The organism is Anoxybacteroides rupiense (assembly GCF_014196195.1).
In the GTDB taxonomy this organism is placed as follows: Bacteria; Bacillota; Bacilli; order Bacillales; family Anoxybacillaceae; genus Anoxybacteroides; species Anoxybacteroides rupiense.
The window spans coordinates 172605-230275 of sequence record NZ_JACIDF010000006.1 but is presented as its reverse complement, the minus strand read 5'-3'; the positions used below and the strand labels follow the sequence as shown (position 1 = coordinate 230275).

The following is a 57671-nucleotide window of genomic DNA, read 5'->3' as shown; positions in this document are numbered from 1 at the left end:
TATAGCGACCTCCCGCAGACGTTCCTGCAATGTCCCGGGACCGTTCATAATGGCAACGGTTTGATCGTGTGCAACCTTTAACACAAACAACAGACATTTGGTAAATAACATGGATTTGTTACTGAAATAGTAATAAACACTTGCTTTGGTTAAACCGCATGTTTTAGCTACGGTTTCAAGGGACACCTTTTCAAACCCGTATTCCATAAATAAAGCGGAAGCAGTCCGCAATATTTGTATCATCGTTTGTGAAGACTCGGTTGCTTTTGGACGGCCTGGTTTACGTTTTTCTCTGGATTGATTCACAGTTGCTCCCTCCCGCTCTAAAATAAAGCTTGATTAATTAACCTTCTGGTATATATAATTATATCATCTCCACATAAAAGATACGTAAATAGCGTCAAAACGCGTAAAGAAAGGAAGGACAGTAATATGTTTCACTCGATCGGAGCGCTGGTTAGCGGACCGAAAACACGGTGGGCAACGCTGATTGTCTGGGTAGCCATGGCCATCATTCTCTCGGTTTCCTTACCAGCCGCAGGTGATCAAAAACAAAACAACGCCGGCAATCTTCATAAAGACAGTCCCTCTTTACAGGCGGATCGTGTCATGGAAAAGTATTTCCCTGGGGAGTCAGGGCTCCCTGCTTTAGTGGTTTGGCATCGGCCTGACGGTTTGAACGAACAGGATTTTCGTCTGATGGCAGAAATTTCTCAACAGCTCAAAGAAAAACCGCTGAAAGGCCAAAAAAGCTTGCTTTCCTTGCATCAGTTTCCTCCTCCTGCCTTGAAACAAATGGTTTCTGAGGATGGCAGCACACTTGTTCAGCCGATCATATTTGATGAGAGTATGGAGCCGGAGCAGCTTAAAAAGAGTTTACATGCTCTTCAGGACAGAATCAAGAAAGCTTCTGGTACCGATCCTTTTACCACAACAATGGACGCGCCGGACAAATTGAGTCTTCGCATTAGCGGTCCCGCAGGCATTGCGGTGGATGCTACCGATTTGTTTCTGAATGCTGATTTCGTTTTATTGATCGCCACCATCTTGTTAGTGTTAGTCGTTTTGCTCTTGATCTACCGTTCTCCTCTCTTAGCGATCATCCCGTTAATTGGTGTTGGCTTCGCTTATGCTGTAACCAGTCCCCTATTGGGCTGGATGGCCAAGAAAGGATGGATTGTAGTCGACTCTCAAAGCCTTGCGATCATGACCGTCCTTCTTTTCGGCGCTGGTACAGACTATTGTCTATTTTTCATTACCCGCTTCCGACAAGAGCTGATGCGTGACAGCAATCGTTTTCATGCACTGCGCCGCACCTTCCGAGAAGCTTCAGGTGCCATAGCCATGAGCGGTTTCACCGTGATGCTAGCTTTGCTAGCATTGCTTGTAGCTAAATATGGTGCATACGAACGTTTCGCAGTGCCGTTTAGCTTATCTATTCTGATCATGATGCTTGCCAGTCTGACGTTGGTGCCGGCGTTGCTGGCCATCATCGGACGCGTCGCCTTCTTCCCATTTGTTCCTCGGACACCAGAAGAAGAGCAGCAGCGTGCCGTTGAGAAGGGCAAGGATTATAAACCTAAAAAAGCTAGACGTACCTTGAGTGCAACTGTCGGTCAACTAGTCGTTACCAAACCGCGAAGAGTTGTCATTGCCTGCACCATAACGCTTGGGATTTTGGCCGCATTCGCCAGTCAAATAACCTTTACGTATGATTTGCTGTCATCGTTCCCGAAAAATATGCCTTCCCGCGAGGGGTTTGAACGCATAGCCGAGAGCTATTCCCCTGGGGAGCTTGCTCCGGTTTCCGTGATCGTCAAAAACGGTCCCGATCTAAGCAAAACTCTGGCGGAACATCCTGCGGTGAATGAGGTTGCTGAGCGTCAAATCAGCACCATTGATCCCGCCTACTCTTTATACCGTCTAGTTCTTAACGCAAACCCTTATTCACAAGAAGCGATGAAGGTTATTCCGGAGCTGCGCAACATTGCCGCAGAGGCTCTGGAAACTAGCGGAGCCGTACAGAATGACACTTCTATTTGGCTTGCTGGACAAACAGCGGAGCAATATGATGTGAAATCATGGACCGATCGGGACAGCCACGTGATCATTCCCCTTGTGATCGGTCTGATCGCGGTCTTGCTTTTTGCATACTTGCGCTCGCTCATAACGACGATTAATCTAATATTGACTGTTTTGCTTTCTTATGTTGCGGCCTTGGGAATGGGGTGGATTATCCTTCATTACGGATTTGGCGTAGCAGCGATTCAAGGAGCCATTCCTCTGTATGCTTTCGTCTTCTTGATTGCTCTTGGCGAAGATTATAATATTTTTATGATTTCGAGTATCTGGAAAAAAGCCAAGACCATGCCGTTAAAAGAAGCCATTAAAGAAGGGGTGACACAAACGAGCGGTGTCATTACATCAGCAGGTCTGATCCTAGCGGCCACCTTCGCTGTATTGATCACCATGCCTATACAAGTCCTTGTTCAATTTGGTTTAATCACGGCTCTTGGCGTACTTTTAGATACTTTTGTCGTTCGAGCATTGCTGGTGCCTTCCTTGACGGCGCTTATGGGAAAAATGGCATTTTGGCCGAGTCGTTCAAAACAGCAGGAATCTTCGTTGAAAACACGAGCCAAGTAAAATCGGCCATCCAAAGCATATCAAATTCTCTTGGTGTGATGACGGGGTTTTGTCTACCGACACCCCTGCATCACACTAAGGGAGCTTTTTTGATCAAGCCTCTGCACAGGAATGTTTCTATTATACCACTTGTCCCTCTCCTCAACCTATTCCTTATTGAAAAACCGATGCAAAACAAAGGGACGCCTCAACAGAGGAAAGGGAAACCTTGGAAATTTTTTTATTGCGAGTCCCTGTTTGGATCTTCATCGAACGAGAGGGTTGGTCTGTTGGGAAAGTGCGAATCAAAAAGAGAACGCCGGAGCTAGCGACGTTCTCTAAGCAATTGACATTGTTCATTTCATCATTGATTTTGTTTTCACTTAGGAATCGCGTGTCAACGTTCCATGCAAAAAAACATCAATCGCTTTGTGATATAATTTCAATGCCTCTTGAAACTGGATACGCCGTGAGATTTCCCCCAATCCCATTATCATCGCTCCAAGAATAACCGCCAACATCTGCGCTTGATCCTGTTGTAGCTCTCCGTCGTCCATCGCTGTCTGTATCATCTCTTGAAAAAAAGCAATCTGATCGGAATAGAACTTCGTTACCCTTTCCTGTACTTCACTGTTGTTCCATTCACTATTGAGAAATTCATCCATCGCGTTTGTCAAGGGATGATTTACATCATTTGTAACAATATGCTCTGCCAATCCGAGAAGCTTTTCGGCAAATGTTGGCCACTGCGACTCTTTTTGCTTCCACTTCTCCCGCCAATCACGATCCCATTCATCTAGCAAATATTGAAACAGCTGTTCCTTATTGCCGAAGTGATAATAAATATTGCCCTTGCTCTTTCCTGTTGCCGCGACGATATCTTCGATAGATGTCCCCTTATATCCTTTTTGGGCAAACAATTGCATGGCTGCTTCGGCAATGCATTTTTTCGTCTGTTCGCTCTGCAGCTTCTTTTTATTCATTGTATGCCCTCCTGCCACCTTCATCATAATAGTTTTTTGTTTTGGTGTCCAAGAGATGGTTGTTGCTTTGGTGAACCGACCGGTGCTCTTTCCTCTCCTTGCGAATCCAGTACAAATTCAACAGAAAACCAGCCAGCATAATCAGACTGCCGATTAGAAATGGCGAATTCATTTGAATATCGAACAAAGCTCCGGCCAGCAAAGGACCGGCAATATTTCCAAGACTCGTATACGATGCGTTCATTCCAGCCACAAATCCTTGATCATCGCCTGCGATTCTAGAGAAATACGTGCTGATGGCTGGCCGTACAAAATCAACTGCCAAAAAGACAAGAGTGACTGAAGTGACCATCATCCAATAACGGAACGAAAAGAGGGTCACCACCATGAACACGACGATCAACAATAGACAATAGGCCGACAGCTTCTTCTCGCCGATCCAATTGATTAATCGTCCAAAGAGCGTCAACTGCGCGACGGCTCCAATGATGGAGCCGATCATGATCAACCAGGCAATTTCTCTCGGGGTATATCCATACCTGTGATCGACAAAGAGCCCAAGCACGGTTTCATATTGAGAGATTCCAAGCGAGATGATCAAAATGATCACCAATCCAGTAAAGTATGGCGTGCGGTAAGACCGAGCGAGTTGTGCCATCTGATTGGTTCGTTTCTTTTGAGACGCCATCATGTCAAGGCGTTTACTCTTGTCGAGCGATTCAGGAAGAATGGTCGAAACAACGCCAGCAACAGCGGCGGCGCTGGCTGCTGCGAAGAAAGGTACTCGCAAACCGTATTCCGCCAAAAATCCGCCGATCGCCGGCCCGATGATAAAACCAGTCGAAATAGCCGCATTGACCCAGCCCATTCCTGTGCCCCGCTCTTCTTCTGAGGTAATGTCAACCACATACGCCATGACAGCTGGCATGATGAAGGCGACTGACACACCGCCCAACATTCTCGATAGAAACAGGAGAAGAGCGTCATTGGCCAGACCAAAAATGAATTCGGAAACGGCAAAAATCAACATACCAATCACAATCACCCATTTTCTCCCATATAAGTCTGACCAACTTCCTGCATAAGGCGCCACCAAAAATTGGGTTAAAGAAAAAACGGCCACCAGAAAGCCGACAACCGTTCCAGAAATCCCAAGCACGTTCATGTATGTCGGCATAATCGGGATAACCAGGCCAACACCGACAAAAGCCAAAAAAATGTTCAACATAAGGATGAGTATGGCTCCTCTGTTCCTTGTTGCCAATTCCATCATCTTGTGTTCCTCCAAGTCAATTTTGTCACTGTGATCGGTATACATTATTATTATACTGAACGTTCATTCTATATTCTATCAAAAACGTTTTCAAACCATCAAGTTTACAAAAGCATGGCCATCATGAATATGAGGAAAAATGTTAAAGATGGCCGAGATTCCACAATAAAGAAAAAATAGTCCTACGTCATATCCGGTATGGAAACAGTATAAAGAACCAAGTTCAATCGTTTTTCTCCAAAAACTATGGGTGATAGACGAATGTCTATCACCCCATTTTGTTATAGGATTGGGTTTAAATCGATCAAACAGGCACCGACGCTCTTACGTTTTTTAAATGAATATCAAAGCGGTCAGCATTCATCACTTTGACCCAAGCTTTAATAAAATCACGGACAAATTTTTCTTGATTATCATCTTGGGCGTAAAATTCGGAGTAGGAACGGAGCACCGAGTTAGAGCCGAAAATGAGGTCCACCCGGGTAGCCGTCCACAGCACTTCATCTGTTTGCCGGTCGCGAATTTCATAAATACCGCCTTCCACCGGTACCCATTTATTGTTCATATCTACCAAGTTAACAAAGAAATCATTGGTCAGCACGCCAACGCGGTGCGTGAATACGCCATGAGGCAGATCACGATAATTAGCCCCCAACACCCGCAGACCACCGATTAACACCGTCATTTCAGGAGCGGTCAGATCCAGCAGCTGCGCCTTGTCTAGCAGCAACTCTTCAGGACCGACGCTGTATTCCTTCTTTTGATAGTTGCGGAAACCGTCTGCAACTGGTTCTAATACCGCAAAACTTTCCGCATCTGTCTGTTCTTGTGTCGCATCACCCCGTCCTGGAATAAAAGGCACCGTGACATCAAAGCCGGCATCGCGGGCTGCCTTTTCCACTGCCGCGCTGCCACCAAGAACGATCAAATCGGCAAGGCTTACCTTTTTAGGTAGCTCGCTTTGAATATCTTCATAAACAGCTAGCACTTTTGCTAATGGTTCCGGTTCGTTTACTTCCCAATCTTTTTGGGGAGCAAGGCGAATACGGGCACCGTTGGCTCCACCGCGCTTATCAGAGTTGCGGAACGTGCTGGCAGAAGCCCAAGCCGTTTTCACCAACTCGCTGACGGTTAGTCCCGAGTTCAAAATTTTCGCTTTGATTTCTTCAATTTCGGAATCGGTTAATTCATAGTCAACTTCAGGAATCGGATCTTGCCAAACGAAATCTTCTTTTGGCACTTCCGGACCGAGATATCTCGTTTTTGGTCCCATGTCTCTATGAAGCAGTTTAAACCAGGCGCGGGCAAAAGCATCCGCAAATTCATCTGGATTTTGATGGAACCGGCGGGCAATCTTTTCATATTCCGGATCAAAACGAAGCGCCAGATCTGTTGTAAACATGATCGTTGGAACTTTTTTCGAAGGATCTTCAGCATCTGGGGCTAAGTCTTTTTCATCCTGATTCACAGCTTGCCATTGCCATGCTCCGGCCGGGCTCTTTGTCAGCCACCATTCATATCCAAACAACAAATCAAAATAAGACATATCCCACTTGGTAGGAGTTGGGGTCCAAGAGCCTTCAAGCCCGCTCGTAATCGTATCACGGCCTTTTCCTTTTCCATAGGAGCTGACCCATCCTAATCCTTGTGCTTCAATCGGCGCCGCTTCAGGTTCAGGACCTACGTGCGAGGCATCACCGGCACCGTGCGCCTTGCCAAACGTATGCCCTCCAGCAATAAGCGCAACTGTTTCCTCATCGTTCATCCCCATGCGTTTGAATGTCTCCCGGATGTCACGGGCCGCCGCAATTGGATCTGGTTTCCCATCAGGACCTTCCGGATTGACATAAATGAGCCCCATCTGAACAGCCGCAAGCGGATTTTCTAGATCGCGCTCTCCTGTGTAACGTTTCTCATCAAGCCATTCCTTTTCAGCTCCCCAGTAAATGTCTTCTTCCGGATGCCAAACGTCGACACGGCCGGCGCCGAAACCGATCGTTTTCCCTCCCATGGATTCAATAGCCACATTGCCGGCTAATACGATCAGGTCAGCCCAGGAAATTTTGTTGCCATATTTCTTTTTGATCGGCCACAACAGCCGGCGCGCTTTATCTAAGTTGACATTATCCGGCCAACTGTTCAGAGGAGCAAAACGTTGCGAACCCGTAGCAGCGCCGCCTCGTCCATCACCGATGCGGTATGTTCCTGCAGAATGCCAAGCCATGCGAATAAACAGCGGGCCATAATGTCCATAATCAGCTGGCCACCAATCTTGGCTTGAGGTCATCAGCTTGCGCAAATCTTCTTTTAGAGCCTGATAATCCAATTTTTGAAATTCTTGAGCATAATGAAACTCTTCATCATGAGGATTGGTTTTTCGGTCATGTTGGTGGAGAATGCTTAAATTCAGCTGGTTAGGCCACCAGTCTTTATTTGTTGTTCTCTTAGAGGTATGACTTGTTACACTGCCATGAGAAAACGGGCATTGGGATGCGTTGTGATGATTTTTGTTTTCCATCACTCTTCTCCTTTCAATCGTAAATTCAATCATTATCTGTTTTCGTTGTTATCCTTTAACAACTTAATTGATAATGATTACTACATTAAAATTATATTAAATTAATACTTAGTAGTAAAGAAAAAAGATTCAGTATTTTTAGCGACTATGATTTCTATGAGTGATGCTGGCTTTCCCCTTAACGAATCTAACGTCACTGGGGAAATCGTATCGATGCGAACAACATAATGGACAAAGTATGATGCCCCGCAATTCTTTTTCTCTAGCTATTTATTTTAATGTGATTTATGATCTTTCCTCCATAGCCGCAACCGCAGTATGATAGGCCATGATCATTAAGATATTTTTGTAAAGGCGGGCCAAGTTTTTTGAGGTGCGTTTTATTCATCAAACGCTCCATTGTATAAATCATTTTATTGGTTAGGGAAGTCATTGGTGGATGATGCGGAATCGAAAACGATAGACCACTTCGAACAGATACAAGCAGCAATGAAGGAGAATAGAAAGACGCTCTTCTTCCATTCATTATAATAAAATAAAAGTAAAAGCTTCTCTTTCCTCTTTTTGATTACGCAGGAGTGCTGAATCATGTTTGTTTTTTTGCATATTTTCTCATGTTGTCATTTAAAAGTTATTTCGAATGTCTCGCCATCAAGCTCTAACTCCACATGATGGTTCCCGGTTAGAAATTCATCGCATATTATGGATAATTTATTATTAGACCAACCATGAAGCTGGATATTATCCATTTTTATTGGACTATGTACTGGAATCTTATCTTCTAAATTCGATTTTATAATTTCAATATCATAATAATCAGCTAGTACAAAATCTCCTAAAGGAGTTACAGTTAGACTTCGATATTGGGGATGAGACTCATATTCGACTAATTCTTCACTAAAACAATCAAGCTTAAATAAATAATCCGAAGTGAGAACAAGAACGATGTTATACTTATTTGATATTGCAACATCTCGCGGAAACCCTCGAAAGTTCCCACACCATTCTGTTAAATCATCATTTGTGAACTTTATCCAACTCCAATTTTGAGAGTTCCATGGACTCGAAATATCATATATCTTCTCCTTGTATTGCCCTGAATAAGGTTGATTGATTAACTCTGCTTTGGTTATCATTTCGTTTGTCCCCTTTGAACGTCTCCCAATGGTTTATACTTTTCAACGCTCAATACCAACTATTAATGAATGTGTTATCTTGAGGCTTAAATATTAGAATCACATGAATATGCCTTTATAAATTATCAATTCGGGATACTCTACATAAAATCCTCCTCAATTAGGAGGATTTCTTAGGTTTTTCTTTTTAGATGTGATCCATCGTTTAATTTTTAGGATAAGTTAGAATGGAATCGGCCATTATTCATCTGCTGTAACCCTACATAAACATCATCCAAACACCTGTGCCGCGATTCCATATAACGTCCCGTTTCGTGGGGGTAATTGCTTTGAATTTATAATCATGACTGGAGACTGGCTTGCTTTATAAAAATCATGCTGTTCCAGAAATAACATAAATTCTTCATGTCCTGATGGAACATCAATTCTTACTCTTCCTTGATGATTGCGAGCTAATTTATCTACCAATAAACACGCTATTTCAAAATTAGGAGCTACAATTGGACCTAAGATAAGATTGACAGGTCCTAGAATCGAAAGTCCATAGCCGATCACGGTTCCGTCCCTATCTTTTACAGTTAAACATTCTTTTGCTTGTTCAATCCTATTAATAAGGAATTTTTTTCTTTTCGCTCCAACCGCTCTTTCATCTAATGTTACTATTTGCGCTAAATCTTTTGGACTAAAAGTGTGTATTTCCATCTCCATTTTATCGTTTGATTGAATAGGGATATAACGATCACAAAGATATTTTTGGACACAATCCACTGCACTAAACCCCATTTTTTCATATAAAGGTTTTCCTTGTTCCGTCGCGATTAGCATAATAGTAGTATCCTTTGAAACCGTATCTATACACATTTGTGTAACAATTTTCCCAAGCCCCATTCCCCTGTATGCTTCATGAACGATTACCATGCCAATAGAAGCTAAAGAAGCGTCATAAGGGATAATAGCAGCGCTTGATACAACTTTCCCTTCTCTTTTATATCCGTAGATTTTTCCTGATTTTATTATTGTTCGAATTTCATGTTCATCATAATCCCATCCTACTGACGTGGAGAGCGCTATTAATGCCGGGATATCTTCATAACTTAATGTTACACAATCAATGGATTGATCTTTATGTGTTCTCATATAAATCCCCCCCTTTGTTGTTTACGAATTAAGAAAGACATTACGCCGGCACTTTAAGCATTTCTCCTTAATATAAACGACTTTGAAATTTGAAAATCTCATCAACCGCTTGACGATATCCGCTTACTTTTTGAAAGGATTCTCTAATCTTTGCCACTGCTTGGTGAAAAGCTGGTTCGTTTAACACGTGGTCTACGGCTTCACGCAGTTGATTTGCAGTCAAACTTTGCATTTCTAATTGAATACCGGCTCCGATATTGACAACTTGTTCTGCAATGATCGGCTGATCCGCGCTTTGTGGAATTACAATAAGCGGAACCCCATAATAAAGACCTTCATTAGTACTGTTCATTCCGCCGTGCGTAATAAATAATTGGCTGTATTTCAGCACCTCCATTTGTGGGACATAATTTTTTACAATGAAGTTTTTAGGAATCTCACCTAAATCCGAAATTTTCGTTTTTTTCCCAACAGACATGACAACAGTATAATCCGTATTCCCCAGTGCTTTAAAGCAAAGCTTATAGAAATCAATTGCTTGATTGAAGACCGTACCTAATGAAATGTAAATGAGACTTTTCCCCTTAATTTCAGTAAGATCGAAGTTTTCGTGTGATAATCGCGAAGAGATAGATGGACCTACAAATTTGTAAGTTTGGTCGAATGCTTCTCCAGAAGGTTGAAACTCTCTAGTTGTATAAACGATGGTAAGCGGTGCAGGATTACAAAAAACTTCATAAGGAGAATGGATCTCCACATGATATTTTTTCTCCACCATTTCTGCAAGGTGTTGAAATTCATCGTATACAGCGTTCAGTAGTTTTGCAGGAATTTCTTTCGAAAGATGTTCCAGCATTTTATCAAAGGAAGCTTTTGTCTGCGCAAAAGAAGTACAAGAATTGATAGCGGGAATTTCAAGAATTTGGGCGAGTAACCGTCCACAACCAAACATGGAATCATGGATGATGTAATCAAAATGCTCCCCGTTGATCTGTTCAAGAACGCTAGGTATGACGATATCTGCCGTACGTAAAAGACCGTTGACTCTTTCAAGCAAATAATTTCTTCCTCCTGAAAGAAAGGCTTTAAGAAATTTTTGATCATCAAACGTTCGTACAGTAGCCCCCGTCTTTTCCACTCGCTCTCGAAAAGCTTCGATCGTAAAGTATACAACCTCTTCTCCGCGTGAAATAAGCTCTTGAACAACTCCGATCGTTGGATTGACATGCCCTTCCGATCCAGCATTAATAAATAAAACACGCGCCATTTCTGTCACTCCTCAGCTGAATGGTTCTCTAAATTGTTAAAATAAGAGTTGTTTTTCATACAATATATGGAATTTGACTTTTGGATGTAACTTAAAATGATAGTTCGGAACCTCTGTATGTGTACATTGATACTTTGACAAACAAGTGTCGCTATGTATCCAGGTCTATCGTACTCACTATTTTATGTAAAACTTTTATCCATAAACGAGCCCGCTTACAAATATATAATAGTACATATGTTCTTATTTTTCAATCATTTTGGCTAATGCCGACTGCCATCCATCTCCTTCTAATCATCGAGAGAAGGTTCTTCCGCTTTTAGAGGCGGAAGGCTTTTGTCAGGAAATACGTAATAATGATATCAATAAACTTTATAACACGAAAGATGGCTACACTTAATCTCTTATTTTCTGTATTTAAAAAACATATTTTTTCATACAAGTTCATCACCTTTCCGTTGCATTTATAAATCTTTCCTTCATGCTTTCTGCATTTTTTCTGTAAAACAAATGAGAGATCTAAAAAGCCTATCGATTATGATTGCCTTACTTTTCAAATTATTTTATCATATTAAGCATCTTAACTGATGTGTAAACATGGCTTTATTTACAATCTGGAATAATGGAAAGGAGAAAAAGATGGAACCATTTGTGCAGCAGCCAACAGGTGTATTTCCGTCCGTTTGTTCTCTGGATTGTCCCGATCAATGCGGGTTGCTCGTACATAAGCAAGATGGAAAAATCGTGAAAATCCAAGGAGATCCGGATCATCCTGTGACAAAAGGCAATATATGCAATAAAGTGCGGAATATGACCGAACGAATTTACGATCCCAAGCGCTTGAAATATCCATTGAAACGTACAGGGGCTAAAGGTGAAGGAAAATTTACGCGGATCAGCTGGGACGAAGCGATGGAGACCATTACGGCAAAATGGAAAGAGCTGATTGAAACAGAAGGACCTGAAAGCATTCTTCCGTATAGCTTTTATGGCAATATGGGGAGACTTAGCGCCGAAGGAATGGATCGGCGGTTTTTCCATCGGTTGGGCGCCTCCCTGTTGGATCGAACCATTTGTTCGTCAGCTGGATCAGAAGGACTTCAATATACAATGGGAGGCGGCTTTGGAACAGATCCGGAAGATACGATTCATGCAAAACTCATCATCTTCTGGGGAATCAATGCGGTCAGCACGAACATGCATCAAGTAGTATTGGCCCAAAAAGCCCGAAAAAACGGAGCAAAGATCATTGTTATTGATGTTCATAAAAATCAAACCGGCCAGTTCGCCGATTGGTTCATTCCGATCTTGCCGGGTACCGATGCGGCTCTCGCTTTAGGCGTGATGCACATTTTGTTTATGGAAAATATGGTAGACGATGACTTTCTGGCGAAATATACAGTCGGACATGAAGAATTGCGTGAGCATGTCGTCCAATACGACCCTGTCACGGTTTCCAAAGTAACAGGTGTTCCTGTTGCAGATATTTATCAGCTTGCTAAATGGTATGGGCAAACAACACCTTCTTTTATTCGAATTGGCAATGGCCTTCAGCATCACGACAATGGAGGCATGTGTATCCGGACCATCGCTTGCCTTCCTGCCTTGACCGGACAATGGCTTGTCAAAGGCGGCGGAGCGATCAAATCCAATAGCGGCTATTTGGCGCTTAATCAAAAGAGCTTGCAGCGCCCGGATTTGCTGCAAAAGAAGGATACGCGAATCATTAACATGAATCTGCTCGGCCGGGCATTATTGGAACAAGATCCGCCCATCAAATCTTTATTCGTGTATGGTACAAACCCGGCAGTGGTCGCCCCGGATAGCAATAAGGTAAGGAGAGGATTGGCAAGAGAAGATCTTTTTGTCGTCGTGCATGACTTATTTTTAACAGAAACAGCCAAATATGCAGATATTGTGCTTCCTGCCACCTCTTCATTCGAAAATACGGATCTTTATACCTCATACTGGCACCATTATATTCAAATCCAGCAGCCTGTAATTGAACGGTATGGAGAGGCCAAATCCAATGTCGAAGTATTCCAATTGCTTGCGAAAAACATGGGCTTTGAGGATTCATGTTTATACGAAACCGAAGAGGAAATGATTAGGCAAGCCTTGGATAACCTAAATCATCCTTTTTTGCAAGGAATCGATTATGAAGCATTGGTGGAAAAGCAGTATATAAAAGCAAATGTCAAACCGTTGCTGCCGGGAAAGCTGCCGACTCCAAGCGGAAAAATTGAGCTTTATTCGAGAAAAATGGAACAACATGGCTATCCACCGTTGCCAACCTATACACCGATTGCTGATGATGGAGACTTTCCTTTTTTATTTGTGCCTGGTCCCAATCATAATTTCTTAAACACCACTTTTTCGAATCACGAAAAACACATTTCTTTCGAAAAAGAACCGCGTTTATATATGAATATCCAAGATGCTTTAGCGAAAGGAATTCAGGATGGAGACCAAGTCCGGGTGTGGAATGAGCGCGGGGAATGTATATTGAAAGCTTCTGTTGGAGAACATGTGCTTCCTGGTGTCGTTGTCACGCAAGGACTTTGGGCAGATTCTTCAGAAGCGAAGCGTTTAGTAAACTCCCTTACTCCAGATCGGATCGCCGATATGGGCGGTGGAGCCACTTTTTTTTCAGGACGTGTCGATGTGGAGAAATGTTAGGATGAAAAGGAGATTATTGGCGTGAATAGGTGCACCATGGCTCCCCTCTTTTCACACCAAACATAAAGGGTGAAATCGAGGATGCATCTTTTTGCTTGTTTTTGATGTGATGTAAGGCAAGTCATTGACTTGCCTTTGTTCGTTGAAACAATAGGATGCTGCCTTTGCATGGGTGATCCGTTCCAATTTCTACTTATCCTTAACTGGTAAAATCACTTATGCGATATAATAAATAGCCGTTAATGGATCGATTCATCTTGAACACATGTGCGTTATCGTGTTCTTAACCGCTGGTAGGACATCGCTTATTTCAAAATCTTAAATCCATATTTTTCAAAGATTCGGCGAGCCTCTTTTGTCTGTATGTATTGGTAGAAAGTTGTCGCTTCTGTTTTATGCTTCGTATTCTTTATGATCCCGACCGGATAAATAATCGGATCATGCGTATTACCAGCTGCTGTGTCAACCATTTTTACTTTATCAGAGATTTGGGCATCCGTTTTGAATACAATCCCCGCATCCACCGTATTTGTTTCTACATACAATAATACTTGACGCACATCCTTCGTATACACGATTTTCCCTTCTAATTTTGTCCAAAGATTTAACTTGGACAATGTTTGCTTTCCGTATTGGCCTGCTGGAGTTGTTTCAGGATTCCCGATGGCCAATTGCTTGATGTTGCCGTCTCCTAAAGACGGAAAATCTTTTATAGTACCTGCTTTGTCTTTCGGAACGATTAAAACGAGTTCATTTCCTAACAAATTTTTACTCTCTTCCTTGTTAATCAATCCTTTGTCTACGAGAGGGCGAAATTTATCTTCAGCAGCTGAGAAAAATAAATCAACTGGCGCTCCTTGTTCGATTTGCTGCTGTAGTGCGCCAGAACTTCCAAAGTTAAAGGATAATTTGATATTTTTGTGTTCTTTCTCATACTGTTTCTGGATTTCCGTCAGCGCGTCTTGTAAACTGGATGCTGCTGAGATGGTTAGCTTTACAGTCTGCTTCGCTTCCTGTTTTTCCTCTTGATTCGTACAACCAAAAAGAAAGAGGAAAGAAGCACACAAAAACATACTCATGATCACGCGAATCGAATGCTTCATGATTCTGCCCCTTCCTTTCTTCATTTGTCATCAATAAAACTAATTATAATTATTTAAAATCATTTTGTACATTATATAATTAAATCATATAAGATATAACTAAATATAAAAATATGAAATCATACGGAAAACAAAAGCCAGAGTTTTCGAGAAAGAACTCTGGCCATCATTTATTCCAGCTTTAAATTGGCTGGATATCACTCGATTCATGTTTCATAAACCACCTGTCCTGTTTGTGATAAATCGTAGCCGCCTAATGCTTCCAAATCATTTCGAAAGCTGTCAGAGCTTAAAATTTGCAGCACTTGACTTATTAATTCTCGATTCTCCTCATTCTTTAAAATCACCAAATCATACTTTTCGTTGACAAGCGGAATGAAATCAACCTCTTTCACTAGATTAGCGCCCCTTTCAATTCCTACGCCGACATCCGCTCTCCCTTTGGCGACAGCACTTGCGACACTGACATGATTGGTTACCTCGTCATCGTAACCATTGATTCCAGATACAGGGATGCGATATTTTTTCAAACTTTCATCCAGTAAAACTCGAGCGCCAGCTCCTTTTTCACGGTTCACCATTTTTATATCTTTTTTTCTTAAATCTTCCCAATGCTTTATATTCAATGGATTGCCTTTTTTGACATAAAAGCCTGCCCTCCTAGCCAGCAGTCGAATGACGATATACTGAAAATTCACGAGTATCTTATTGATATAGGGAACATTATATTCACCAGAAACGCCTTCTATTAAATGTGTACTTACAATGTCTGAATAGCCCTGATACATGGAAATAAGACTTTCCAAGCTCCCGGTATAAGAACGCAGCGGACGAAACTTTTTCGAGGATTTTTCTAAGTAGTTAGCCAAAATATCTAAACTGATATCTTGACCACTTATGACTAATCGCCTTACTTGCAAATACTCTTGTGTGTCGCTTGTTGTTTCTTTATGATGGAATGGCTGTAGCTTTCCTTTTGACCGTTTGATATACTCTTCTAAATCAGAAGGATCGATTCTCATTTGCCGTCCGACACGATAAGCAGGCAATCGCCCTTTTTTCACCAAATCGTATACAGTTAATTTGGAAACTTTTAATATGTTAGCAACTTCCTCGGTTGTATAAGAATGATTTTTTTCCATAACCACTTAACTCCTCCATTGAAAAGTTTGATTATAAGTAATTAAATTTAATTTTATATAATATATTGATAACCTCCATACCATCATTTATAGTTGATGATATAGATCATCTGTCATGTATCTCTTTTTCGATGAAGCGACCGTTTGATTTCGACCTGTCTTGGCGGCCGAACAATGAACGCTGGCGGTCTTGTCCAAGGAAAGAGCAGAAACAAACTTGTGTTTTATTATATCATTCCTTCTACGCCGAAGCTGATAATCATGAAATATTTAAAAGGTGAATGGAAACCATGAATTACTCTCCGCTTATACTCTCGTTAAAAACAGCTACCATTGCAACGCTGATCGTCTTTATTACCGGGGTTGTGTTGGCGCGATTGATCAGCCGTAGTTCCTTTAAAGGAAAAAGTATGATAGAAGCGGTCATTTTATTGCCGCTTGTGCTTCCCCCTACCGTTGTGGGGTTTGGTTTATTATATGTATTCGGTAAAAACGGGTTTATAGGTCGATTACTGCTTGATTGGTTTGATTTTCAGATTGTTTTCACGTGGTATGGTGTAGTGATTGCAGCTGTAGTTGTATCCTTCCCTTTAATGTATCAAAGTGCCGCTGCAGCGTTCCAGCAGTATGACCAAAATATTGAAAATGCGGCTTATACGATGGGAGCCTCTAAATGGAGGGTATTTTGGACGATCTCCTTTCCGCTTGCATGGCCGGGTTTGTTATCTGGCTTCGTTTTATCCTTTGCCCGAGCGTTAGGAGAATTCGGCGCTACCCTCATGATCGCAGGCTATATTCCGAACGTTACCGACACCATTCCTCTCGCCATCTATTTTGCCGTGGAGTCAGGAAATATGGAGGCAGCAAAATTTTGGGTGATAATGATCGTTTGCCTTGGCTTTAGTGCTATTTTATGGCTTAATTGGTGGAGCAAAAAGAACATGATGAAACATATACACAAATAAAATCAGCACGTGAATCCGAAACCTTATTGGTATTGCGCAAAGGAGTTTTTCTTATGCTTGTCGTCGATATTCAAAAACAACTCTCCCATTTTGAATTAAATGTCAACTTTTCGGTAGCGAATGAGATTGTTGTCCTTTTTGGCCCTTCTGGATCTGGGAAAACGACCATCTTAAATTGTATTGCTGGAATCAGTAAGCCCACTTCCGGAATCATCCAGCTCCATGACACGATTTTATTTCAACATAAGAAGGTGTTTGTTCCGATCCAAAAAAGAAATATTGGCTATGTATTTCAGGATTACGCGCTTTTTCCGCATATGACGGTTTGGAAAAATATTGCTTATGGTATGAAAAACGAAAGCTTTGCAAAAGAATTAATGAAAGAGCTGCGAATTGATCATCTTAGAGACAGCTATCCATCTGAGATTTCAGGTGGTGAAAAACAACGGGTCGCTATTGCTCGAGCCATCGCCACCGAGCCGGATGCTTTGCTTTTAGACGAACCTTTTTCTGCTTTAGATGAACAAACAAGGTTAAAAGGCCATGAGGAATTATTACGTATCCATAAACATTGGAGGATTCCCATTATACTCGTAACACACCATAATGAGGAAGCAAAAAAATTAGGGGATCGAATCTTATATTTACATGAAGGAAAAATTCATAACGATAAAATGAAAGCGGACCTTTCCCTGACTTATTCATCCTCAACAAACTGAAAATGCTTTCTCATATTCTAAAAGATCCATCTCTTAAATCATGAGAAAGCCTCCCCTCTTATCATCAGGAATCATCCTTCGTCTAGAGACGGGAGGTTTCTCGATGAAAAACGTTAGTGAGCGCGGCCAACTTTGATGAAAGCGTGTTTGAACCCCTTTTTCTCTAGACATTCACCGTTCAAATATAAAAGACATTTAACATTCAGGAATGTAATTCAATCTAATTATATCTTATTTCTCATCCGAATCCAGTAAAGGAGTGCGTGCTTCTAAATGATTGTTTATTTTCACTTCCGAGAAGATGATATGGGTAAGAGTGGTGGCAAAGGCAGAAACGTCATTAATAAATTCTTCGATTTCCTCTAATCGACTTACCGTCAACATCACCATATAGCATGCTCGTCCGGCAATACGATAACAAGATAATGCGGTTGGGTACTGTTCAATAAACTCTTTGAATCGCTTATATTCCCCGTTTTTGATCGTCACTTCCATCATACAGTCGATCGTAAATCCCAGTTTTTTGCGATTGATTTGAATGGTGTATCCCTCAATCACTCCATGTTCCTCTAATCTTTTCACTCTTTCGGTAACCGAAGGAGGCGATAAGCGGACTTTCCTTCCTAACTCTCTCATGGACAAACGGGAGTTTTTCTTTAACTCTGCAAGGATGTGTAAGTCAATCTCATCTATTTTCATTTGTAAACCCTTCCTTTATTTTTTGTTTCATACGAATGATATTTCTAATAAATTTATTTTATATTAAATACCAATTACACTTCAAACCTTTTAAAATAAAGAAAAAAGAAAGGATGGAATCAATGGCTAGAATTTCATTTTCCTTATATGGAGAAACCCCATTTCAACAATTGCTCGGTCACAATCCAACCATTATAGAAGCATGGCGGCGGCTAGGCGAAGAACTTGAAAAAGATGGTCTTCTTTCGTCCCAATTGAAAGAACAAGTGCGGCGCATGCTTGCTCAAAACAATGGTTGTGAATACTGCAAAGCAAAAGGAAAGCCGGAACCGCATTTGTTTGATGAAAAAACATCACTAGCCGTCGGGTTTGCGGAGGTGTTTGTCAAACAACAAGGGCAAATTGAAGACTCCCTTTTTTCCGTTTTAAAAAATGAATTTAGCGATGCGGAAATTAGCGAACTATGCGCATTTATTTGTTTTACAACCGCCTCGCAATATTTTGGTGCCATGATGAACTTACAGCCAAATGAAAAAATGAAGGAAGATAAAAATGAAGCAAAGCAACAAATTAACCCTCATGATTATTGATGTACAACAAGGCTTTGAGAATAAAAAATGGGGAGAACGTAATAATCCAGATGCCGTGAAAAACCTCTACCGTCTACTCCAAATATGGAGAGAACGAAAATGGCCTATTATACACGTCTAGCATCTATCTACTCATTCCTGATTCTCCCCTATGGGCCAACGGCAATGGGGTCTTATTTAAGGAGATTGTCAAGCCGAGAGACGAAGAGTGATCATTCAAAAAAACGGGAACAGCGCCTTTATAGGGACAAAGCCGGAACAGTACTTAAAAGATCACGATATCAATCATGTGGTGATTACCGGTTTAACGACCCCTCATTGTGTCTCCACTACTGCCAGAATGAGCAACAACTTAGGGGGTTTCATACCTACCTGGTTTCAGACGCGATAGAGTGCCAAGCACGCCCATTTACAAAAAGGAGCTTGGAATCACCAAGCTCCTTTCCTCATGCAAATTCGCAGATCCTTTATAACGATAACGCGCTCTTCCACCTATTCGTCGATGAGTGATCAATTAGTTGATTCCCTTATCCAACTTCCGTTTTTTCTCTAAAAGCAACTGAAATTCCTTCTCGAGTTCTTCACTTGGCTCCATACTTAGTCGGCTGAGCACCTCTGACATTTTCGTTTCAAGTAAGAGCCGTTGATCTGCTTGCGTATCCGCATGGCGATCTTTTTGACGGACATGTTGTTCATATTGTTGATAGGTGCCATCAAACCATTGAATGACTTTGTCCTGGATGACCAGCATTTTTGTCGCGACATTTTCAATGAATCGGCGGTCGTGCGAGGCGAAGATGACGGTTCCTTTATATTCTTGTAACAGCGATTCCAATGCACGAGCTGCTTCAATATCGAGAAAATTCGTCGGTTCATCTAAAATGAGTGTATTCACATCACTGACAAATAATTTGGCCAGCGCTACTTTTACCCGTTCGCCGCCACTTAAAATTTCTACTGGCTTATACACATCATCTCTGAAAAAATGCAATCTTGCAAGAATGGTACGAATCAGCGTTTCCTCTTGTTTGGAAGTGGATTGTACATTCTCTAAAATCGACTTCTCAACCTCTAAAATATCTAAGTTTTGACTAAAATATCCGATTTTCACGATTGGCGAAATGACAATCCCGTCATCCCGATGAATCATTTTTTTTAGAAGTGTCGTTTTTCCGCTCCCATTCGGACCGATCACTGCCAGTTTATCTCCGCCGCGTACATGAAAACTAGTTTTTTCCCATAAAACACGTTGGCCAATGACACCCGTAACCTCCTCAACGCGAATGATGATGCGATCTTGAAAAGTGTCTTCATGAGGCAAACTCATGTTGATGGGAGCCGTTTCCTTTATTTTTTCCACTTTTTCCAGTTTTTCTAATCGGGTCTCCATCGCTTTGGCTGTTTTTTGCAGCTTCTTTTGTTTTTTGGCAAAATATGGTTTGGCACCCATGATGTTTGCTTCTGACCGGCTCACCTTTTTGGGAGCTTTTGTTGCTCTTTCTGCTTTTTGTTTTTTTAATTCCAATGCTCTCTCTAACGCTTGTTTCTTTTTTTCATACTGTTCATAAGCGGATTGCTGTCTGCGGCGTTCCAACTCTTTTTGTTCTAAGTAATCGCTGTAATTGCCTTTATACTCTTTGATCTTTCCTTCGTCCATTTCCCAAATGGTTGTGCAAAGGGCATCAAGAAATGCCCGATCATGGGATACAATGACAAAAGCTCCCTTCCATTGGCTTAGTTTCTTTTCCAGCCATTCAATATGCTCTCGATCCAGATGGGTTGTTGGTTCATCCGCCAATAAGAGCTTCGGCGCTTTTGAAAAGAGGGCATTCATGTATGACTGTGTGACTTCTCCCCCGCTTTTGATCGCATCGATTCTTTTGAGCTGCGGCAAAAGCCCGCATTGAGCGCGACATAACACGCTCCCTTGTTCTGGAGAAATCTTTTTCGCTAATATGTTCAACAATGTCGTTTTTCCGCTGCCATTCTTGCCAACTAAGCCAATTCGGTCATTTTCATAAATGGCTAATCGTTCGATCTCAAACAATAATCGGTCTTTTACATAGTGCTTCACATTCAATGCTTCTAAAAGAATCATATCATCATCCCCATTTTTCTGTGTTTTGTGGGGACAAAAAGGCCCCCTATCCGTTTCCAGAATAGGAGGCATAGACATCGTCAGACACCAAAAAGAGGCACACTCTATATGGGTGCAACAAACGATAGAAATGCAATCCTATTCTGAAAACTTTAACTGAAGGCAACACAAAGAAAACAGAAATCGTCTTCCGCTAAAGAATGCCTTCAATTAACGTCTTTTCAAAATAGGATTAGCACTTCATGTTCGTCGATTCACCCTTCCGTTCGTATTGATTCACCTTGATTTTAAACAATATCTTAATCATTGTCAAATGTTGTATATCCAAACGGGCTCTCTTATACATAAACGAAGAGTGATGTTCTTCCATCATCAGGAGGATCGATTCCAGCATACACCCCGCAAATTCACCAATCAGATCGAACTAATTTGTCCGTTTCCGGATTTGAAACGGTACTGGCTGGATGTTTGCTGAGTTTATCTGGGATTCTTAAGCTAGTTAAATTGTTAAGACGCAATAAGCCTATGAGAGACACCATTGATCGCCTGATTGTCATGTCAATAGATTCATGTTGAAATGACGGGAATATGTTATAATAATCAAGATACTGAAAACGAAGAAAGGAGCATATTCATGGCGGAAATTACAAATGAAATGATTTTGCAAGCGATTAAAGAGCTGGCGGAGCAGCTAAAAAATCATGCGGAAGAAACCAATCAACGGTTTGAACAAATGGATCAACGGTTTGAACAAACAAATCATCAGCTGACGGAAATCAATGAGCGGCTCAGCCAAGTTGAGCAAAAGATTGTCCAGATGGATAAACAGCTGACTGATGTAGCGAACGGGCAAAAAATTCTCGTGGAAGAGTTGTTTGAAAACAAAAAAGAAATAAAGCGAGTCAAAAATGTCCTCAACATATACTAATTTCATTCCGCCTATTGAACGGTTCTCTGTGCGGACTCTTGCAAACGAATGGTGCCGTAAAACACAAACGGAGCATAAAATCAGCTTCTACTTTGCATTAGCCACTGCTTTCTTCTCAATAGCGTCCGACTACTGGAATCTTTTCCCGCTTCAACCGCCAAAGCGCTTTTCCACATTTCATATCCGTTATTTTGTATCAAGGAACATGAGAATGTGTCAAGCGAAAAAGGCTAAACATTCACTCTCAAATGATCACACATCACCAGTTTGCCTCTATCATTCGACTTCAAACAGGGTTCAAAGTTGCATTACATGATGAAAAGCCGATCAACTGTGCAGCTGCACGTTTTCGGCTTTTCATCGATAAATGGAACAATAGAGAAAGGGGTTCCCTGTTTTTGCAAACCTTATTCTTGTGATAGTCTCATCGCAGCCATGATGGAAAACTCCCTGTTCCATCGCTTTGTGTACGTGAGTTACGCTCCAAAGAACGTTTGAAACAGCAAGTATCCGTTTAAGCCGATAATGATGATCGCTACGGCCCAAGCAAGAGCCTTGAGCCATAATGGGTTTGCAAATTCCCCCATTTTCTTGTTATCGCTTGTAAATTGGACAAGAGGGACAACGGCAAAAGAAAGCTGCAAAGAGAGAATCACTTGACTGAAAATAAGCAATTGAGCCGTTCCGCTTTCACCATAAAGAGCTGTAACGATCACAGCTGGGATAATCGCGATCAATCGGGTAATAAGTCTTCTTAACCAACCAGGAAGACGAATGTTGAGAAAGCCTTCCATCACAATTTGTCCCGCTAACGTTCCTGTTAATGTCGAGTTTTGTCCAGAAGCTAACAAAGCAACTCCAAACAAAATGCTTCCCATCGTCGTTCCGAGCAGCGGCGCAAGCAAATGATAAGCATCACTGATTTCTGCCACCTCTTTCATTCCTGCTTGATGAAAGGTAGCAGCTGAAACAATGAGAATGGCGGCATTAATAAATAAAGCAAAAAACAAGGCAATGGTCGAATCCCATTTAGCATATTGAATGGCTTGCCGTTTTCCTGCATGTGTTTGCTCATATTGGCGCGTTTGTACAATGGAAGAATGTAAATATAGATTATGCGGCATGACGGTCGCACCTAAAATACCAATTGCGATATAAAGCATCGATGGATTGTGGACGATTTCGGTACTTGGAACAAATCCCTTCAATATACCGCTGACATCCGGCTTGGAAAGAAAGATTTCTGTTGCAAAGCAAGCGCCAATCGTTCCAATTAAAACGATCACCAATGTTTCGATATAACGAAACCCTTTATTTTGCAAAATCAGTACGACCAGTACATCCACGGCGGTGATCAGGACTCCATATATTAATGGAAGACCAAACAATAAATTCAGCGCGATGGCTGAACCGATGACCTCTGCTAGATCGCATGCCGCAATAGCCAACTCGCATAATATCCACAATACGATCGCAGCAGGTTTGCTATAATGATCGCGGCAGGCTTGTGCTAAATCTCTTCCTGTTACAATTCCAAGCTTCCCGGCTAAGGCTTGAAGCAAGATTGCCATTAAATTAGAAAGTAAAATGACGGAAAGAAGCGTGTATCCAAACTGCGAGCCCCCGGCAATATCGGTCGCCCAGTTTCCAGGATCCATATATCCCACGGCCACTAAATACCCTGGCCCGGCAAACGCAAGAAACTTTTTGAACCAAGATCCCGTTTTGGGAATGCGCAAACTTCGATAGACTTCAGGCAACGTTGGTTGTGTTCGTTGCTTTCTCCATCCAGTTTCAACTGCAGTCGGCAGTTTTTTATGATTTTTATTCATAATGGCCACCTCATGATTGGTGTTCACTAAATATTTTGTACAGAGCAAACTTTTATTGCAAAAAAATTTGCTAATAAAACAGACCGACTTTAACGGCCTTCGTCAGAGTGAAAAAAGATTCGTTCGATCTTCTAATATATGTAAAGAGAAAAGAAACGTTAACTAGATAAATTGTACATCGGAAATTTTTTAAGTCAAGAAAATAACGTTGAACAACGTTCCCTGTCCTAAACGATGTTTTACAAGAAGATTTTCATCATTTCATGCTTTCCATATACAAAACATCTGTATTTGTTGATAATATAAGCAGCTGTTATTCTAAAAAAAGCAGAATTTGCTCCTAACATCATTCGATTGGGGACAGGAGAGCTTTCTCCTGATCTATTTCCGCGTGAGATGATGAAACAAATCATGAATCGGGTATCGGACCGCATAGATTCGCTTGGTTACGAAGAACCGAAAGGATTGCTTTTTCTGAGAGAACAACTTAGTACATATTTAAAAACGATCGGAATCGAGGCTTCTCCATCCTCTATCTTGATTGTGTCAGGGGCCCTACAAGCATTGCAATTGATTTCAATAGGTTTATTACATCGGGGTTCTACCATCTTTCTTGAGAAGCCATCGTATTTGTATTCTCTGCATGTGTTTCAATCCGCCGGCATGCGATTATTCGGGCTTCCTTTAGATGGAGAAGGTATTCAAACGAAAATGATTGCGCAGCAAAAAAAGAGACAAAATGCTTCGCTGATTTACACGATTCCATCTTTCCATAATCCAACAGGTATATTGATGTCTAAAGAGAGACGAAGAGAACTCATGGACGTATGTGAACAAGAGCAGCTGCCAATTATTGAAGATGACGTATACCGAGAACTCTGGATAGATTCACCGCCGCCTCTTCCTTTAAAAGCTATCGACAACAATGGACTTGTTTTATATTTAGGAAGCATATCGAAAACATTGAGTCCTGGTTTGCGCATCGGCTGGATGGTCGGACCAAAGCCTGTCATTGAACGACTAGCAGATATTAAAATGCAAACGGATTATGGATCGAGTTCCTTATCTCAATGGGTTGCGGCGGAATGGCTATCAAGTGGATTGTATCACCAACATTTAGAAAAAGTCAGAACAGAATTGAAGGTGCGCAGAGATGTCATGATTAATTCGTTACAAAAGCACTTTTTCGACATTGCGACATGGTCTGTTCCTAAGGGCGGTTTTTATCTATGGCTGCGCTTATTACCTCCGATTTCTAGCAGAAAGCTTTTTGAAAAAGCGTTAGAGCACGGAATTTTGTTAAATCCGGGAAATGTCTACGATCATCATGCAACCCAGTATCTTCGGCTTTCTTATTCCTATGCATCCTTGGATGAACTTGAAAACGGCATCTTTCGTTTGTCAGAAGTGATTCGTCAACTAACCTTATAACTCTTTTCTATCATCTATTTTACCTCTTTCCTTCGTCCACCGATGCGATACAATGAAAAATCCTCCTTTGACATACAAGGAGGATTTTCTTTTTATTTACAAAAAATTAGAAAAATGTCAGTCCGACTATAAAAATAATTCCCGATACTAATAACGTTGTTACGCAATATCCCATAATGTCTCGGACTCCTAACCCCGCAATCGCAAGAGCTGGCAGCGCCCAAAACGGCTGTGCCATATTCATCCATGCCTCGCCATACGCAATAGCCATTGCGGCAATACCTGGATCGACTCCTAACGAAGCAGCTGCCGGCATAATGAAAGGTCCTTGAACGACCCAATGCCCTCCTCCAGATGGAACAAAGAAATTAATGAAGCCAGAGCTTAAAAAAGCGAGAATCGGAAAAGTATGTTCATTAGAAATGGAGATAAAGGCATTCGTAATCATGCCGCCTAATCCTGATTCCTCCATCATCCCTTGGATTCCGGCATAAAAAGGAAATTGAATTAAAATGCCAGCTGTGCCGCGGGCAGCATTCGTGATTGCTTGCATATACGATAAAGGCGTGCCGTGTAATAATAAACCCGTAAAAAAGAAGATCAAGTTAACGGTATTGACATCCATTTTAAATCCATTTGTGACAAAGTAATAAATTAAATATGCGTACCCAAGCGCAACGATGAGATAGGTTAAGATTCTGCTGTTTTCCATCCGCACCGCAAAGCTCTTTTCGCTTGTCGCTGCCAATGGTATATTGTTTTGGTCTTCAGCAAGCAGTTTTGGGTCAATTGTTACCACTTCGTGTGGTTTCGGCATCATGAATCTTGTCATAATCGGTAAAACAATAAGAAGCGAGACAGTAATAAACAAATTAAAACCGGTAAAAATGGTTTCCGTTAATGGAATGATCCCGGATATTTTCTCCATCGGATTACCGGGTGTGGCTGCTAATAAAGGAACCGACCCAGAAAGTCCGCCATGCCACGTTAAAAACCCTATGTAAGCGCTTGCAATTAACAGACGATAATCAGAACCTGGCACTCGTTTTGCCACTTCTTTGGCAAACAAAGCACCGACAATTAAGCCAAATCCCCAATTAATTAAAGATGCGATCGCCGCTCCTAATGTTACGAGGATGACTCCCTGAGCAGGCGTTTTAGCAACACCGGCAAGGTTTTGCAGTCCTTTTTTAACAAGCGGTGAACTTGCTAAAGCGTGCCCTGTTACTAAAATCAAGCTCATTTGCATAGCAAATGCCAGCAAGTCCCAAAAACCATCTCCCCAGAAATGAACCATCTCGAGTGGACTATAGGGAGTGAAGATGATCCCGGATATAAACAAAATAGCGGTTAGAATCAACGCGAAGACAAAAGGATCTGGCAAAAACCTTTGAACGAGTACAGTAAAAAAATTGGACAATACTTTCACAGCATTCTCTCCTTTACAACATGAATATTCATACTATTATAAATAAATAAAATATTATCAAATTAACAGTGTATTTGTTCCTAATTTTTCAATTTCTCAAATATTTGGAGAGAATGAACTGAAACTACTTCACTGTTTATTTATTATTATAACTAGATATAGGGCCTGTTCATTAGAGTATCTTATCCGACTTCATGCTGATGACGTAACGTAATGAAGGCAGACCATCACCTCCTTTTTGTCTTAAACATTAGCACCTTTTTAAAAATATTCGCAGCCAATTGTCCATATCCTTACACTTGGTCATTCAATAACACCCATCTGATGTGGTCTTCCCATTTTCCGTTCACTTTGAGCATTTTTTTGGCGATCCCTTCACATTCGAAGCCAAGTTTTTTGACTACTCGAATGGAGGCTTTATTTTTGGGCATAATGGGAGCTTCAATTCGATGAAGCCGATATTCATTAAAGATGATGCCGATTCCTTTTTTCAGTGCTTCCGTGATGTATCCTTTCTTTATTTCCTCTTGATCCAGCTTATATCCTAAAATACACGATTGAAAAATGCCGCGGATTATATGGCTAAAACTAATGCAGCCAATGGCTGGGGCTTCATCTCCAGCATCCTTGCGAAACAGCCAAAGCTTAAGCAAATTTCCTGCTTTAGCTAGTTCTAAATCTTGACGCAATCGATTGGCTTGATATTCCAATGTAAAAAAATGTTCTTGTCTGTCCGCCTCCCACTTCTGCAGAAAATCTCGGTTTTTTTCATAATATCTCAGCACGGTTTCAGCAAATGTGTCATCTAGTTCTCTTAACCGCAAGCGATCGGTTTCGTAGACTCTCATGATGCGATCCTCCTTATCTTTATCCTTTCCTGAAAAAAGAATGCCACGAAACGGTTGGCCGTCCTCATTCTTACATTCTCCTTGTTCGTTTGAAATCCTGTTCGATATAAAAAACACGCATATAATGCGTGTTTCAAGCTCTTGATAAACGATTTTATTCTGCGTCACTGCGTCCTCTCATCATGAGATTCGAACGGCTACGTTCCTTGTTTGCCAAGCATTTTCAAGCCCATTTGCTGTGAAAACACCACCATAAATGAGCTTATTCTTTCGGCCATTTCTTCATTACCGTTTGGACGATTTGTTCCGCTGTTAGCCCGTAAACCTCTTTTAATTCATCCATTTTTCCAACTTGACCGAATTGTTCACGAACCCCCACACGGTATACTGGAACCGGATATGTTTCCATCAGCGTTTCAGCAACGGCACTCCCTAATCCGCCAATGAGATTATGATTTTCGGCTGTGACAATCAATCCTGTTTTTTGAGCCGCATGTATGAGCAAATCTTGGTCAATCGGCTTGATGGAATACATATCAATGACCATCGCTTCGATTCCTCGGTTGGCTAACTGTTCCGCTGCTTTCAATGCTTCTTCCACCATAATTCCGGATGCGATGATAGCGACGTCACGACCTTGGCGCAAGCATTTGCCTTTTCCTTTTGGAAAGGATTCACCATTTGTATAAAGACGCGTCGCTTTTTTACGGATGGTGCGAATATAATGAATCCCGTATTCTTGATAGATTTGTTTAAGCAGTGCGCGAAACATGGTGCTGTCGCTGACTTCATAAACGGTCGCATGCGGAATCAATCTTACAAGACCAAGGTCCTCAAAAGCCATATGAGTTCCACCGTTGTGCTCTGCCGTCACTCCCGCGTCAGATCCAATAATTTTTACATTTAATTGGGCGTATGCGCATGATACAAATAATTGATCAAAGGCTCGTCTTGTCGCGAATTGAGCAAATGTATGAACAAACGGAATTTTTCCAGTTAGAGAGAAGCCGGCCGCCACTCCCATCATATGAGCTTCCATAATGCCGCAATTGATTAGTTGCTTTGGAATAAACGACTGGATTTTATTGGTGGAGATCGAACTCATTAAATCTGCTTCTAAGGCGACCACGCGCGGATCCTTTTGCGCCAGCTCTAAAAGCGTTTCCGCATAGATTTGGCGCATTTCCTTTTCTTCTAATTCCAACGGCCAGTACTTTAGGCTCATCTGATCACATCCTCTGTGGAACATTTTTGTTCGAGTTCATAAATCGCTTCCTCGATCGCTTGACGGTCTTCGTCTGATGGCCTTATATGGTGATTGTCCTCCTTTTGTTCTAAATACGGCACGCCTTGGCCCTTAATCGTATCGAGAATGATCGCCACGGGCTTTTCTGTTTGCTGTTTTCCCGCTTGAATGGCTGCTTCAATCTCTTCCAAGCTCGCGCCGTTCACTCGGCGCACCCAAAAGCCGAAAGAGCGGAACTTCTCTACAAAGTCGATAGGATCGCATATCTCTTTGGTCCAGCCGTCCAGTTGCTTTTTATTGTCATCGACAAAGACAAATAGGCGATGGAGCTTGTGATGAGCCGCAAACTGGATCGCTTCCCAGCACTGGCCTTCGTTTAATTCTCCATCTCCCACAATCGTATACGTATAAGACGGCAAGTCAGATAATTTTTGTGATAAGGCAACACCGACAGCGACCGAAAGTCCTTGTCCTAACGAACCTGTTGTCATTTCTACCCCCGGTGTTAAGTTGCGGTCGGGATGAGAAGGGATACGGGTCCCAGTTTGATTCAATGTATAGAGCAGATCATATGAAAAAAAACCTTTGACAGCTAATGTCGCATAAAGGGCTGGTCCGCCATGCCCTTTTGATAAAATAAAACGATCACGCCGTTCATCGTGCATTTGTTGTGGAGAAATGTTCATGATTTTGCCGTATAGCACAGCTAGGACTTCAACAATTGAAAGGCTTCCTCCATAATGGCCGAACCCTAAAGCATATAGCTGCTTTAATGTCCATAATCTGATTTGATCGCGAAATCGTTCCAGCTCGCTCATCTTTGATTCCTCCTTCATCATGACTGATGCAAAAAAGCTATTAAAATAAAACCGGGAGCAGACCATTCTAAGAAGAGAACCACCAACATTAAACGTTGGTGGTATGATCAGGAGAAGCATTTTTCTTGTTGCGAATAAAAGAAAGGACGACGGCAATGACGACAGCGGCGATGATCGTCACAGTAATTCCTACTGAACCTAAATCATTCGCTATATAACCTAACACAATGCCAGAAGCCCCAAAATCGGCATCAGAGAAGGTGGTATTGGCAAACCCTAAATCTCCTAGCACCGGCATCAAGAACACCGGCAAGAAAGTAATCAGCAGCCCATTGGCGAAAGATCCAATGGTTGCGCCCCGTATTCCACCAGTAGCATTCCCGAATACGCCAGCTGTCGCACCTGTGAAGAAATGCGGAACAACCCCTGGCAAAATAATGATCGAACCGGCTATTCCAAGAATCATCATGCCGACGATCCCACCTAAGAAGCTGCAAAAAAATCCGATTAATACCGCATTTGGTGCATATGGAAACACAATGGGGCAATCAAGAGCTGGTTTGGCGTTTGGAACAAGCTTGGTCGAAATTCCTTTAAACGCAGGAACAATTTCTGCTAGGACAAGCCGAACTCCAGATAAAATAATGAACACTCCCGCGGCAAACGTAATCGCTTGAATGATGGAAAAGACAATGAAGTTTTTCCCGCCGCTTAAATTTTTTTCGATGTAGTCCGGTCCAGCAATGATGGCTACAATGATATAAAGGATGGTCATTGTTAATGCAATACTGATAGAGCTGTCTCTTAAAAAACCGAGCCCTTTTGGAAAGTTTATTTTTTCTGTTGAACGCGAATTTTTGCCGACAAGACTGCCGATCGCCCCAGATAAGGCATACCCGAGCGTGCTAAAATGGCCAAATCCGACTTGATCATTTCCTGTGATTTTTCTCATAAACGGTTGCGCCAGCGCTGGGAAAATCGCCATAATCAGACCAAGCGCTAAAGAACCGACGAAGGCGAGCTGAAATCCTTTTAATCCCGCAGCAACTAAAATCACGGCAATCATGCACGCCATATACAAGGTATGGTGTCCCGTCAGGAAAATATATTTTAATTTTGTAAAGCGAGCGACTAAAATATTAGCAATCATTCCAAAAAACATAATAAGAGCGGTTGATGATCCGTATTCGGATAATGCCATCGCCACAATCGCTTCATTATTTGGCACCACTCCATTGACGTGGAAAGCTTCTTGAAACATTTTGCCGAAAGGATCAAGCGAGCTCACTAAGATGCTAGCCCCGGCAGAGATAACAATGAAGCCTAAAAACGATTTGGTGGTTCCTTTAATGATATCGCTGGCAGGCTTTTTTTGAATGACGAGTCCAACTAGCGCAATGATGGAAACTAATACAGCCGGCTCGCTTAAAATATCCATCACAAACTTTAATACCGCATTTCCCACATGAACCCCCTCCTTATAATTTTCCTAATTCCTCCAGCTTCTGTTTTAGCTTATTTTTCATTTCTTCCTGATCGATAATGCTATCTAATATAATGCGATCTCCCAAATGGCTGGCGCCTTCTGCAATATCCTTAGCCATCACGAACAAATCAGCCATATCGCTTGTAGCGGAGCTGAGATCGCAATGTTCGACTTCGATGTGATCAACCCCTAGCTCCCTTAATACTTGTTGAATATTCATTTCCAGCATAAAACTGCTTCCAAGACCGGATCCACAAATGGCTAAAATTTTCAATCTAAATCCCTCCTAAAAAATTATTGGAATCAAATAGTTTTTTACAAAATAATCTTATGACCTCTGGAACATTGATGGTCAGAGATGACTTTCGCTTCTCTTCATCCTATATTCAGTTTTGGTCCAACCATCCGACCGGCCGAAAAACGGCATCAATTCCATGTCTATGAAAATATTCGTATATGAAGTTTGGCCCTTCGCCTCCTTTCTCTATTTCATGAAGTAAGTTTCATTCATGCATTAAGTCAGTGAATATTGATGAATAAGCTGTAAAAGCTCGGCTTTATCTTTCGCTTGAAAAAGTGCTTGAAGGCTTTCTTTATTTCCTAATAGCTTCGTTAACTGAGCGAGAGCTTTGAGATGTGTTGTATTATCGATGGCTGCAAGACAAATCAACACTTTGACTGCATTCTTTTCTTCATTTAATAGATAAGTAGGCTCATCAAGCTTTAAAATGCTCATTCCTAATTTTTGTACCCCGCATTCCGGTCTAGCATGAGGAATCGCTAGCTCTGGATGGACAATGAAATATGGTCCTAACTTCTCGACGTTTCCAATCATTTCATCAATGTAGGACGGCTGAATATATCCGTTTTGCAACAGTGGTTCTGCCGCTTTAGCAATGGCTTTCTTCCAATCGGAGATGCCTGTTTCGAATTGAATCATTTCTTCTGTAATCAGCTCATTCAACAACGGTTGTCTCCTCCTCAAGTTGGTTTTGTTCGGCTGTCCATATAACACGGCCGTAATGTCTTCTTTCAATTTTTCTGCATGCTGCACCACGCAATATCTTTCGATAATTTTTATAATTTGCTCCGGTGTCGGATATGGAGTTGAATGGGTAAATAGTTGCTGCATTACCGTATGATGAAGAAGCTTTTTTTCCGCTTCGTTCATAATCGGTTTAACGATAAAGAGTGTCTTACTTGTTTGTAGCGGAACCGTAGAAAACACGATATCGTAGTCTCGCTCATCCAGATTGGAAAACGCATCCTTTGACATAGGCGAAAGCCAGTGGAAGTTTGGAAATAATGAGTGCAAATAAGTTTCAACCATTAAACTTGAACTAATACCGTTAGAACAAACAATGACCGCTCGTATCGGTTTTTTGTTTTTGGCTTCAAGTGCATTTTGTTCAAGCAAAGCACCAAAGTGAATCGTCAAAAATCCAATCTCATCTTCGGGAATATCGATATTAAGCATTTCTTGAATGGGCTTCATCACTTCTGATACAAAACTGAACAAGCTTGCATGCTCTTCTTTAATTTCCTCTAATAGCGGATTGGTAATCGGAATTTTATACAGCATGCGATAATAGGCTGGTTTAAAATGACGATAAAGCGCTTCAATCGCTTTTGGTTTATTTTTTATTTGAAAGCACGCATATTTTTCAAAATCATTGATAATTTTTTCCGTCATAGAAGTTAGCAGCTCGGTCGATGTTGGCGATAATTGTCCTTGGGTAATTCCTAATAACAGAATGGTTAAATAGGCGAGTTCTTCAGTTTGTGTGCTTTCATTTAGAGCTTGTTGGATTGTCAGAGCGACTGGATACATATCATGCTTTTGTAAAAATTGGTTCGTATCAGAGTGAATTTGAACCCATTTTTGTTGATGCTGGCGAATGTGAATCATTTGCAGCAGGTAAATAAAGTCAAACATTCTTTCTTCAATAAAGGTTAAGCGAAAAGCTTTTTCCACGTTCTTTAAATGTTTTTCGTAAGTTGCAAATTGATCTTGATGCCCCTGCTTCCTAAAAAGATATTCAAAGATTTCATGCTTAGAAGGATGAGACGAAAACATAGAAATGCATTTTAGCATTAAATTTCGTTTGTCTTCTTCCGATCCTCTTAAATGAAAACCTTGTTCTCTCGTATAGCGGATCTTGACCCTGAATTTTTTGCTGAACTCATTGGCGCGTTTAACATCAGTAGTAACCGTATTTTTGCTGACGTTTAATAAAAACTGGTAGTGCGCATTTGAAATCAGCTCTGTTCGAATAAAGGTATAAAGCAATAAAATCAAAACCCGCTCACGTTCATCAAAATGAACCTGTTTCCTATGGATGGGGTTTGTTTTCATCTGTTGGCTCTTCCAATACTCAATCAGCTGACTTGGGATGATCAGCTCTGTTTGCTTTGTATCGATTTCCGGCAAATCGTTTTGCTTCAGCCAATCATTAATTTTTTCCAAATGGTAAAAAAAGCGCCTTGCGCTCAAGCTATGGGTTTCAATAAAAATCGGATAAGATTTCGGCCTTGTCGACATCAGCAGCTGAAATAATTCCGAATTTTTTTTATCAAGCATGAGGCAGCTCCTCCCTTTAGTTATAGTATAAGTGAAAGCGGATACAATGTGGCGGATGGTTTGGCACAATGAATGTTTCTGAGACAATGAATCATTGTGATCAATCTATTATACGATTAACCCATGGCGCTTGTTGAGCAAGATATACAACGCCTCGCTCCCTCCACATTTGTCTAGGTGTAGCCGGCAACAGCTGGCCTTCCGACCGTGAGTTTTGACAAGTGCCGTCATTCATCATACGTATACAACACGAAGATCATAAGTGAATCGATCAATTGTTCATTTGCCATTTCTGTCATAAAAATAGCTGGCTATGAACAGCCAGCTGTTTTTTATTTTTCGATATTCATTTACAATATTTCACATGGTTCGTTAAGACAGGAGCTCCTAATTGCCTCGTTTTTGAATTGGATGGGCGCACTTGTATTTGCACTCCTGTCATTTGAGCGGTAATATCCTCTATTTTTCCCACCCATATCGAACCATGCTTTTCTTGGATGGGCTGGAGCTTGAATCGCCAGCTAATTTCTCCTGGAATAAAAGCAAACCCTTCATACGTATCGTAATTTCCTAAAGTGCTAGGGGCGGGCAAATGGAGAGCGTGGATACTGATGCTTGTTCGCGGAAAACTTGGCGTCAGCTTCACCTTGTAAATCAGAGCGGCTCCGTTTGCATTTTTGCTTCGCTGATCTACAGATGGCAAAATCATGCTGCATGGCAAAGATCGTTCAGATTCTGCATAAGTGTGGTGAGAGCTTACAGTCATTATCCCGATTAACCCTAACCCAAAAATAACCCGTTGCATATGTACCTCCATTCCGTTCATTTTGGGTTAGTGTTTCTCTTTTTTTACGCCCTTATACCATCCATCCGCTATTTTTTCCTTTGCTTCTCCAGCAGTTCAATGATCCGATCGAGCTTTTCTTCTATTTGAGTTAATTGGCTTTCAGAGCCTCTGCTTCTCCCTAATAATGATCGGGTCGCCCAAAAGATCGCACTTATGAAAGCCGCAAATAACGCGAGCATCAACAGCAAAAAGATGAGGTCTCCCCACTGCATGTCAACTCTCCTTTTTTCCTTATTGTACCATAAGGAGTGACGCGGTAGCAGAAGAAATCTTATACGTATTTTTAAAGATAGCTTGATCTAAGCGCGCAGTTGTTGATAGGATCGTTCCTGTTTGATCCAATCGCTTGTTGTCTCCAACAGCATTTCTCGATGCGCAATCGACGAAAAGGTATGGTTGGCGCCTGAAATGATCTTTTTAGTGTACTTTCCTTTTCGGCGAATCGCAAAGGCGCGGTCATAGGAATAGCAAGTTTCTACAGGAATATCTTCATCATTCGTTCCGTGCACAACTAAGACGTTCCCTTGAAAATTCTCAGCCTCTGACAATGGATCGTGTTCTGCTAAAGAAGCAAAAAAATCTGGATTCAATCGATAACCACAATAGTCGATTGTTCTCGTAACATGAGTCGATCCAATCTGTCGCTGAACAATTTGTGTAATATCATGATAAGGGCGAGCAGATGGAGCCCAAAGCACAAGAGACTGTACTCTTGGATCTACAGCAGCTGTAAGCAGCGCCACAGCGCCGCCTAGACTATGGCCAATCAATGTAATCGTATGGTTTTGAAATGATTTCATGCTTGTGACGTAGTCAATGACGGTTCTTGTCTGATGGATCAGATCATCTAACCGATTATCTCCATATTCTCCGCTGCTTTCTCCGCACCCAACATAATCAAAGCGGATCACCGCCATTCCTTGGGACGAGAGATGATCAGCTGTTTGGACGAACAATCGATCGACGCCGATACGTGTACTAATAAATCCATGACAAATAATCACAACTGGTGCTTTTGCCATTGAAAAGGATGGATCAGGATAATGAATGGAGGCCATTAAACGTTCTTTTCCCCAAGTAATCGGTATGCAATTTAGCAATGTTCATTCTCCTCTCTGCGGATTGTCGATGCTTCAGGTGTTTAGAATGCGATACAAAAAATAGATCATTGAGAGTTTTTAGCGACCTAGATATGCGCGTTCCTTCCATTTCCTTGTTGGTGCTTGTCGCTTGAGAAAGCGAACAAACTTGGTTGAGTGGAACTCTTTCATTCTCTTTTTTAGAAATCAGGAGAACAATCGATTCTTCTCTCCTTCTTTATTTTTATGATGGATACTTTACCGATTTTGGATGAAGCAAAGGGACGACATGATCGTAAAATTCCGGAAGCTCAACTAAAGGGAAACGAAAGGTTAATAGCACTTTATCAATTCCAATGTCTTGAAGAGCATTGATTTTTTCAGCCACTTCTTTATAGCTGCCAATAAGGCCGGTTCGAAATCCTTCGTTATTAGCCACAAAATCGGGTAGAACAGACGCGTTCTTCCACATTCCTTTTGTTTCTGTTCGTTTTTTCAACTGCTCAATAGCAGCCTCATCTGCGTTATCAATAATGAATTGATACTCTGACAGCGCCTCATCTGTTGTTGCTCTGGCAATAACAAACGCATTGACAGCAAATTTGATCCGGCGTCCGTATCGGCTGGCAATCGCACGAACGGATTGGATTTGTTTTTTTAGCTCTTCGATTGGAGCGCCGTTCATAAAGTAATAATCTGAGAGACGCCCGGCCATTTCTTGTGCCTCTTTAGAATTCCCTCCTTGATAAATCGCGGGATAAGGCTTTTGAGTTGGTTTTGGAAGCAATGTCGCATTTTTAATTTTGTAATAGGTTCCATCAAATGAGAAATGGTCTTGTGTCCATAACCCCTTCAACACTTCGAGATACTCTATAGAGCGTTTGTACCGTTCCTCGTGCGCAATCCATTCAAGTCCAAACGCTTCCTGCTCTTGTTTAAACCATCCACTCACAAGGTTAATATGAAATCTTCCATTGGAAATCCTATCGATAGTAGCACCGATTTTGGCTAATGTAGCGGGGGGAATAAAAGCCGGTAGTACCGCTGCAATCAAATGGATTCTTTTTGTTTCTGCTGCTAGAGCTGCGATTATTGCCAATGGGTCAAGCTGTCCATGCTTTTCTGGCGAATGCCCCCCGATGCTCCCAATGTAGCGGACCGGAAACAGAACAGAGGCTACATTGAGCTGTTCCGCCGTCTTTACAAGCTTCCGATTATAGTCGAAGCTCCATTCTTGATTTTCTTCTACTCTTGCACGCAAAAAACCGCCCGAAAGATTAGAACCCCAAATCGAAAATTGCAAAGATCCCACTCTCCTTTCGTTGCCACAAATCCATTAACTTAACACCGTTTCTTTAAATAATGGAAGCAAAGAGCGTCCTAAGCGTTCCGCTTCTTCTAAATGAGGAAATCCAGATAAAATAAAATGTGTGACGCCTGCACGAATATATTCCTGCAGCCCTTCTCTTACCTGTTCAGGAGTACCGACCAGTGCCGTCCCTGCTCCTTTTCGGATTTTTCCGATACCGGTCCAGCCGTATTTATCAAACCGATCATTGCGTTTAGATAATTCATTCATTCTTTTTTGAGCAACAGAATCCGTTGTTTCATAATAATGATCTATATTGTGCTGAACGGTCGAATCCACCTTGCTGATAATTTTGTAGGCTGCGTCCCACGCTTCCTGTTCGTGATCACGAATCACAATATGGAGGCGAATTCCATATTCTAATGTTCGTCCATATTTTTGCGCCCGCTGTTTTACATCTTCTATTTGCTGTTTAGCGTGTGCTACAGGCTCCCCCCATTGAAGATAAACATCCGCCGATTGGGCAGCCACTTCTTTAGCAATCTCAGATGATCCACCAAAATAAATAGGAATATTTGGATTTTTAGAGATAGACGGGCGTAATGTTCCATCTTTAATGGTAAAGTAATGGCCTTGATGGTTGAATGAAGGCTGAGTCCAAGCGTTTTTGACGACATGGAGAAACTCGCTTGTTCGATGGTAACGCTGATCATGTTCAAGGAAGTCCCCGTCTTGGCCCAGTTCTTTCGCTGATCCTCCCGTTACGACATTAACAAGAACTCTTCCATTCGCAAAATGATGAAGAGTTGCCGCCATCTTCGCTGCCACTGTAGGAGCAATAAAACCGGGACGAAAGGCGATCAATGGTTTGATTTTTTTTGTATGATGGATAATAGCAGATCCCACCATCCACGAGTCTAAATAAGGGATGCCGGTCGGAATTAGAATTCCTTCAAACCCAGCTGTTTCCGCTGTCTGGGCGATTTGTACGATATAATCCAGCGTCGGAGGACGCTCTGGAGTTTTTAATCCTAAATATTCACCATCACCATTTGTGGGTACGTACCAATAAAAATGGACGGACATGAAAAGAACCTCCTCATTTTAAAACTTCATAGGCAAAATCAATCAGCCGCTGCTTGTGCTGATAAGAATGGTACTGGGCTGCATATGTTCTGACAGGATCGCCAGAATAAAAACGCTCATACAATTCATGTCGTGCACCGAGCGGACTGCCAATGAGATCCCAAGCGAGTTTGATAAGTTTTGTTCTTTCTTTAGCAGATGAGTATGTCCCTTTATAGTATTCATGTAGAAACGAACGGATAGGACTATCAAATTCCTCGATGCTGGAAGGCACCTGCAAAAGTCCACCGGCTCCAATTTGCTGTAAAATTTCCAATGCTCTTGGATAAAACCGCGTTCCGAGATTACGAGCAGTTGTTAAGAAGTTGGGGGCGGGAAGCAAGACACCATTATACAACTGCGCGTGATGTTCAGAAGCAATGAGCAGCGCCTTTATTGTTTCAAGTTGAATGATGAGCTCTGCTAACTTCTCTTTTACGTGTAAAAAGGCTGTGGCTCCCGCTGTTTCTGCTAGTTCATTTCCGATCGCTACTACACTTTCTAATTTACTAACAAGACGAACAACGGTTTGATGCTGACTTAGTAAAGAAGCAGCACGATCAATGCGAAGCTTCCAAGAAAATTCAGGATCTTCATAGACAAGCACTCGCTCCCATGGGAGAAATACTTCATCAAAAATCAGCACCGCATCCATCTCGTCAAACCGAGAGCTTAACGGATAATCAACAGGATGGTCATAAGCGAAAGATTCACGGCAAACGATATGAAGACCTTTCGCATGGACTGGCACTACAAAAACATTCGCAAATTCTCGTTCACTTTCGCTCCTTTTATGGAAGGAGAAAAGCAACAGTTCATCCACATAAGGAGCCGCTGTCGCAATCATTTTAGCACCGCTTAAAAAGACTCCTTCCCGATTTCGACGGGTAATACGTAACAGTCCTTCCTTACCTTTTTTAGTTATATTTGAACGATTCCTTTGCGGATCATGGCCGGCTGCTGTAGATAGCAAATCCAAATCACGAGATTGTTGATAGTAATGAGCGATTTTTTCGGAAAAACCAGGGTGTGATGATTCATACTCTGCGCGGTTGGCATACCAGCCCGTAATTAGGGAACGGGAATATTCTGATAGACGGCTCATCACACCAAATGTTTGATCCGCCCAGTATTGATAGGCAATTCTCTTTTTCTGTAAATCTTCGTGCGTTCTTGGAATAAGGAAGGAAAGATGCGCGTCTGTTCCTTCTTCTGTCCGATACATTAACAGAGATTTTGTTTCTTCGTTTTTCTGCAAGTCCAGCAGTGATTGAATGGTATGAATCGTTCCCCTAAACGCAGGATGGTGCTCGATATTGTTCACTTTCTTTCCATTGATCCAGACATTTCTGTCATTATGAAGGCGTTGAATATACGGAATGGCTTGGCTCATGTTCTTCCTTCCTCTCGCTAATGTTCTCTAAAAAATGATAAAGTTTCTTTTTAAGAGGCTGCTTCTCGTACAAGTCATACTGCTGTGCAAACGTACGTACAGGATCTCCCGTATAAAACCTTTCATACAGATCATGCCTTGATCCCAATGTACTTCCAACCAGCTCCCATCCGATTTGAAATAAAGCTGTTTTGGTTATCGCATCAACATTGGCTCCTTTGTAATATTTTTTTAATAGCGGCAAGATTGTCTCGCTTTTTTCAATCGGAGTAGAAGGAAGCTGAATAAAACCGCCGGCTCCAATTTGTTTTAAAATTTCAATCGCGCGAGGATAGTAGCGAGTTCCTAAATTCCGGGCCGTTTGCAAAGGCACACGAGCTGGAAGATAGACGGAATCGCGATGGAAAGCGCCTTGAATTTCTGAAGCGATAAGTAAAGCTTCGATGCTGTCAAGCTGTGTGTAAAGCTCTCCTAGCTTTTCTTGAACATGAAGATAGTGATCTGCTCCGATCGATTGGGCGATGGCCGTAGCGACTCCCGCTACAAACTGCAGCTTTGTCAGCAATCGAACAACGGTCTGATGATGTGCCAACACATTCAGTTGCTGATGCAACTGAGCCTGAAAAACACCTTCGGCTGATTCCTTGATGAATACCCGCTCCCACGGAATCAAAACATCATCAAAAATCAGCACCGCATCCATTTCATCAAATTGGGCGCTTAATGGATGCTTTTCTTGGTCTTGAGAAGCAAACGATTCGCGACAGACGATGTGCAATCCCTTTGAATTTAGGGGAACAATAAACATATAGGCACTGTCTGCTTGGCTTTCAGAGAGCTTTTGATGCGGCATAATAATAACGTCGTGAGCATATGGAGCAGCTGTCGCAATCATTTTGGCACCGCGGACAACAACGCCTTCTTCAGTTTTACGAACGACTCTTAATAAGGCGTCAGGATCTGTTTGCTCGGCCGACAGTTTGGATCGATCAATCTGTGGATCTAAGACAGCCGTGGTGATGATCCGGCGTTCGTCTCTGGCCTGTTCATAGTACTGTTCAGTTTTTTCAGAAAAGCTAGGGTCATATTTGGTAAATTGATCTCGATCAATAAAATACCCCGTAATTAAAGAACTGGCATAATCCGATAGTCTACTCATTACGCCAAACGTTTTTCTTGACCATAAGGTAAATGCCTCTCTTCGTGAAATGATATCCTTAAGATCCGCGGGAACTAAAAAGGATTGATGGACATACTGGCCTGTTTTTGGACTGACAAACCCTACTATTTTCTGTTCTTTCGGAGAGTCCAGCATCTCCCACAAGCGGTTGATCGTCGCCAATGTTCCTGAAAAATCTGGATGTTCCGCGAGATTGTTGATCTTTTCTCCATCCATCCACACACTTCTTCCATCTTTTAGGCTCTCAATGAATCCATTTCGCTTCTTATCAGTCATAAGCTTTTCCACTCCTTAAAAATGACTAAGCTAAGATCAGAGGCAGTATGTCTGTATTATCGCCTACTTGAAATTGATTACTCTCAATATTAATCATATAAAACCTATATGTCAACTATGAATTAAATTGTATTTGTGATAAATTTGGAAAAACTTCATCTTGATTGCCAGTCACCTTTATGATATATTCCATTTAATCACATAGGATAACTATGAATTAAATAGACGAAGGGAGATGAATAGTTAGATGAAAAAATGGCTATGGATGATCAGTATGCTTTTATTGGTGTTCACAGTTTCAGGATGCGGGACTAATCAAACAAGTACAAGCAGCGCTCATGAGGAAAAAAGTAAAACATTGGTCTTCGGGTTTACGCCAGGTCCGTATATTGATCAAGTGAAAAAAGGAATAGAGCCTCACTTAAAGAAAAAAGGCTATACGATTCGCTACGTGGAATTTAACGATATTATCCAGCCCAACTTCGCTTTGGCCGAGGGCTCCATCGACGTGAATATATTCCAGCATACCGCTTATTTAGAGAATTTCAAAAAGGAGAATAAACTAGATCTGACTGAAGTTATTAAAGTACCTACCGCTCCAATGGGAGTATATTCTGATAAGCATGATTCGCTGGATGACTTAAAGGCTGGAGATAAAATCGCGATTCCAAATGATCCCCCTAATATAGCTAGGGCGTTAAGAATTTTGGAGCATCTCGGTTGGGTCCAGTTAAAACCAGATTACAAGCCTATATCTGTTTCGGAAAGAGATATCATCTCGCGGAAAGTGAATTTTACCTTTGTCGAAGTGGAACAGGCCCAGCTTCCTAGGACGATTCCCGATGTCGATTATGCGTTAGTGAACGGAAACTTCATTTTGTCGTCAGGCCGTAAGCTATCTTCTTCTTTATATTTAGAAAATCCGCCGTTTGAATATCAAAATCTCGTAGCCGTTAGAACCAAGGATAAAGACAAACCATTTGTAAAGGACATTATGGAAGCTTACAAATCTCCAGAATTTCAAAAAATCATTGAAACAGACCCAAGCTTTGAGGGGTTTCATCGTCCTAATTATTTTCAACAGTAAGTTGTCTTCCTTTTTTACTTCATGAAAGCCAAGATAAACAGACGATAAGAGCAAAACAAAAGCAGACGCATGAAGTCAACCTTCACTTGTCCGCTTTTACACTTGCTCAATTTTTCTTTTGCTGAATGGCTGATTTTTTATCAGGATGCCTCTTCGACAGCTAGCGACAGTGATTACGATGCACTCTCTTTACATGGATAAAAGTCAAGTAGATTTCAAAAATGCTGAACGATTCACGGCATCAGAGGAGAAATTCTTTAATAAGAGTTCTAAGTTTTTAAAAAGACGTGTTATGCTTCTTTATGCACAAAATACATAATTGAACATTCATCTAAGGATCATTTCGCTTCTTCTTTTTCTTTCCTTTTTGTCATATGCTCTTTCTCATAATTATCGTCTTCGATATTGTCGCGGATCGTTTTTTTTTGCAGCACGAATGAGGACATGACTAAAAAACAGGCGCAGACGGCGTAATGATCCTTTTCAACAAGCGGCGCATCCATATTGTACAGTCCAATAAATATGAACGCGCATGATAAAACGAAAGACGCCCAAGCTAAAAATAGTAAATGCCTGCGTGTTGCGGCGGCGGTAACGCCTTATTCGCTCCCCCTTCCCAAACCAACTTCTCATAATTTATAATGGTACTACATCGCCCCAGTAATAAGGCTTCTTATAAGCAATACTACAATCATAGATCGTTTTCTTCATATCTGTTTCCCCCTTATTCAACAAATAAAAACGGAGCCCCGTTGATAAGATCGTTACGAGCATGACATTGAAAAGTAAAGATACGAGGAAAATTTCAGTTCATTTGAACCATTCCTGTTTTAAAAACCTTTATTTTTTCTTTTTATAGTAAGATAGAAATGGAGGGAAAAACATGATCACAAAAGTTGTTCAATGGGGAGAGGCAAAAGTAAGATTAACGTGGAATCCGGATACACAGCTTCCGCCAAGACATTTAATAACAAGTGCTCACGCTTTTTGCTTTCAAGATGGCAAGCTGCTGCTGGTGAATCTTAACCATAGGGGATGGGACTTTCCCGGCGGACATATGGAACAAGGAGAAACTCCTACAGAATGTGTCAAACGTGAAGCATATGAGGAAGGATATGTGAGAGGAAGCTGTTTTCTTTTAGGGCATATTGTCGTTGATCATAGCGCCAATCCCAAATGGGATGAAAGCAGTCCTTATCCCAAAATCGGCTATCAAGTTTTTTATCGTATGGATATTGAGCAAGTATTGGATTTTGAAGGAAAATACGAATCAGTTGAAAGAATTTTTATTAATCCAAATGAAGTAATAGACTATTATCATGATTGGAACGAACTTTATCAGGAAATCCTTTATCGTGCTATAAACCATCATAGACATTAACCTTCAAGCAAGAGTAAAGGGTTCGATGGGCTCCTATCGCCACATTTAGCTTCTTTCATCCTGTTTGCTGAACAATAGCTGTCCATCAGAGCAACCGTTTTGAAAGACATGAACCCTCCTGAATTTAGGAGCGATGTTCATGTCTCTTTTGCTTACATTTACGGTTTGAAATGTTGGATAACGATCCCTTTTCCGTTGTTCACTTTGACTTCAGCCAACGCTCCGTTAATAAAAGTGATTTGCGGCGGAACGTGTCCGCAGTCGATATCGTACACAATGGGAATTTGCAGCTCTTGCGCCAAATCTTGATACACATCTTCTGCTGTATAGCCATCAATCGGTTTATTGGCAGCGCTGCGCCCAAACAAAATTCCCGAACAATGATCAAACCAGCCCGCCAATTTCATTTGCACAAGAGAACGCCGCAAATCTGTAGTGGAAAGCTCGCAGTTTTCTAAATACCAAATGATAGGCTCGCCGTTGAGATGGGTTTGACGAAAATCACGGACACGGCCATAAGGTGTGCCAATCAAATGCCGAATGACATCAATGCAGCCACCGAGCAATCGGCCTTGCAGGTTGACAGGTCTATTTGTAATGGTTTTCCAATATGTCTCTTCTGTAAGATGGAACACGCATGGAGATGGGTTGTCATGCTGCCACTCCTTTTGATATTTTCGCGAAGAATATTGAATCACAGCTGCACCTGGCTGCGTCGACAAAACCGTCTCCCACATGGCTGTTGTCTCATCAACATATTCACCTCTAATATCTACAAAGTTCGTTCCGTGAGCAGTGGCGATTCCGGTGTTTAGCGTAATCGCTAATAGTAGAACGCTTGTATCAGAATACCCTAAAATCCATTTTTTGTTAATCTTTGCGAAATCGAGTTCTTCGAGAATCTCAATTGATAGCTCCCCTCCCCAAGGCGGGATGATCAAATCAATCTTTTCATTTTGCATCATGTCCATCCATTCGTTCGCTCTCTTTTTTGCATGAGCCGATTTGGCTTTTTCTTGCGTCCAAACCGTTTCACCGCAAACGACTTTATACCCTTTTTTCTCTATGCGTTCGCAAGCCCCTCGAAGCATCGGATGCAAAGCGGGCTTGACGCCTGAGGAAGGTGCGGTGATACCAATTGTTGCTCCTTTTCGTAAAAATGGATATTCGATCATTCGCCTCTCTCCTGTTCTGTCTAACCATTCAAATTTTGCAGTTTAGTCTTTGGATAACGACACCGCTATTGATTTATGAATGTTTATATAAACCGATCCGTTCTTGTTCGAAAACAGCGGGATAAAGGGCTTGGGTGGCTTGAGTCATCACCGCCCAATACCGGTCACCGTACGACCAATGCCACCATTCTGTAAAATCATTCACAAAACCGACAGATTGAAGAGCATGAGCGAGAATTTGCCGGTTTTTTCGAGCTTCTTCGCTAATATTGGCTGCGTCAAAAAAAGTGGCGTTGTCTGTCTCTTGCGGTATAGCATCATACGGTGTACCAAGGTCCAACTCGCTGTCGTTCACATCAACCAAAGTTAAATCGCTGGCTCCTCCTGTTGGGTGAGGAGCTATATTTGGCGGAGCCACATATTTAGATGCCTCTGCTATAAGATCAGCTGAATTTTTGTTTGGAAACTGGAGCTTTGCCCGTTGCAAAGCACGATCAAAAGCACGCTGCTGAATATGCAAAGGTCTGTATCCTTCTTTAACCAAAAAGCGCAGGCCCTTTGGAAGCAAGGCTTTGGCTATAGAAAGCTTCTTGGCTATCGACAGGCGGACACAAACGAAAAGTAATCGCTTCTGTTTGCAAAAACCGGATCTACTGCAATATCTGGATCAAAGTAAGCAAGGTCAACAAATGGTTCTTGTGATGGCTCAACAGGCATAGAGAAAACAAGGGCATCGCTCATTAAAATCGTTTTCGTTTCTTTCACAAACCTCTCTCCTTTTTCTCGATTTCCGTAAACCTCGACATGTTTTTATAAAGCAACGCAGAAAGCTTCTTTTAGGCTAGTGTGAAAAACTCTTCGCTAACGGAATCCGGATGAACTTATCATCGTGATGACCGGGAACCCCCCTGCCGTCCGTGTTATTCGTGACAAAATATAAATCATCCTTCCATATAAACACATCACGTACCCGGCCCACATGATTCACGATTTGCTTATATGTTTTCGTTTCAAGATTGAACGCCAAAACTCCTGCGCCACGCAGTTGGGCAGCGTATAAAACTCCACGGTTATAAGCGAGTCCAGATGGCGCCCAAGTATGACCGCCAGAATGGAATAACGGCTTGATCATTCCTTCCTGTTTCTCGTCTCCCTGAATAAAAGGCCAGCCATAGTTGCCCCCAGGTTGGATCGTATTGATCTCATCATGCGCGCTGGAGCCGTGTTCAGAGCTATACAGCTGACCGTTCTCATCCCAAACCAGACCTTGGGGGTTGCGATGCCCATAGCTATAAACAAATGAGTCAGAAAAAGGATTGTCTCTTGGTATCGTCCCATCCAAATTCATCCGCAGAATTTTTCCTCCAATTGACGATAAATCCTGCGCCAGCATTGGATCGGTTGCATCTCCAGTGGCAATATATAACTTGCGATCTGGTCCGATTTTGATTCTACCGCCATGGTGAAAATTGCCGCTTGGGATGCGATCTAACAACACTCGCTCTTCTGTCCATCCGTCACTCCTTTCACGCAGTTCTACTACCCGATTAAATTGTCCGTGTTCATCCTCGTATGTGTAATATAAAAAAGCATAGTTCTTTTTCTCTGGGTGGAGGGCAAAACCTAATACTCCTGCTTCAGCTGCCGTCGCAAGCCTTTTATCCAATTGAAGATTTTGCCTTACCTTCTGCTTGCCTGTTATTTTGACAATGGAACCTGTCCGTTCTGAAATATAAAAGGAGGTGCCGTCCCATTCTATCGCCCATGGCGCGCTTAAATCTTGCGCAATGATGCTTTCGTGTTCAACAGGATGGGAGTCATTTTGCTCGTTATCTTCCGATTGATTTGAACAACTTGCTAGAAAAATCATGATACAGGTGATGCTTGCTAAGCGTTTCTTCATTCGCTTTCTCCCCCATCATTCAATAGTTTTCGTTTTTGTCAATCTTCCTTCGTCGCTATGTTGATCATCATCACTTCGTCATGTCGCTTATTTTTATCACGATCCATTTTTTACCCACGGACAGTTGATACAGCAAAAGGAGGGACAAAAATGTTATTGAACGACTTTTTCTCTTTTATGTGATGTGGAGAGTTATATAGTATTTATTTAGAGAAGTTTGTTTTCTATTTTTCATTCGGCAAAAATATGAAAATCCCTTTTGGCGGATGTTTTCGCTTTTTAATCCCCCCTTTTTCTATCAATTCAAAAATTGATTATTTAGTTGACAAATGGCCACTGATGATTGATAATAGAGATACAGAACGTATATTCGTATATTTTCTCCTATTGTTTTTACACGTTTGCTAAAGGAGAGAATTGGAAAAGGGTTCAAACCAATAGAAATCAAGCATGTTTTTTCATCATGAAAATGGGGCGGTTTGATATGCGGCATTCCTCTTAAAGGAACAAGCCGATGATGCGATTAACAGCAGTCATCCTCACTCGTTTACGCCGGCCATATTTTTAAGCAAGCATTTGAACAGTTGGCACAGAGAGGAACAGTTCTCATGCTGCTTGCTCCATCTCCATTCAGCCAACAGTTGGAGTGTCATGGCAGCTAAATCTTGCAAAGCCTTAACAGTTTGAAAATAAATACAAGTAGAGAGGTTATGTTATGTCCGTAACACATACCAATCCATCTATGGCTTCGCTATTGCGTAATCGCTTTATTCAAACGATTATGACAGCAGGAGTGCTTATCCAAATCGGCATTTGGATTCGCAACTTTACGATTTTATTGTTTGTTACCGAAAAAACGAATGGCAACGCACTTGCTGTTTCACTTATTTCAGTGGCTGAATTTGCACCCATTTTTATCTTTTCATTTATCGGCGGAACGTTTGCCGACCGCTGGCGGCCTAAACGCACGATGATCTGGTGTGATCTCTTAAGTGCCCTGTCAATCTTTTCCATCCTTCTTGCACTTTTATTTAGCACATGGAAAGCAGTGTTTCTCGCAACCTTTGTTTCTGCCATTTTATCGCAGTTTTCTCAGCCTTCGGGAATGAAATTATTTAAAGTGCACGTTCACGAAGCACAGATGCAAGCAGGCATGTCGCTATTCCAAACCATGATGGCCGTCTTTGTTGTGATTGGCCCTGTATTAGGAACATTTGTATTTCAACAATTTGGAATTTATATTTCCATGGCGATCGTCGGTCTCGCTTTTTTATTCTCTGCTCTTGTGCTAACCCTGCTGCCGCCGGATCGAATCGAAAAAGCTGATTCTTCTGTCCCCCTTTGGAATGAAATGAAGCAAGGCTTTCGCTATGTATGGTCGCGTAAAGTGCTTGTGATTCTTGGCGGAGGATTTATTGCCGCTGGATTCGGGATGGGATTAATCCAGCCTTTGTCTATCTTTCTTGTGACTGAGCGGCTTGGGATGGAAGAAAGCTATTTGCAATGGCTGTTCGCCGCACACGGGGCCGCTATGATGATCGGTGGAGGTTTAGCTATGGCATTTTCCCATCGAGTGGCGCCGCATATTTTACTCATGATGGGAATGGGCAGTATGGCCATAGGGATTTTTGTGATCGGCTGGTCCACTCTGTTTTGGCTCACTCTATTGGCAGAGTTTTCTATTGGTTTGTTTATGCCAGCTTTTCATATCGGCATGAACACCATTATTATGAATCAAACGGATGCAGCGTTCGTAGGCCGTGTCAACGGCATATTGACACCGATGTTCATGGGAGCGATGGTCATTACAATGAGCTTGTCTGGTCTCTTGAAGGAACAGCTATCTCTATTTCTTATTTATCAGATTTCCGCCGCGCTGTTTTTCATTGGGATGATCATCATGCTTCCGATGTTTCGAATGCTTCATCCTGCTAAAGCTAAATCATGACAGCTCACAAAGCCCAGCCGTTTGGGCGGCATGAGGCAGCCTGAAACAAAAAGCTGTTTGAGCGTATGAATCAAGTCATACGTTCAACAGCTTTTTTGCCTCCTTTAAAAACAGAAACTTTCATTCATTAGCATTATGAACCTCTCCTGCCTTCATTCCGTTTAGAGGGGGAGCTTCTCGGTAGATGTGTTAAAAATCAACCTCCATTGATAAGAAGCGACATTTTCGTTTTCACTGTCACTATGCCAATGCGGCCGTGAACCGTGAAAATATATTATACAAATTCATGGTAAATATCCGCACCAACCAATCGCTTGTTCATCGCGTATCTTCTCCTCGACTATTCGTATCAAATGATTCTTTTCTCATCATTCGTTTCTTTTGTTTAGTCCAATATACCATAGCAAGAAATAGCCCTGTTAGCACAAAGCCGAGTCCTCCCAATAAACCAAGCATTCGATTACTGACGGCTTCTAATATGATTCCAGCTGTGAACATGGATATTCCGATGAAGGTGTTTGACACGGTTACCAGCCATCCAAATACGAAGCCTTGCTGGCCAACAGGTGTTTCTTGCATAACGATGGAATCCATACATGTATTGCAAATACCAGATGCAAAAGAGATGAAAATATAAAGCAGACAAGCGATCCATGCTAAGTAGACGTGGCTTAAAACCATAAGACCTATCCCTTCTATTATAAGTGCCGCCAGCCCAATGAATAAAAGATGCTGAGTGATTCGCTGGGAAATCATAAAGCTTAACATTAATCCCACTCCAAGAGCCCCGTAAAACAGACCGACTCCTATATCGCCAAGATGAAACTCTTGAATGGCATAGATGCTAATGAGAACATTATCAATGCCATTAAACAGCGGCACAATCAGTTCAAACAAGCAGACAATATACAAAGCGGCAGAAGCTATTACTAACTTTTTGATTGTTTGGATCGAGTGAAAGATGCCTGTTCTTTTTTCTTTATCTGACTCTCTCTTTCGATGGACGAATGGAATGGAAGCGATCATAAAAGCCGCAAGCAAAAATGAAAGCCCGTTCAGCCAAAATGTCAAATCCGTTCCAAAATAAAAAGCCACGATTCCCCCGAACAATGATCCTCCGATTAAAACAATGCCAAGCATAACTTGCTCTAAACTGTTAATTTTGATGATATGATCTTTTTTGACAAGCAACGGAATCCACGATTTTCGCGCAGGAGCGTAAATGGATTCTCCTGCGGCTAGCATAAACGTACTCATGTAAATCAGCCAAATATCATCTGCGCTATTGGCAAATGCCAATGAAATCGCAAAAATGATTCTAGATAGATCGGTTATAATTAGGATGTTTTTTCGTGAAAACTGATCGGCCAGCTTTCCTCCTAAAGGACCGAATAATAAAAAAGGAAAAACACGAATGGCTAAAACAGCACCAACAGCCCATCCGGAACCCGTTAATTCTAAAAGCTTCGATAACAGCGCCACTTGACTAAAGCGATCGCCGATTCCATTCACAATTCCCGCTCCAAATAGCCGCAGATAATGCTTTTCTTGTTGCAAAAGATAAGCTATGCTTCCCATCCAATTCCCCTCTCTAATTTGATATATATCTAATTAGATGAGCAAAAAATAATAAATGATGGATATCGTCGTTGTTTGCTCATCATTTTTTTACTAATTGATTTTTCCATCATCTGATGAAAATGCGGAAGCGTTATTATCTTTCTCTTTAATTCGATATACATCTAATTAGATATTAATCTAATTTATTGGTTCAAGCAAGCCTTACCAATAAAAATTTTCCTCTTTAATATGTATAGATGCGATATCAAGCTTACTAATTGATTGGCTTTGCATGGCAAAGGAAAAGGAGGAGGCTTACTTCTCCTCCGTTATTGCCGTGTCATTTTTAATTCTTGAATGAGTTGGGCGGTTTGCTGATACAGACTTAATGGATATCGGTACCATTTTAACTCTGACGGAACACTAATTTGCAGGGAAAGCGCAGATAAGTCAAGCAAGTCAGGCATCCGCCCGGAAGCTCCTGAATGATTTTGCTTCTCCATTGCTTGATGGAGCTGATTTCCCATGTATTCCCCCAGCATTTTTAATTGCATGGTCCATTGCTCTCGTTCATCTGCTGACATCGTTCCCATTTTGGTCCAGTCGTGGAACGGAGGAAGAATGTTGGAAATATACAGATAGCCTGTTGTCAATAGCGAAAGGATGTGCTTATATTGCTTTAATGACTGCTGTTTATTTTTTGAGAAAATGTTTAATTTAAGGCTTTTCTCTGCTTTTTGTAAATCCTTCTGCACTTGATGCAGCTCCTGCAGCAGGTCGGCTACATCTTTTTTTAACGCTTGTCCCTCAAGAGGATCACAGTGACCATGGACCCAATCAGCACTTCTCTTAAATAGCTGGATAAGATGAAAACCAAATTGATTTAAGGTTTGTCCGGCTTCTTTCATATAGCTCGGTGGAAAAAGCAACATGTGAATGAAAATAGCGGTAAATGCTCCGACGATGGTATCTCTCACCCGATCCGAGGCATAACTGGCTGTTTGATGAGCAAAGACAAACACTAACAAAATGGTCAAGGCCACTTGATGAATGATGGTTTTATGTACTCTTAGTATGACGGGAAGCAGCATCCCTCCAAGCAACAAGCAGCCAATCGTCCATCCACTTACCTCCAAACGACTGACAATAAAGACCGTCACAGCCACGCCAAAAACAGTGCCAATCATTCTGTAAAAAGCATAGGCAGCTGAATGCCAAACGGTTTCCTGCATAGAAAGAATGACGGTTAACGGTGCTAAGTAAGGATGTTTGGAGCCCAGCAGCTTCGCTACCTCCCATGATACGCCAGCTGCCAATGCAATTTTGACGATAAGCATGATTCCTTTTATTAGATCGCGCTGTTGTCTGCTTTTGTTGTTTTTCATAACAATCCCCTTATCCCAACTGGCTTCCTTGCTTTCGATTTGTATCGTTATTATGAACGGGAACGAATAAATTATGACAACTAAACGATTTTAGATCCCCTAAACCGTAAAAAAGGATTGAAGGCTGCTTTCCTTCAATCCCAATAAGAAGTTTATTGTTTAGAAAAGGGCATCCATTGCGTACTGTCCAGGTCCAATCAAGGCAACTCCTATCGCAACAGCGAGCAGAACGAAATTGTATTCAAAACCATTTTGTGTAACCCAAAAGCCGTTCGCTTGATGGACTTTCACAATGGCCACAAGCATCGTAAGCGCGAGAAGCAATCCTGCGATCCAAGTGAATAAGCCGGCAGCAAATAAAGCTCCGCCAATAAACTCGGCTAATCCAGCCAACAAGGCCATCGTCACCCCCGGTTTCATGCCTATGGACTCAAACCAGCTTCCTGTTCCCTTGATCCCATAACCGCCAAACCATCCAAATAATTTTTGTGCACCATGTCCCATAAATGTTAAACCAACCACCAATCGAATAATCAATAAACCTACATCCATCATTTTTCTGTCCCTCCCTAAGATGTTTTATAAATATTTAACAAATTCAGATACCGGTTTACGGTATCCTCTTGGCCTTCTGCTTTGAATTTTTTCTTTCCCTACTGTAATCATCAGCACAGGCTCATATGGATCTGAAATATTTAACGTTTGCTTCAGTTCGTTAGGATCAAAGCCGATCATTGGGCAAGTGTCCCATCCTTTGCTCTTAGCAGCGAGCATAAACAGCATGGCTGATAACGATGCGTTTCGAATCGCTTCATCCCGCTGAAAGACTTCGCCCCTGTTTTCATAAAAAGAAACGGTATCCCCTACCATTTGCTCGAATTCATGCTTATTTAAAATTCCCAGTGCTAAAAGCCCTTCATAAATGTGAGCTGCTTCTCGATAAGCCTTTTTGTCTCCTAAGACTACAATGACGGCAGACGCTGTCGACACTTTGTGTTGTCCGTAAGCAGCTTTTTTTACTTTTTCTTTTAAGTCAGGATGAAGAACCACCAAATAGCGAGTATGTTGTAGATTAAAAGCTGATGGCGCGAGCTTTACTAACTCGAAGATCTCATTTAGCTCTTTTTCGCTAATCGGATGATTTTCAAGAAAATTATGAGCGGAACGACGTTCTTTGACTAATTGTGTGAAAGATTCCATTTCGATTCCTCCAGTTTTTATACTTAATTCAAATATTGTTAATTCAAGACACTTTCTTACTTGCCCTTCACCTCACAAAACGGCTAGCTTATAGGAGGATCTGCCGGTACTGTGCTAAGATCTTTTTTCTTTCTATAAATTATGTGTGACAGGCAAGTCCTAAAACCAAATCCATATTGAATGCTCTTAAAGATTTTTTAAATATCTCGAATTAATTTATTTTTAATTAAAGATAAATATACTACGCTTTTTTTCATTTTGTCAATTTTTTTTCCTGTCGTGCTGAAACTTAACACTTTAAGTTTTTACATCTTTAATTGTTCATCGACAGATGATTCATTCTATCTTCCTTCACATGCATGAACAGCCGGCGCTTATTTTTTCCGGATTAACCGTATAAAAAAGGGAAATGGAGACACATTAACAACAGAGATGATTTTTCTTGAAAGGAGATGATCTAATCATGCTGAAATATGCAAAACTAATCATGACCTTGGCACTTGCCATTCCTCTTTTGTTTGGATGTGCCGCTAATAATTATGACAATGAAGCAAGAAATAACGATAACCGCGTGCAAAATGTCCGGTATAATCCGCCTGACCGCAACCGTCCGACGAATCAAGAAACAAGAATGGAAGTCGCCCAAACAGCAGCTGACCGCGTTGCGGACTTGAAAGAAGTAAGCGATGCAAATGTGATTGTCGCTAATCGTACAGCGTATGTCGCGGTTATACTCAGCAATCATCTAAAAGGCAAAATGACAAAGGATGTTGAGCGAAAAATTGCGAATACAGTGAAACAGACAGATCCAAAAATCGATAATGTGTTTGTTTCAACAAATCCTGATTTTGTCGAACGCATGGCTGATTATTCACAAAAATTGCAGCAAGGGAGACCGGTCTCCGGACTTTTCGAGGAATTTAGCGAAATGGTCAGACGCGTCTTTCCAACAGCGCGCTAATCAAACGAGCAGTCAAGATTAAATGGAAAAAGTAGCACAAGAATAATCGATCATAGTAAGAAAGCTCAATCAGCCTGAGTCTTATTTGGCTGATTGAGCTTTTTCCTTGTTTAACTTTAGTCCGTTTTTTCTTTTTCTAATCGATCTTCGAATGATGCTTTTATGCAAAATGGTTCGTATGCTTAACATCTCTCCTGGCAGACTGAAACAAGGGCGAATTTTAGGTTTTACATAAACATAAAAAAGGAAAACCAGCCTCATTATACCGTGATTCAGGTTACGATACATCCTTCATTACAAAAAATAGAAACCATTTTCTTCTGTCTGATAGTCATTTTCAACATAAAAACTTAATTCCCTTTCTCCTCTAAGATGCAAAACGGTGTTCTTTCCGTTATACTTAATCAAGTAATCTGTTGATGGATGGAAAGGAGAATAGCATTGAAATCTCTCGTTCTTGCTGAAAAGCCGAGCGTCGCCCGTGAAATTGCCCGTGTGCTTGGCTGCAAACAGCCTCATAAGCACTACTTTGAAGGAAGCAAATATATTGTCACATGGGCGCTTGGCCATTTAATTGAATTAAAAATGCCGGAGCATTACGATCCGAAATATAAAACATGGAGACTCGAGGATTTGCCGATTATTCCACAGAAAATGGGATTAACTATTATTAAACAAACAAGTCCGCAATTTAGGGCGATTGCCCATTTGGCTAAACGCCCAGATATTAAGGATTGCATCATTGCTACAGATGCAGGACGCGAAGGCGAACTTGTCGCCAGATGGATTTTGCAAAAAATCCAGTGGCAAAAGCCGCTCTGGCGCTTATGGATTTCTTCGCAAACAGACAAAGCGATTAGAGATGGATTCAAACAGCTAAAACCAGGAGCACAATTTGACTCTTTATATCAATCGGCTGTTTGTCGCGCAGAAGCGGATTGGTTGATCGGTTTAAATGTCACAAGAGCGTTAACGACAAAGTATAATGAACCTCTGTCGGCCGGACGCGTTCAAACCCCGACGCTCGCCATGATTATAGAGCGTGAAAAAGAAATTCAGCACTTTGTCCCTAAGCCGTATTGGACCATTCATGCCCGCATCGGCCCATTTTCAGCGGTTTGGGAGAAGAATGGCGAAAAGCGAATTTTTTCAAAAGAAGCGGCCCATCAGCTATATCAAAAGCTGCAAATACAACAAGCATCCGTTATTTCTATAGAACGAAAGAAAAAAACAGAACCACAGCCGCTTCCCTATGATTTAACTGAGCTGCAGCGCGAGGCCAACAAACGGTTTGGATTTTCCGCAAAGAAAACATTAAATATCTTGCAGCGGCTCTATGAGCATCATAAGCTTGTCACCTATCCGCGTACAGACTCCCGCTATTTAACACCAGATATGGAAGCAACGATGCTTGAGCGGCTGAAAGCGATGGCAGGAAGCTATAAGGAAGAAGTTGGTCCGCTTCTGGCCAAAAAAAGCAAGGTCATCGCCAGACGGGTGTTTAATCAAGAAAAAGTAACGGACCATCATGCTATTATTCCAACGGAAGAGCCGCTCCATCTGATGAAGCTCTCTGACGAAGAGCGAAAACTATATGATTTAATTGCTCGCCGTTTTTTGGCGCTATTTTATCCTGCTTATGAATATGAAACGATTCATGTTGTTTTTGATGCCGGAGGCGAGCAGCTAGCGGCTCGCGAAACAGCAGTCGTGGATATCGGTTTTCGCAAAGTTCTAGGAAAAAGCGACAATGAGCCATCCCGGCCACATTTGCCGATCATAAGAAAAGGACAAGTGTTGACATTGAATGAGCTAGAACTTAAAGAAGCACTTACAGAGCCGCCCCTTCGTTATTCAGAAGCTGATATTTTATCACACATGGAAAAATACGGCCTTGGCACACCTGCCACAAGAGCCGATATTATTGAGCGCCTTCTCGAAACGGAGGCAGTGGAACGAAAAAATAGCCGCTTATATCCGACAAAAAAAGGAAAACAGCTAATCGAACTCGTTAATCAAGAGCTGAGATCACCTGAACTAACAGCGCGCTGGGAACGGGAGCTGGAAGCCATCGCTCGCGGAAAAGGAAATGCGAAAGCCTTTTTGCAAAACATCCGCCGGCAAACAGAACAGCTTGTCTCTGAGATTAAACAAAGCAAGCAAACCTACCGGGCGCACAATTTGACAGGCTCAATGTGCCCAGAATGTGGCTCGTTTTTAAAGGAACGGACAACGAAAGAAGGCAAAGTGCTCATCTGTTCTAACACGGAGTGCGGCTATCGCAAGCATAAAAAGGAAGCGAAGCTGTCGAAACGGCGCTGCCCGCAATGTCAAAAACGAATGGAAATCCATGAAGGAAAAGCGGGCGTTTATTTTCAATGCCGCCGTTGCAACATGGTCGAAAAAGCCGAGGAAAAGAAAAGCACAGCGATTAACCGCCAAGACCGGGCGTTGTTGAAAAAGTATAGCGCGGAAAACGACGCATTTGGCACAAGTTTAGGAGAATTGCTTAAACAAGCATTAGACAAAAAGGAAAGCTAACATAAGACTAGAAACGGGCGCCTCTTTTCTTTTTACGAAAGAGGCGCCGATTTTTTAGACACTCTCTCCTCACGATCTTTTTTCTTTGTGAAACTGCTTGATGACCATCCGCTCCCACCACTTCCACGGAAGTCGGTTTTTCAGCGCTATCGTTAGTTTCACCCCTCTGCCAACCGGATATCGTAAATCTGGGGCTGGGGACTTTGCTACCTCGACAATCTTGCGAATGACTTCGTCTGGAGGAGGTGCTGTCTCTGCAACGCGATTGGCGTATTTTAAAACGGCGTTCATCTCTTTGGCATAAGCGGAATGAGGAGAGATCGTTACTCTTCCTATCGATTTGGACCAAATATCCGTTTTGTAAGAACCAGGTTCGATTAACACGACATAAACTCCGTATGGCAACATTTCCAAACGAAGCGACTCGCTAAACCCTTCTACGGCAAATTTTGATGCTACATAAGGGCCCATCGAAGGGAACCCGATTCGTCCGCTAATGCTGCTGATATTGATGATCTTGCCATTTCGACGCTCTCTCATCGATGGCAACACCGCCTTTGTGACAGCGACTAGTCCAAAAAAGTTCGTTTGGAATTGCTGCTGCCATTCCTCGATATCAAGCTCTTCTGTAAAGCCACCTGCGGCAAAGCCTGCGTTGTTTACTAATACATCAATCTGCCCATAACGGTTGATTACGTCTTGAATGACCATTTCCACAGCGAAAAAGTCGGTGACATCCAATGAAATAACCTCTAACCGATCGATGACCCCAGCTTCTTGAGCGGCCGTTTCTAGTCCTCCTTTATTCTGAACGTTTCGCATCGAAGCCACTACCTGATAACCTTCACGAGCAAGCGCCAGGCTTGTCCGTAATCCAAAGCCGCTTGATGCCCCTGTCACAAACGCAACGGGAGATTTATGTAAATTTTGATTCATACAATCAGCCCCTCCTGACGTTTTGTTTCTTCTTCCGTCATATTCCTGATTAATGTGTTAAACGTGCCTATATTCAATTGGATAAAGATAGCAGTCATTCCTGCTTTCCTCACTTTTGTTATGGTTGCAGAAATAAACCTTCTTCCCTGAGGGGGCAGACTTCTCGGCGGATCATGTTAAAAACCCCCATCATGAACGGATGGAGGCTACTTTCTTTTCGGTCCTGTTTTCTCTTGCCATTACGACTAACATGGCGCCGCTTAGTACAATCAGCCCACCAATGATTTGCATCATGGACATTGTTTCATGCAAAAATACCATAGATAGGAGAAACGTAATGACTGGCTCAATCATGCTTAGAATCGATGCTTTGGTTGGCCCGATCATATTCATTCCGGCAAAAAATGTAAGCATAGCGAGAATGCTAGAGAAGAAAGAGGTTCCGATGACGGGAAGCCAGCCGATATGATCAAAATGAAAATGAAGCGTTTGCGTCAATGTGCCCCATATAAAAAAGGACATCGCCGCAAATAACGCAATATAGGCGCTAGTCGTAATCGGCTGTACTTGTGCCGTCACTTTGCTCCCCATAATAATATAGATCGAATAAATCACCGCTGCTCCGATCGCCAGTCCTACACCGGCTGGTTGAATGTCCCCCGCCGGAGCCCCTAACACCATTATCATCCCTATTAAAGAAATACCTATCGCGGTGATGATTCGCATGGTTAGCTGCTCTTTATTGATGAAAAATGAAAGAATAGCGACAAAGATCGGATTTAAGTAAAGCAATAAAGCCGCTAGTGAGGACGGGATGTACTTCACTGCATTAAAATAAAAAGTAGATTGCAT

At 41.8% G+C, this 57671-nt stretch carries 49 protein-coding genes and 1 pseudogene (2 of these 50 cut by a window edge); 13 read left to right on the top strand and 37 right to left on the bottom strand.

Annotated features, from left to right (window positions below; genetic code table 11):
- On the bottom strand, positions 1 to 306 hold the 5' portion of the coding sequence (locus GGQ95_RS12050; RefSeq protein WP_159719798.1) for a TetR/AcrR family transcriptional regulator. It extends 309 nt beyond the left edge of the window; 306 of the gene's 615 nt are visible here — the first part of the coding sequence; the start codon lies at positions 304 to 306; the stop codon falls past the left edge of the window.
- A gap of 126 nt (positions 307 to 432) precedes the next feature.
- Between GGQ95_RS12050 and GGQ95_RS12045 the strand changes: the two genes are divergently transcribed.
- Entirely contained in the window at positions 433 to 2646 is a 2214-nt protein-coding gene (locus GGQ95_RS12045; RefSeq protein WP_183186867.1) for an MMPL family transporter, read from the top strand.
- Positions 2647 to 3008: 362 nt separating this feature from the next.
- Here the strand turns inward: GGQ95_RS12045 and GGQ95_RS12040 are convergent, their stop codons facing one another.
- The 6 genes from GGQ95_RS12040 to GGQ95_RS12015 all read right to left on the bottom strand — a co-directional run bounded on the left by GGQ95_RS12040 (position 3009) and on the right by GGQ95_RS12015 (position 10939).
- Positions 3009 to 3608, bottom strand: coding sequence for a TetR/AcrR family transcriptional regulator (locus GGQ95_RS12040; RefSeq protein ID WP_183186866.1), 600 nt, complete (start codon positions 3606 to 3608; stop codon positions 3009 to 3011).
- Complete coding sequence (locus tag GGQ95_RS12035) at positions 3601 to 4881, bottom strand: MFS transporter (protein ID WP_221212089.1); 1281 nt, start codon at positions 4879 to 4881, stop codon at positions 3601 to 3603. Before GGQ95_RS12035 ends, GGQ95_RS12040 begins: the two co-directional genes overlap by 8 nt.
- 304 nt (positions 4882 to 5185) lie before the next feature.
- Positions 5186 to 7399, bottom strand: a complete 2214-nt coding sequence (gene katG / locus GGQ95_RS12030; protein WP_159719801.1) for a catalase/peroxidase HPI — start codon at positions 7397 to 7399, stop codon at positions 5186 to 5188.
- Positions 7400 to 8019: 620 nt separating this feature from the next.
- Positions 8020 to 8535 (bottom strand): hypothetical protein, encoded by a 516-nt coding sequence (locus tag GGQ95_RS12025; RefSeq protein WP_159719802.1) that lies wholly within the window; start codon positions 8533 to 8535, stop codon positions 8020 to 8022.
- Between the two features lie 270 nt (positions 8536 to 8805).
- On the bottom strand, positions 8806 to 9672 hold the full coding sequence (locus tag GGQ95_RS12020; RefSeq protein WP_183186864.1) for a GNAT family N-acetyltransferase: 867 nt from the start codon (positions 9670 to 9672) through the stop codon (positions 8806 to 8808).
- A gap of 67 nt (positions 9673 to 9739) precedes the next feature.
- On the bottom strand, positions 9740 to 10939 hold the full coding sequence (locus tag GGQ95_RS12015; protein WP_080861358.1) for a macrolide family glycosyltransferase: 1200 nt from the start codon (positions 10937 to 10939) through the stop codon (positions 9740 to 9742).
- Between the two features lie 639 nt (positions 10940 to 11578).
- Here GGQ95_RS12015 and GGQ95_RS12010 point away from each other — a divergent pair.
- On the top strand, positions 11579 to 13618 hold the full coding sequence (locus GGQ95_RS12010) for a molybdopterin oxidoreductase family protein (protein WP_183186863.1): 2040 nt from the start codon (positions 11579 to 11581) through the stop codon (positions 13616 to 13618).
- 305 nt (positions 13619 to 13923) lie between these two features.
- On the opposite strand, the gene modA is transcribed toward GGQ95_RS12010, so the two are convergent.
- Both modA and GGQ95_RS12000 read right to left on the bottom strand, forming a co-directional pair.
- A complete protein-coding gene (modA, locus tag GGQ95_RS12005) occupies positions 13924 to 14724 on the bottom strand; it encodes a molybdate ABC transporter substrate-binding protein (protein WP_369818763.1) in 801 nt (266 codons plus the stop codon).
- 203 nt (positions 14725 to 14927) lie between these two features.
- Positions 14928 to 15863 carry a substrate-binding domain-containing protein gene (locus GGQ95_RS12000; RefSeq protein ID WP_044741788.1) on the bottom strand — a complete coding sequence of 312 codons (936 nt, stop codon included), beginning with the start codon at positions 15861 to 15863 and terminating at the stop codon, positions 14928 to 14930.
- 290 nt (positions 15864 to 16153) lie between these two features.
- Here GGQ95_RS12000 and modB point away from each other — a divergent pair, with 290 nt between their 5' ends.
- Together modB and GGQ95_RS11990 are read left to right on the top strand one after the other, a co-directional pair.
- Entirely contained in the window at positions 16154 to 16828 is a 675-nt protein-coding gene (modB, locus tag GGQ95_RS11995; protein WP_044741787.1) for a molybdate ABC transporter permease subunit, read from the top strand.
- A gap of 53 nt (positions 16829 to 16881) precedes the next feature.
- Entirely contained in the window at positions 16882 to 17547 is a 666-nt protein-coding gene (locus tag GGQ95_RS11990) for an ATP-binding cassette domain-containing protein (protein WP_066149916.1), read from the top strand.
- 231 nt (positions 17548 to 17778) lie between these two features.
- Here GGQ95_RS11990 and GGQ95_RS11985 read toward each other — a convergent pair whose 3' ends face one another.
- Positions 17779 to 18246, bottom strand: coding sequence for an Lrp/AsnC family transcriptional regulator (locus GGQ95_RS11985; RefSeq protein ID WP_159719806.1), 468 nt, complete (start codon positions 18244 to 18246; stop codon positions 17779 to 17781).
- Positions 18247 to 18368: 122 nt separating this feature from the next.
- On the opposite strand from GGQ95_RS11985, the gene GGQ95_RS11980 reads away from it, so the two are divergent.
- Together GGQ95_RS11980 and GGQ95_RS18875 are read left to right on the top strand one after the other, a co-directional pair.
- Positions 18369 to 18836, top strand: a complete 468-nt coding sequence (locus GGQ95_RS11980; RefSeq protein WP_183186862.1) for a carboxymuconolactone decarboxylase family protein — start codon at positions 18369 to 18371, stop codon at positions 18834 to 18836.
- A 208-nt stretch (positions 18837 to 19044) separates the two neighbouring features.
- The gene (locus GGQ95_RS18875) at positions 19045 to 19227 is read left to right on the top strand and encodes a cysteine hydrolase family protein (protein WP_183186860.1); all 183 of its coding nucleotides are present in this window, start codon (positions 19045 to 19047) and stop codon (positions 19225 to 19227) included.
- A gap of 123 nt (positions 19228 to 19350) precedes the next feature.
- On the opposite strand, the gene GGQ95_RS11965 is transcribed toward GGQ95_RS18875, so the two are convergent.
- Positions 19351 to 20934, bottom strand: a complete 1584-nt coding sequence (locus tag GGQ95_RS11965; protein WP_183186859.1) for a Vga family ABC-F type ribosomal protection protein — start codon at positions 20932 to 20934, stop codon at positions 19351 to 19353.
- 634 nt (positions 20935 to 21568) lie between these two features.
- On the opposite strand from GGQ95_RS11965, the gene GGQ95_RS11960 reads away from it, so the two are divergent.
- Entirely contained in the window at positions 21569 to 21862 is a 294-nt protein-coding gene (locus GGQ95_RS11960) for a hypothetical protein (RefSeq protein WP_183186858.1), read from the top strand.
- A 476-nt stretch (positions 21863 to 22338) separates the two neighbouring features.
- Here the strand turns inward: GGQ95_RS11960 and GGQ95_RS11955 are convergent, their stop codons facing one another.
- Positions 22339 to 23694, bottom strand: a complete 1356-nt coding sequence (locus GGQ95_RS11955; RefSeq protein WP_183186857.1) for an Nramp family divalent metal transporter — start codon at positions 23692 to 23694, stop codon at positions 22339 to 22341.
- A 318-nt stretch (positions 23695 to 24012) separates the two neighbouring features.
- Here GGQ95_RS11955 and GGQ95_RS11950 point away from each other — a divergent pair.
- Positions 24013 to 25125 (top strand): annotated as a pseudogene (locus GGQ95_RS11950) (aminotransferase-like domain-containing protein); the annotation flags it as partial.
- 106 nt (positions 25126 to 25231) lie between these two features.
- Here GGQ95_RS11950 and GGQ95_RS11945 read toward each other — a convergent pair.
- From GGQ95_RS11945 to GGQ95_RS11880, 14 genes are all read right to left on the bottom strand, one after another.
- Entirely contained in the window at positions 25232 to 26554 is a 1323-nt protein-coding gene (locus GGQ95_RS11945) for a TIGR00366 family protein (protein WP_183186856.1), read from the bottom strand.
- 293 nt (positions 26555 to 26847) lie between these two features.
- Entirely contained in the window at positions 26848 to 27405 is a 558-nt protein-coding gene (locus GGQ95_RS11940; RefSeq protein ID WP_159720833.1) for a GNAT family N-acetyltransferase, read from the bottom strand.
- Between the two features lie 259 nt (positions 27406 to 27664).
- The gene (locus GGQ95_RS11935) at positions 27665 to 28627 is read right to left on the bottom strand and encodes a transketolase family protein (RefSeq protein WP_183186855.1); all 963 of its coding nucleotides are present in this window, start codon (positions 28625 to 28627) and stop codon (positions 27665 to 27667) included.
- A complete protein-coding gene (locus GGQ95_RS11930) occupies positions 28624 to 29466 on the bottom strand; it encodes a transketolase (protein ID WP_159719813.1) in 843 nt (280 codons plus the stop codon). The genes GGQ95_RS11935 and GGQ95_RS11930 overlap by 4 nt, the downstream gene beginning before the upstream one ends.
- Positions 29467 to 29554: 88 nt before the next feature.
- Complete coding sequence (ulaA, locus tag GGQ95_RS11925; protein ID WP_080861317.1) at positions 29555 to 30931, bottom strand: PTS ascorbate transporter subunit IIC; 1377 nt, start codon at positions 30929 to 30931, stop codon at positions 29555 to 29557.
- Positions 30932 to 30944: 13 nt separating this feature from the next.
- Positions 30945 to 31226, bottom strand: a complete 282-nt coding sequence (locus GGQ95_RS11920; protein ID WP_044742463.1) for a PTS sugar transporter subunit IIB — start codon at positions 31224 to 31226, stop codon at positions 30945 to 30947.
- 240 nt (positions 31227 to 31466) lie between these two features.
- Positions 31467 to 33533, bottom strand: coding sequence for a BglG family transcription antiterminator (locus tag GGQ95_RS11915; protein ID WP_183186854.1), 2067 nt, complete (start codon positions 33531 to 33533; stop codon positions 31467 to 31469).
- A gap of 346 nt (positions 33534 to 33879) precedes the next feature.
- On the bottom strand, positions 33880 to 34338 hold the full coding sequence (locus tag GGQ95_RS11910; RefSeq protein WP_183186853.1) for a YoqH family protein: 459 nt from the start codon (positions 34336 to 34338) through the stop codon (positions 33880 to 33882).
- A gap of 68 nt (positions 34339 to 34406) precedes the next feature.
- Positions 34407 to 34592 carry a DUF4083 family protein gene (locus GGQ95_RS11905; protein ID WP_066149887.1) on the bottom strand — a complete coding sequence of 62 codons (186 nt, stop codon included), beginning with the start codon at positions 34590 to 34592 and terminating at the stop codon, positions 34407 to 34409.
- Positions 34593 to 34679: 87 nt separating this feature from the next.
- Complete coding sequence (locus GGQ95_RS11900) at positions 34680 to 35438, bottom strand: alpha/beta hydrolase family protein (RefSeq protein WP_066149955.1); 759 nt, start codon at positions 35436 to 35438, stop codon at positions 34680 to 34682.
- Positions 35439 to 35703: 265 nt separating this feature from the next.
- Positions 35704 to 36771: an LLM class flavin-dependent oxidoreductase gene (locus tag GGQ95_RS11895; RefSeq protein ID WP_312856946.1), complete on the bottom strand. Its 1068-nt coding sequence runs from the start codon at positions 36769 to 36771 to the stop codon at positions 35704 to 35706.
- Positions 36772 to 36795: 24 nt separating this feature from the next.
- Positions 36796 to 37854, bottom strand: a complete 1059-nt coding sequence (locus tag GGQ95_RS11890; RefSeq protein WP_183186851.1) for an LLM class flavin-dependent oxidoreductase — start codon at positions 37852 to 37854, stop codon at positions 36796 to 36798.
- Between the two features lie 13 nt (positions 37855 to 37867).
- Complete coding sequence (locus GGQ95_RS11885) at positions 37868 to 39286, bottom strand: 4-hydroxyphenylacetate 3-hydroxylase family protein (protein ID WP_183186850.1); 1419 nt, start codon at positions 39284 to 39286, stop codon at positions 37868 to 37870.
- Positions 39249 to 40742, bottom strand: coding sequence for a 4-hydroxyphenylacetate 3-hydroxylase family protein (locus tag GGQ95_RS11880; RefSeq protein WP_183186849.1), 1494 nt, complete (start codon positions 40740 to 40742; stop codon positions 39249 to 39251). Before GGQ95_RS11880 ends, GGQ95_RS11885 begins: the two co-directional genes overlap by 38 nt.
- Before the next feature lie 247 nt (positions 40743 to 40989).
- Between GGQ95_RS11880 and GGQ95_RS11875 the strand changes: the two genes are divergently transcribed.
- Positions 40990 to 41829 carry a MetQ/NlpA family ABC transporter substrate-binding protein gene (locus tag GGQ95_RS11875; RefSeq protein ID WP_183186848.1) on the top strand — a complete coding sequence of 280 codons (840 nt, stop codon included), beginning with the start codon at positions 40990 to 40992 and terminating at the stop codon, positions 41827 to 41829.
- Between the two features lie 338 nt (positions 41830 to 42167).
- On the opposite strand, the gene GGQ95_RS18870 is transcribed toward GGQ95_RS11875, so the two are convergent.
- Entirely contained in the window at positions 42168 to 42332 is a 165-nt protein-coding gene (locus GGQ95_RS18870) for a hypothetical protein (protein WP_369815567.1), read from the bottom strand.
- Between the two features lie 380 nt (positions 42333 to 42712).
- On the opposite strand from GGQ95_RS18870, the gene GGQ95_RS11865 reads away from it, so the two are divergent.
- Entirely contained in the window at positions 42713 to 43210 is a 498-nt protein-coding gene (locus GGQ95_RS11865; RefSeq protein WP_044742466.1) for an NUDIX hydrolase, read from the top strand.
- Positions 43211 to 43368: 158 nt separating this feature from the next.
- Here GGQ95_RS11865 and GGQ95_RS11860 read toward each other — a convergent pair whose 3' ends face one another.
- The 4 genes from GGQ95_RS11860 to GGQ95_RS11845 all read right to left on the bottom strand — a co-directional run bounded on the left by GGQ95_RS11860 (position 43369) and on the right by GGQ95_RS11845 (position 46288).
- On the bottom strand, positions 43369 to 44385 hold the full coding sequence (locus GGQ95_RS11860; RefSeq protein ID WP_183186847.1) for a S66 family peptidase: 1017 nt from the start codon (positions 44383 to 44385) through the stop codon (positions 43369 to 43371).
- 73 nt (positions 44386 to 44458) lie between these two features.
- The gene (locus tag GGQ95_RS11855; RefSeq protein ID WP_183186877.1) at positions 44459 to 44989 is read right to left on the bottom strand and encodes a M15 family metallopeptidase; all 531 of its coding nucleotides are present in this window, start codon (positions 44987 to 44989) and stop codon (positions 44459 to 44461) included.
- Positions 44980 to 45150: a hypothetical protein gene (locus GGQ95_RS11850; RefSeq protein WP_183186846.1), complete on the bottom strand. Its 171-nt coding sequence runs from the start codon at positions 45148 to 45150 to the stop codon at positions 44980 to 44982. Before GGQ95_RS11850 ends, GGQ95_RS11855 begins: the two co-directional genes overlap by 10 nt.
- A gap of 76 nt (positions 45151 to 45226) precedes the next feature.
- Positions 45227 to 46288, bottom strand: coding sequence for a PQQ-dependent sugar dehydrogenase (locus GGQ95_RS11845; RefSeq protein ID WP_183186845.1), 1062 nt, complete (start codon positions 46286 to 46288; stop codon positions 45227 to 45229).
- A gap of 715 nt (positions 46289 to 47003) precedes the next feature.
- On the opposite strand from GGQ95_RS11845, the gene GGQ95_RS11840 reads away from it, so the two are divergent.
- Entirely contained in the window at positions 47004 to 48236 is a 1233-nt protein-coding gene (locus GGQ95_RS11840) for an MFS transporter (RefSeq protein ID WP_183186844.1), read from the top strand.
- Between the two features lie 318 nt (positions 48237 to 48554).
- On the opposite strand, the gene GGQ95_RS11835 is transcribed toward GGQ95_RS11840, so the two are convergent.
- The 4 genes from GGQ95_RS11835 to GGQ95_RS11820 form a co-directional block, all read right to left on the bottom strand.
- The gene (locus tag GGQ95_RS11835) at positions 48555 to 49814 is read right to left on the bottom strand and encodes an MFS transporter (RefSeq protein WP_159719821.1); all 1260 of its coding nucleotides are present in this window, start codon (positions 49812 to 49814) and stop codon (positions 48555 to 48557) included.
- A 311-nt stretch (positions 49815 to 50125) separates the two neighbouring features.
- Positions 50126 to 51181 carry an FUSC family protein gene (locus tag GGQ95_RS11830; protein WP_183186843.1) on the bottom strand — a complete coding sequence of 352 codons (1056 nt, stop codon included), beginning with the start codon at positions 51179 to 51181 and terminating at the stop codon, positions 50126 to 50128.
- Positions 51182 to 51340: 159 nt separating this feature from the next.
- On the bottom strand, positions 51341 to 51736 hold the full coding sequence (locus GGQ95_RS11825) for a DoxX family protein (RefSeq protein WP_159719823.1): 396 nt from the start codon (positions 51734 to 51736) through the stop codon (positions 51341 to 51343).
- 24 nt (positions 51737 to 51760) lie between these two features.
- Positions 51761 to 52381, bottom strand: coding sequence for a nitroreductase family protein (locus tag GGQ95_RS11820; RefSeq protein WP_183186842.1), 621 nt, complete (start codon positions 52379 to 52381; stop codon positions 51761 to 51763).
- A 463-nt stretch (positions 52382 to 52844) separates the two neighbouring features.
- Here GGQ95_RS11820 and GGQ95_RS11815 point away from each other — a divergent pair, with 463 nt between their 5' ends.
- Positions 52845 to 53342, top strand: a complete 498-nt coding sequence (locus GGQ95_RS11815) for a YhcN/YlaJ family sporulation lipoprotein (protein ID WP_044742474.1) — start codon at positions 52845 to 52847, stop codon at positions 53340 to 53342.
- Between the two features lie 441 nt (positions 53343 to 53783).
- Positions 53784 to 55883, top strand: a complete 2100-nt coding sequence (locus GGQ95_RS11810; RefSeq protein ID WP_183186841.1) for a DNA topoisomerase III — start codon at positions 53784 to 53786, stop codon at positions 55881 to 55883.
- Positions 55884 to 55952: 69 nt separating this feature from the next.
- Here GGQ95_RS11810 and GGQ95_RS11805 read toward each other — a convergent pair whose 3' ends face one another.
- Both GGQ95_RS11805 and GGQ95_RS11800 read right to left on the bottom strand, forming a co-directional pair.
- Entirely contained in the window at positions 55953 to 56819 is an 867-nt protein-coding gene (locus tag GGQ95_RS11805) for an oxidoreductase (protein ID WP_183186840.1), read from the bottom strand.
- Positions 56820 to 57008: 189 nt separating this feature from the next.
- A protein-coding gene (locus tag GGQ95_RS11800) for a DMT family transporter (protein WP_183186839.1) crosses the window boundary here: on the bottom strand, positions 57009 to 57671 show its 3' portion. 231 nt of this gene lie beyond the right edge of the window; 663 of the gene's 894 nt are visible here — the last part of the coding sequence; its start codon lies off the right edge, out of view — the gene reads right to left on this strand; it ends in the stop codon at positions 57009 to 57011.

What these genes read in the sequence shown, in the direction of transcription:
- GGQ95_RS12025 (WP_159719802.1), bottom strand. Translation starts at nt 8,535, where the DNA reads ATGATAACCAAAGCAGAGTTAATCAATCAACCTTATTCAGGGCAATAC.
- GGQ95_RS11900 (WP_066149955.1), bottom strand. Translation starts at nt 35,438, where the DNA reads ATGGCCTCCATTCATTATCCTGATCCATCCTTTTCAATGGCAAAAGCA.
- GGQ95_RS11905 (WP_066149887.1), bottom strand. Translation starts at nt 34,592, where the DNA reads ATGCAGTGGGGAGACCTCATCTTTTTGCTGTTGATGCTCGCGTTATTT.
- GGQ95_RS11820 (WP_183186842.1), bottom strand. Translation starts at nt 52,381, where the DNA reads ATGGAATCTTTCACACAATTAGTCAAAGAACGTCGTTCCGCTCATAAT.
- modB (WP_044741787.1), top strand. Translation starts at nt 16,154, where the DNA reads ATGAATTACTCTCCGCTTATACTCTCGTTAAAAACAGCTACCATTGCA.
- GGQ95_RS11875 (WP_183186848.1), top strand. Translation starts at nt 40,990, where the DNA reads ATGAAAAAATGGCTATGGATGATCAGTATGCTTTTATTGGTGTTCACA.
- GGQ95_RS12015 (WP_080861358.1), bottom strand. Translation starts at nt 10,939, where the DNA reads ATGGCGCGTGTTTTATTTATTAATGCTGGATCGGAAGGGCATGTCAAT.
- GGQ95_RS12045 (WP_183186867.1), top strand. Translation starts at nt 433, where the DNA reads ATGTTTCACTCGATCGGAGCGCTGGTTAGCGGACCGAAAACACGGTGG.
- GGQ95_RS12020 (WP_183186864.1), bottom strand. Translation starts at nt 9,672, where the DNA reads ATGAGAACACATAAAGATCAATCCATTGATTGTGTAACATTAAGTTAT.
- GGQ95_RS11865 (WP_044742466.1), top strand. Translation starts at nt 42,713, where the DNA reads ATGATCACAAAAGTTGTTCAATGGGGAGAGGCAAAAGTAAGATTAACG.
- GGQ95_RS11980 (WP_183186862.1), top strand. Translation starts at nt 18,369, where the DNA reads ATGGCTAGAATTTCATTTTCCTTATATGGAGAAACCCCATTTCAACAA.
- GGQ95_RS11990 (WP_066149916.1), top strand. Translation starts at nt 16,882, where the DNA reads ATGCTTGTCGTCGATATTCAAAAACAACTCTCCCATTTTGAATTAAAT.
- GGQ95_RS12010 (WP_183186863.1), top strand. Translation starts at nt 11,579, where the DNA reads ATGGAACCATTTGTGCAGCAGCCAACAGGTGTATTTCCGTCCGTTTGT.
- GGQ95_RS11840 (WP_183186844.1), top strand. Translation starts at nt 47,004, where the DNA reads ATGTCCGTAACACATACCAATCCATCTATGGCTTCGCTATTGCGTAAT.
- GGQ95_RS11845 (WP_183186845.1), bottom strand. Translation starts at nt 46,288, where the DNA reads ATGAAGAAACGCTTAGCAAGCATCACCTGTATCATGATTTTTCTAGCA.
- GGQ95_RS11915 (WP_183186854.1), bottom strand. Translation starts at nt 33,533, where the DNA reads ATGCTTGATAAAAAAAATTCGGAATTATTTCAGCTGCTGATGTCGACA.
- GGQ95_RS12000 (WP_044741788.1), bottom strand. Translation starts at nt 15,863, where the DNA reads ATGGAAAAAAATCATTCTTATACAACCGAGGAAGTTGCTAACATATTA.
- GGQ95_RS11935 (WP_183186855.1), bottom strand. Translation starts at nt 28,627, where the DNA reads ATGAGCCTAAAGTACTGGCCGTTGGAATTAGAAGAAAAGGAAATGCGC.
- GGQ95_RS11885 (WP_183186850.1), bottom strand. Translation starts at nt 39,286, where the DNA reads ATGAGCCAAGCCATTCCGTATATTCAACGCCTTCATAATGACAGAAAT.
- GGQ95_RS11835 (WP_159719821.1), bottom strand. Translation starts at nt 49,814, where the DNA reads ATGGGAAGCATAGCTTATCTTTTGCAACAAGAAAAGCATTATCTGCGG.
- GGQ95_RS12035 (WP_221212089.1), bottom strand. Translation starts at nt 4,881, where the DNA reads ATGATGGAATTGGCAACAAGGAACAGAGGAGCCATACTCATCCTTATG.
- GGQ95_RS11890 (WP_183186851.1), bottom strand. Translation starts at nt 37,854, where the DNA reads ATGTCCGTCCATTTTTATTGGTACGTACCCACAAATGGTGATGGTGAA.
- GGQ95_RS11830 (WP_183186843.1), bottom strand. Translation starts at nt 51,181, where the DNA reads ATGAAAAACAACAAAAGCAGACAACAGCGCGATCTAATAAAAGGAATC.
- GGQ95_RS11825 (WP_159719823.1), bottom strand. Translation starts at nt 51,736, where the DNA reads ATGATGGATGTAGGTTTATTGATTATTCGATTGGTGGTTGGTTTAACA.
- GGQ95_RS11985 (WP_159719806.1), bottom strand. Translation starts at nt 18,246, where the DNA reads ATGAAAATAGATGAGATTGACTTACACATCCTTGCAGAGTTAAAGAAA.
- katG (WP_159719801.1), bottom strand. Translation starts at nt 7,399, where the DNA reads ATGGAAAACAAAAATCATCACAACGCATCCCAATGCCCGTTTTCTCAT.
- GGQ95_RS18870 (WP_369815567.1), bottom strand. Translation starts at nt 42,332, where the DNA reads ATGGATGCGCCGCTTGTTGAAAAGGATCATTACGCCGTCTGCGCCTGT.
- GGQ95_RS11930 (WP_159719813.1), bottom strand. Translation starts at nt 29,466, where the DNA reads ATGAGCGAGCTGGAACGATTTCGCGATCAAATCAGATTATGGACATTA.
- GGQ95_RS11960 (WP_183186858.1), top strand. Translation starts at nt 21,569, where the DNA reads ATGGCGGAAATTACAAATGAAATGATTTTGCAAGCGATTAAAGAGCTG.
- GGQ95_RS11910 (WP_183186853.1), bottom strand. Translation starts at nt 34,338, where the DNA reads ATGCAACGGGTTATTTTTGGGTTAGGGTTAATCGGGATAATGACTGTA.
- GGQ95_RS11880 (WP_183186849.1), bottom strand. Translation starts at nt 40,742, where the DNA reads ATGACTGATAAGAAGCGAAATGGATTCATTGAGAGCCTAAAAGATGGA.
- GGQ95_RS11860 (WP_183186847.1), bottom strand. Translation starts at nt 44,385, where the DNA reads ATGATCGAATATCCATTTTTACGAAAAGGAGCAACAATTGGTATCACC.
- GGQ95_RS11965 (WP_183186859.1), bottom strand. Translation starts at nt 20,934, where the DNA reads ATGATTCTTTTAGAAGCATTGAATGTGAAGCACTATGTAAAAGACCGA.
- GGQ95_RS11815 (WP_044742474.1), top strand. Translation starts at nt 52,845, where the DNA reads ATGCTGAAATATGCAAAACTAATCATGACCTTGGCACTTGCCATTCCT.
- GGQ95_RS12040 (WP_183186866.1), bottom strand. Translation starts at nt 3,608, where the DNA reads ATGAATAAAAAGAAGCTGCAGAGCGAACAGACGAAAAAATGCATTGCC.
- GGQ95_RS11955 (WP_183186857.1), bottom strand. Translation starts at nt 23,694, where the DNA reads ATGAATAAAAATCATAAAAAACTGCCGACTGCAGTTGAAACTGGATGG.
- GGQ95_RS11805 (WP_183186840.1), bottom strand. Translation starts at nt 56,819, where the DNA reads ATGAATCAAAATTTACATAAATCTCCCGTTGCGTTTGTGACAGGGGCA.